General features: G+C 72.3%; 54 protein-coding genes (2 of these 54 only partly in view). 32 read left to right on the top strand and 22 right to left on the bottom strand.

Annotated elements, in window-relative coordinates:
* A protein-coding gene (locus CXR44_RS05855; RefSeq protein WP_049564653.1) for a WhiB family transcriptional regulator crosses the window boundary here: on the top strand, positions 1 to 115 show its end. 146 nt of this gene lie to the left of the window's left edge; 115 of the gene's 261 nt are visible here — the last part of the coding sequence; its start codon lies beyond the left edge, outside the window; the stop codon is at positions 113 to 115.
* Positions 116 to 218: 103 nt separating this feature from the next.
* Here CXR44_RS05855 and CXR44_RS05860 read toward each other — a convergent pair whose 3' ends face one another.
* Positions 219 to 659, bottom strand: coding sequence for a metallopeptidase family protein (locus CXR44_RS05860; protein ID WP_101783842.1), 441 nt, complete (start codon positions 657 to 659; stop codon positions 219 to 221).
* 135 nt (positions 660 to 794) lie between these two features.
* On the opposite strand from CXR44_RS05860, the gene CXR44_RS05865 reads away from it, so the two are divergent.
* Genes CXR44_RS05865 through CXR44_RS05885 form a run of 5 tightly spaced genes read left to right on the top strand, consistent with a single transcriptional unit; the run spans position 795 to position 4,820 of the window.
* The gene (locus CXR44_RS05865) at positions 795 to 1,163 is read left to right on the top strand and encodes a DUF3499 domain-containing protein (RefSeq protein ID WP_101783843.1); all 369 of its coding nucleotides are present in this window, start codon (positions 795 to 797) and stop codon (positions 1,161 to 1,163) included.
* Positions 1,164 to 1,204: 41 nt separating this feature from the next.
* Entirely contained in the window at positions 1,205 to 2,566 is a 1,362-nt protein-coding gene (locus tag CXR44_RS05870; RefSeq protein ID WP_101783844.1) for a phosphomannomutase/phosphoglucomutase, read from the top strand.
* A complete protein-coding gene (locus CXR44_RS05875) occupies positions 2,563 to 2,730 on the top strand; it encodes a Trm112 family protein (RefSeq protein ID WP_101783845.1) in 168 nt (55 codons plus the stop codon). Before CXR44_RS05870 ends, CXR44_RS05875 begins: the two co-directional genes overlap by 4 nt.
* A complete protein-coding gene (locus tag CXR44_RS05880; protein ID WP_101783846.1) occupies positions 2,727 to 3,833 on the top strand; it encodes a bifunctional phosphoglucose/phosphomannose isomerase in 1,107 nt (368 codons plus the stop codon). The genes CXR44_RS05875 and CXR44_RS05880 overlap by 4 nt, the downstream gene beginning before the upstream one ends.
* A 54-nt stretch (positions 3,834 to 3,887) precedes the next feature.
* Positions 3,888 to 4,820: a cation diffusion facilitator family transporter gene (locus tag CXR44_RS05885; RefSeq protein ID WP_101783847.1), complete on the top strand. Its 933-nt coding sequence runs from the start codon at positions 3,888 to 3,890 to the stop codon at positions 4,818 to 4,820.
* Positions 4,821 to 4,880: 60 nt separating this feature from the next.
* Here CXR44_RS05885 and CXR44_RS05890 read toward each other — a convergent pair whose 3' ends face one another.
* Together CXR44_RS05890 and CXR44_RS05895 are read right to left on the bottom strand one after the other, a co-directional pair.
* Positions 4,881 to 5,372, bottom strand: a complete 492-nt coding sequence (locus tag CXR44_RS05890; protein ID WP_101783848.1) for a GerMN domain-containing protein — start codon at positions 5,370 to 5,372, stop codon at positions 4,881 to 4,883.
* Positions 5,369 to 5,728, bottom strand: a complete 360-nt coding sequence (locus CXR44_RS05895; protein ID WP_101783849.1) for a MerR family transcriptional regulator — start codon at positions 5,726 to 5,728, stop codon at positions 5,369 to 5,371. The genes CXR44_RS05890 and CXR44_RS05895 overlap by 4 nt, the downstream gene beginning before the upstream one ends.
* Before the next feature lie 109 nt (positions 5,729 to 5,837).
* On the opposite strand from CXR44_RS05895, the gene ahcY reads away from it, so the two are divergent.
* Together ahcY and CXR44_RS05905 are read left to right on the top strand one after the other, a co-directional pair.
* A complete protein-coding gene (gene ahcY / locus CXR44_RS05900) occupies positions 5,838 to 7,265 on the top strand; it encodes an adenosylhomocysteinase (protein ID WP_101783850.1) in 1,428 nt (475 codons plus the stop codon).
* A gap of 204 nt (positions 7,266 to 7,469) precedes the next feature.
* Positions 7,470 to 8,705: an adenosylhomocysteinase gene (locus tag CXR44_RS05905; protein ID WP_101783851.1), complete on the top strand. Its 1,236-nt coding sequence runs from the start codon at positions 7,470 to 7,472 to the stop codon at positions 8,703 to 8,705.
* Positions 8,706 to 8,798: 93 nt separating this feature from the next.
* Here CXR44_RS05905 and CXR44_RS05910 read toward each other — a convergent pair whose 3' ends face one another.
* Positions 8,799 to 9,434: a DUF305 domain-containing protein gene (locus CXR44_RS05910; RefSeq protein WP_101783852.1), complete on the bottom strand. Its 636-nt coding sequence runs from the start codon at positions 9,432 to 9,434 to the stop codon at positions 8,799 to 8,801.
* Between the two features lie 162 nt (positions 9,435 to 9,596).
* Between CXR44_RS05910 and CXR44_RS05915 the strand changes: the two genes are divergently transcribed.
* The 3 genes from CXR44_RS05915 (at position 9,597) to CXR44_RS05925 (ending at position 14,094) form a co-directional block, all read left to right on the top strand.
* Positions 9,597 to 11,000, top strand: a complete 1,404-nt coding sequence (locus tag CXR44_RS05915) for an LVIVD repeat-containing protein (RefSeq protein ID WP_245898872.1) — start codon at positions 9,597 to 9,599, stop codon at positions 10,998 to 11,000.
* A gap of 197 nt (positions 11,001 to 11,197) precedes the next feature.
* A complete protein-coding gene (locus CXR44_RS05920) occupies positions 11,198 to 12,589 on the top strand; it encodes an LVIVD repeat-containing protein (protein WP_144069875.1) in 1,392 nt (463 codons plus the stop codon).
* Positions 12,590 to 12,750: 161 nt separating this feature from the next.
* Complete coding sequence (locus tag CXR44_RS05925) at positions 12,751 to 14,094, top strand: LVIVD repeat-containing protein (RefSeq protein WP_397021175.1); 1,344 nt, start codon at positions 12,751 to 12,753, stop codon at positions 14,092 to 14,094.
* Positions 14,095 to 14,122: 28 nt separating this feature from the next.
* Here the strand turns inward: CXR44_RS05925 and CXR44_RS05930 are convergent, their stop codons facing one another.
* Entirely contained in the window at positions 14,123 to 15,076 is a 954-nt protein-coding gene (locus CXR44_RS05930; protein ID WP_101783854.1) for an RDD family protein, read from the bottom strand.
* Between the two features lie 51 nt (positions 15,077 to 15,127).
* On the opposite strand from CXR44_RS05930, the gene CXR44_RS05935 reads away from it, so the two are divergent.
* The gene (locus CXR44_RS05935) at positions 15,128 to 16,120 is read left to right on the top strand and encodes a stage II sporulation protein M (RefSeq protein ID WP_101783855.1); all 993 of its coding nucleotides are present in this window, start codon (positions 15,128 to 15,130) and stop codon (positions 16,118 to 16,120) included.
* 16 nt (positions 16,121 to 16,136) lie between these two features.
* On the opposite strand, the gene CXR44_RS05940 is transcribed toward CXR44_RS05935, so the two are convergent.
* From CXR44_RS05940 to CXR44_RS05960, 5 genes are read right to left on the bottom strand one after another with little or no spacing between them, the layout of a single operon-like run.
* A complete protein-coding gene (locus tag CXR44_RS05940) occupies positions 16,137 to 17,510 on the bottom strand; it encodes a DUF58 domain-containing protein (protein ID WP_101783856.1) in 1,374 nt (457 codons plus the stop codon).
* A complete protein-coding gene (locus CXR44_RS05945) occupies positions 17,510 to 18,490 on the bottom strand; it encodes an AAA family ATPase (RefSeq protein WP_101783857.1) in 981 nt (326 codons plus the stop codon). The genes CXR44_RS05940 and CXR44_RS05945 overlap by 1 nt, the downstream gene beginning before the upstream one ends.
* Positions 18,480 to 19,658: a DUF4350 domain-containing protein gene (locus CXR44_RS05950; protein WP_245898874.1), complete on the bottom strand. Its 1,179-nt coding sequence runs from the start codon at positions 19,656 to 19,658 to the stop codon at positions 18,480 to 18,482. The genes CXR44_RS05945 and CXR44_RS05950 overlap by 11 nt, the downstream gene beginning before the upstream one ends.
* Positions 19,655 to 20,398, bottom strand: a complete 744-nt coding sequence (locus CXR44_RS05955) for a DUF4129 domain-containing protein (protein WP_101783858.1) — start codon at positions 20,396 to 20,398, stop codon at positions 19,655 to 19,657. Before CXR44_RS05955 ends, CXR44_RS05950 begins: the two co-directional genes overlap by 4 nt.
* Positions 20,395 to 21,609: a glycerophosphoryl diester phosphodiesterase membrane domain-containing protein gene (locus CXR44_RS05960; protein WP_101783859.1), complete on the bottom strand. Its 1,215-nt coding sequence runs from the start codon at positions 21,607 to 21,609 to the stop codon at positions 20,395 to 20,397. Before CXR44_RS05960 ends, CXR44_RS05955 begins: the two co-directional genes overlap by 4 nt.
* 255 nt (positions 21,610 to 21,864) lie before the next feature.
* On the opposite strand from CXR44_RS05960, the gene mtrA reads away from it, so the two are divergent.
* The 6 genes from mtrA to CXR44_RS05990 all read left to right on the top strand — a co-directional run bounded on the left by mtrA (position 21,865) and on the right by CXR44_RS05990 (position 29,001).
* Complete coding sequence (mtrA, locus tag CXR44_RS05965; protein WP_043620615.1) at positions 21,865 to 22,542, top strand: MtrAB system response regulator MtrA; 678 nt, start codon at positions 21,865 to 21,867, stop codon at positions 22,540 to 22,542.
* 18 nt (positions 22,543 to 22,560) lie between these two features.
* The gene (gene mtrB / locus CXR44_RS05970) at positions 22,561 to 24,306 is read left to right on the top strand and encodes an MtrAB system histidine kinase MtrB (protein WP_101783860.1); all 1,746 of its coding nucleotides are present in this window, start codon (positions 22,561 to 22,563) and stop codon (positions 24,304 to 24,306) included.
* On the top strand, positions 24,293 to 26,068 hold the full coding sequence (locus CXR44_RS05975; RefSeq protein ID WP_101783861.1) for an LpqB family beta-propeller domain-containing protein: 1,776 nt from the start codon (positions 24,293 to 24,295) through the stop codon (positions 26,066 to 26,068). The genes mtrB and CXR44_RS05975 overlap by 14 nt, the downstream gene beginning before the upstream one ends.
* Positions 26,069 to 26,155: 87 nt before the next feature.
* Positions 26,156 to 26,851 carry a ComF family protein gene (locus CXR44_RS05980; RefSeq protein WP_245898875.1) on the top strand — a complete coding sequence of 232 codons (696 nt, stop codon included), beginning with the start codon at positions 26,156 to 26,158 and terminating at the stop codon, positions 26,849 to 26,851.
* Between the two features lie 627 nt (positions 26,852 to 27,478).
* Positions 27,479 to 28,138, top strand: coding sequence for a ribosome hibernation-promoting factor, HPF/YfiA family (gene hpf, locus CXR44_RS05985; RefSeq protein WP_101783862.1), 660 nt, complete (start codon positions 27,479 to 27,481; stop codon positions 28,136 to 28,138).
* Positions 28,139 to 28,302: 164 nt separating this feature from the next.
* Entirely contained in the window at positions 28,303 to 29,001 is a 699-nt protein-coding gene (locus CXR44_RS05990) for a response regulator (RefSeq protein ID WP_101783863.1), read from the top strand.
* Here the strand turns inward: CXR44_RS05990 and CXR44_RS05995 are convergent.
* The 3 genes from CXR44_RS05995 to CXR44_RS06000 form a co-directional block, all read right to left on the bottom strand.
* Positions 28,994 to 30,310, bottom strand: a complete 1,317-nt coding sequence (locus tag CXR44_RS05995) for a winged helix-turn-helix domain-containing protein (protein ID WP_101783864.1) — start codon at positions 30,308 to 30,310, stop codon at positions 28,994 to 28,996. The genes CXR44_RS05990 and CXR44_RS05995 overlap by 8 nt on opposite strands.
* On the bottom strand, positions 30,307 to 30,429 hold the full coding sequence (locus CXR44_RS41615; protein ID WP_281260248.1) for a hypothetical protein: 123 nt from the start codon (positions 30,427 to 30,429) through the stop codon (positions 30,307 to 30,309). Before CXR44_RS41615 ends, CXR44_RS05995 begins: the two co-directional genes overlap by 4 nt.
* A 327-nt stretch (positions 30,430 to 30,756) precedes the next feature.
* Positions 30,757 to 31,017 carry an HGxxPAAW family protein gene (locus CXR44_RS06000; protein ID WP_101783865.1) on the bottom strand — a complete coding sequence of 87 codons (261 nt, stop codon included), beginning with the start codon at positions 31,015 to 31,017 and terminating at the stop codon, positions 30,757 to 30,759.
* 226 nt (positions 31,018 to 31,243) lie between these two features.
* Here CXR44_RS06000 and secA point away from each other — a divergent pair, with 226 nt between their 5' ends.
* Positions 31,244 to 34,033 (top strand): preprotein translocase subunit SecA, encoded by a 2,790-nt coding sequence (secA, locus tag CXR44_RS06005; protein WP_101783866.1) that lies wholly within the window; start codon positions 31,244 to 31,246, stop codon positions 34,031 to 34,033.
* A 147-nt stretch (positions 34,034 to 34,180) separates the two neighbouring features.
* On the opposite strand, the gene CXR44_RS06010 is transcribed toward secA, so the two are convergent.
* The 4 genes from CXR44_RS06010 to CXR44_RS06025 form a co-directional block, all read right to left on the bottom strand.
* Entirely contained in the window at positions 34,181 to 35,020 is an 840-nt protein-coding gene (locus CXR44_RS06010) for an alpha/beta fold hydrolase (RefSeq protein WP_101783867.1), read from the bottom strand.
* Positions 35,021 to 35,172: 152 nt separating this feature from the next.
* A complete protein-coding gene (locus CXR44_RS06015) occupies positions 35,173 to 35,595 on the bottom strand; it encodes an Rv3235 family protein (RefSeq protein ID WP_101783868.1) in 423 nt (140 codons plus the stop codon).
* Between the two features lie 298 nt (positions 35,596 to 35,893).
* Positions 35,894 to 37,228 (bottom strand): PTS transporter subunit EIIC, encoded by a 1,335-nt coding sequence (locus CXR44_RS06020; RefSeq protein WP_101783869.1) that lies wholly within the window; start codon positions 37,226 to 37,228, stop codon positions 35,894 to 35,896.
* 478 nt (positions 37,229 to 37,706) lie between these two features.
* Positions 37,707 to 38,447 (bottom strand): GntR family transcriptional regulator, encoded by a 741-nt coding sequence (locus CXR44_RS06025; protein WP_101783870.1) that lies wholly within the window; start codon positions 38,445 to 38,447, stop codon positions 37,707 to 37,709.
* 123 nt (positions 38,448 to 38,570) lie between these two features.
* On the opposite strand from CXR44_RS06025, the gene CXR44_RS06030 reads away from it, so the two are divergent.
* From CXR44_RS06030 to CXR44_RS06070, 9 genes are all read left to right on the top strand, one after another.
* Positions 38,571 to 39,605: an SIS domain-containing protein gene (locus CXR44_RS06030; RefSeq protein ID WP_101783871.1), complete on the top strand. Its 1,035-nt coding sequence runs from the start codon at positions 38,571 to 38,573 to the stop codon at positions 39,603 to 39,605.
* Between the two features lie 47 nt (positions 39,606 to 39,652).
* Positions 39,653 to 39,889 carry a PTS sugar transporter subunit IIB gene (locus CXR44_RS06035; protein WP_101783872.1) on the top strand — a complete coding sequence of 79 codons (237 nt, stop codon included), beginning with the start codon at positions 39,653 to 39,655 and terminating at the stop codon, positions 39,887 to 39,889.
* Between the two features lie 11 nt (positions 39,890 to 39,900).
* Positions 39,901 to 40,347, top strand: a complete 447-nt coding sequence (locus CXR44_RS06040) for a PTS sugar transporter subunit IIA (RefSeq protein ID WP_101783873.1) — start codon at positions 39,901 to 39,903, stop codon at positions 40,345 to 40,347.
* 39 nt (positions 40,348 to 40,386) lie between these two features.
* The gene (locus CXR44_RS06045) at positions 40,387 to 40,650 is read left to right on the top strand and encodes an HPr family phosphocarrier protein (protein ID WP_101783874.1); all 264 of its coding nucleotides are present in this window, start codon (positions 40,387 to 40,389) and stop codon (positions 40,648 to 40,650) included.
* 111 nt (positions 40,651 to 40,761) lie between these two features.
* On the top strand, positions 40,762 to 42,129 hold the full coding sequence (locus tag CXR44_RS06050; RefSeq protein ID WP_101783875.1) for a glycoside hydrolase family 3 protein: 1,368 nt from the start codon (positions 40,762 to 40,764) through the stop codon (positions 42,127 to 42,129).
* 117 nt (positions 42,130 to 42,246) lie between these two features.
* On the top strand, positions 42,247 to 42,891 hold the full coding sequence (locus tag CXR44_RS06055; RefSeq protein WP_245898877.1) for an HAD family hydrolase: 645 nt from the start codon (positions 42,247 to 42,249) through the stop codon (positions 42,889 to 42,891).
* Positions 42,892 to 42,925: 34 nt separating this feature from the next.
* Entirely contained in the window at positions 42,926 to 43,423 is a 498-nt protein-coding gene (locus CXR44_RS06060; protein WP_101783876.1) for a DUF6912 family protein, read from the top strand.
* A gap of 45 nt (positions 43,424 to 43,468) precedes the next feature.
* Positions 43,469 to 44,095: an HAD family hydrolase gene (locus CXR44_RS06065; RefSeq protein ID WP_101783877.1), complete on the top strand. Its 627-nt coding sequence runs from the start codon at positions 43,469 to 43,471 to the stop codon at positions 44,093 to 44,095.
* 109 nt (positions 44,096 to 44,204) lie between these two features.
* Positions 44,205 to 44,915, top strand: coding sequence for an HAD family hydrolase (locus CXR44_RS06070; protein WP_245898878.1), 711 nt, complete (start codon positions 44,205 to 44,207; stop codon positions 44,913 to 44,915).
* Positions 44,916 to 45,032: 117 nt separating this feature from the next.
* On the opposite strand, the gene CXR44_RS06075 is transcribed toward CXR44_RS06070, so the two are convergent.
* Positions 45,033 to 46,541 (bottom strand): penicillin-binding transpeptidase domain-containing protein, encoded by a 1,509-nt coding sequence (locus CXR44_RS06075; protein WP_245898879.1) that lies wholly within the window; start codon positions 46,539 to 46,541, stop codon positions 45,033 to 45,035.
* A gap of 164 nt (positions 46,542 to 46,705) precedes the next feature.
* Between CXR44_RS06075 and CXR44_RS06080 the strand changes: the two genes are divergently transcribed.
* From CXR44_RS06080 to CXR44_RS06090, 3 genes are read left to right on the top strand one after another with little or no spacing between them, the layout of a single operon-like run.
* Positions 46,706 to 47,635 (top strand): LysR family transcriptional regulator, encoded by a 930-nt coding sequence (locus CXR44_RS06080; RefSeq protein ID WP_101784208.1) that lies wholly within the window; start codon positions 46,706 to 46,708, stop codon positions 47,633 to 47,635.
* A complete protein-coding gene (locus tag CXR44_RS06085) occupies positions 47,632 to 48,489 on the top strand; it encodes a serine hydrolase (RefSeq protein ID WP_101783880.1) in 858 nt (285 codons plus the stop codon). Before CXR44_RS06080 ends, CXR44_RS06085 begins: the two co-directional genes overlap by 4 nt.
* A gap of 59 nt (positions 48,490 to 48,548) precedes the next feature.
* Positions 48,549 to 50,513, top strand: coding sequence for an acetoacetate--CoA ligase (locus tag CXR44_RS06090; protein ID WP_101783881.1), 1,965 nt, complete (start codon positions 48,549 to 48,551; stop codon positions 50,511 to 50,513).
* A gap of 20 nt (positions 50,514 to 50,533) precedes the next feature.
* Here CXR44_RS06090 and CXR44_RS06095 read toward each other — a convergent pair whose 3' ends face one another.
* Both CXR44_RS06095 and CXR44_RS40655 read right to left on the bottom strand, forming a co-directional pair.
* Positions 50,534 to 51,094, bottom strand: coding sequence for an NADPH-dependent FMN reductase (locus CXR44_RS06095; protein ID WP_101783882.1), 561 nt, complete (start codon positions 51,092 to 51,094; stop codon positions 50,534 to 50,536).
* Positions 51,091 to 52,794: a zinc-binding dehydrogenase gene (locus tag CXR44_RS40655; protein ID WP_245898880.1), complete on the bottom strand. Its 1,704-nt coding sequence runs from the start codon at positions 52,792 to 52,794 to the stop codon at positions 51,091 to 51,093. The genes CXR44_RS06095 and CXR44_RS40655 overlap by 4 nt, the downstream gene beginning before the upstream one ends.
* A gap of 115 nt (positions 52,795 to 52,909) precedes the next feature.
* On the opposite strand from CXR44_RS40655, the gene CXR44_RS06110 reads away from it, so the two are divergent.
* Positions 52,910 to 53,965, top strand: coding sequence for an AraC family transcriptional regulator (locus CXR44_RS06110; protein WP_101783883.1), 1,056 nt, complete (start codon positions 52,910 to 52,912; stop codon positions 53,963 to 53,965).
* Positions 53,966 to 53,976: 11 nt separating this feature from the next.
* Here CXR44_RS06110 and CXR44_RS06115 read toward each other — a convergent pair whose 3' ends face one another.
* Both CXR44_RS06115 and CXR44_RS06120 read right to left on the bottom strand, forming a co-directional pair.
* The gene (locus CXR44_RS06115; RefSeq protein ID WP_101783884.1) at positions 53,977 to 55,404 is read right to left on the bottom strand and encodes an FAD-binding oxidoreductase; all 1,428 of its coding nucleotides are present in this window, start codon (positions 55,402 to 55,404) and stop codon (positions 53,977 to 53,979) included.
* 104 nt (positions 55,405 to 55,508) lie between these two features.
* Positions 55,509 to 56,338, bottom strand: the 3' portion of a protein-coding gene (locus CXR44_RS06120) for an NADH-quinone oxidoreductase subunit NuoF family protein (RefSeq protein ID WP_245898882.1). It continues 673 nt past the right edge of the window; 830 of the gene's 1,503 nt are visible here — the last part of the coding sequence; its start codon lies off the right edge, out of view — the gene reads right to left on this strand; it ends in the stop codon at positions 55,509 to 55,511.

Genomic DNA, 56,338 nt, shown 5'->3' on the forward strand with positions numbered 1-56,338 from the left:
GTGCGAGGTCCGTGCCGAGTGTCTTGAATACGCGCTTGAGCACGATGAGCGGTTCGGCATCTGGGGTGGGTTGTCAGAACGGGAGCGCAGACGGATCAAGCGCCAGGCCGTCTAACAATAGGAAACACCGGCGAAGGGGTCGTGCGGTCACGCGCCGCGCGGCCCCTTCGTGCTGTTGCGCCGGCGGCGGCCCTTCGTGCCGTGCGCAGTGCCGTGCGCTAGCGGCGGTCGTCGTAGCCCGGGTCGACGGTCTCGGGAGACAGGCCGAGGAGCGTGGCCACCTGCTCGACCACCGTGTCGTGGACAAGTGCCCCGAGGGCGTCGCGATCACGGGCGCGGGCCTCGAGCGGGCGACGGTAGACCACGACGGACGCCGGGTCGGACCCCTGGGCCGGTTGGGCGCGGCCGAGCGGGATCGGGTCGGGGCCGAGGCCGGGGCCGTCGTCCAGCTCGCCGAGCGGCGGCACGTCCTCCACCGCGAACTCCACCGCCGAGAGCTGCCTGCCCCACTGCGGGCGCAGCCGGTCGACCGCGTCGAGCACCAGGTCGTCGAACCGCTCGCCGCGCGAGCGGGCGATCGGAACGTGGGACGGCGCGAGCGGGCCGCGCAACCCGCGACCGTGACGGTCACGCCGTCGTGGGCCCCGCTTCTCAGTCACAGGGCAAGTCTATGGGGAGACGGCATCGGTGCATGTGGGCTCAAAACCAGCGACAGGTGTCCGAATTGTGGCGACACGCTCGTTAAGAGCGCTCAGATAGTGGCGCCTCGCACTCTTACCAGATACGGTCCCTCCGTGAGCCCCGTCCGCCGCTGTTCCCGCACCGCCTGCAGCCAGCCTGCCGTCTTCACGCTCACGTACGTATACGCCGACTCCACCGCTGTTCTCGGCCCCCTGGCGACGTACGCGGAGCCACACTGCTACGACCTGTGCGCCGAACACGCCGAACGGCTGACCGCCCCGCGCGGCTGGGAGGTCGTGCGCCTGCCCACCGACGGCGGCTCACCCAGCTCCGACGACCTGGAGGCGCTGGCCAACGCCGTCCGGGAGGCCGCCAGGCCCGCGCCCGCCGGCGGCGGCGAGCCGGTCGGCCAGGGCGTCGAGGTCGGCCGCCGGGGACACCTGCGCGTCCTGCGGTCCGCCCAGCAACATCGCGACCGGTAGGCTCGTTCCTGACGTAGACGACCTAGGGGCGGAGCTGGAGAGTGGGCGACCTCGCCAAGATCTTCAAGGCTTACGACGTGCGCGGCGTGGTGCCCGACGAGCTGGACGAGGCGACCGCAGAGGCGGTGGGGGCCGCCTTCGTGGAGGTCACCGGGGCGGGTGCCGCCGTGGTCGCGCACGACATGCGCGACTCGTCCGTGCCGCTGGCCGCGGCTTTCGTGCGCGGCGCGCGCTCGCGCGGCGCCGACGTCGTGCACGCCGGTCTGGGCTCCACCGACCTGCTCTACTACGCCAGCGGCAGCCTCGGCCTGCCCGGCGTGATGTTCACCGCCAGCCACAACCCCGCCCGCTACAACGGCATGAAGATGTGCCGCGCCGGCGCGGTGCCGATCGGCGGCGACACGGGCCTGACCGAGATCCGCGACCGGGCCGCCGAGCTGGTGGGGGAGCGTGCCGGCGCGGCGGGCGGCCCCGCCGGGTCGCTGGTCGAGAAGGACCTGCTCGCCGGCTATGCCGGGCATCTGCGCACCCTCGTCGACCTGTCCGGTGTCCGGCCGCTCAAGGTGGCCGTCGACGCGGGCAACGGCATGGGCGGGCTCACCGTGCCGGCCGTGTTCGACGGGCTGCCGATCGAGCTGGTCCCGCTCTACTTCGAGCTCGACGGCACCTTCCCCAACCACGAGGCCAACCCGCTGGAGCCGGCCAACCTGCGCGACCTGCAGCGGGCGGTCCTCGACACCGGCGCCGACCTGGGCCTCGCCTTCGACGGCGACGCCGACCGCTGCTGGGTCGTGGACGAGCGCGGGGAGTCCGTCCCGCCGTCGGCGATCACCGCCCTCGTGGCGGCCCGCGAGCTGGCCAAGTATCCGGGCGCCACGATCATCCACAACCTGATCACGTCGCGCGGCGTCCCCGAGATCATCCGCGAGCACGGCGGCGAGCCGGTGCGCACGCGGGTCGGCCACTCGTTCATCAAGGCCGAGATGGCCCGCACGGGCGCCGTCTTCGGTGGCGAGCACTCGGCCCACTACTACTTCCGCGACTTCTGGTTCGCCGACTCGGGCATGCTGGCCGCGCTGCACGTGCTGGCCGCGCTCGGCGGGCAGGAGCTGCCCCTGTCGCAGGTGGTGGGGGCCTACTCCCGCTACCACGCCTCGGGCGAGATCAACAGTACGGTGGACGACCAGGACAAGGCGCTGCTGCGGGTGCGCGAGGCGTTCGGCGACCGGGGGACGGTCGACGAGCTCGACGGGCTGACGGTGAGCGCCGCCGACTGGTGGTTCAACCTGCGCGCGTCCAACACCGAGCCGCTGCTCAGGCTCAACGCCGAGGCGGCCGACGAGACCACGATGAGGGCGGTCACCGACGAGGTGCTCGCCATCGTAAGAAGGGTGTCAGTGTGAAGATCGACGACTGGCTGCTGGAGATCCTGGCCTGCCCGGCGTGCAAGTCGCCGCTGCGCGTCGAGGCCGAGGCCGAGGAGCTGGCCTGCACGGGCTGCGGCCTGATCTACCCGGTCCGCGACGACATCCCGGTGCTGCTCGTCGACGAGGCCAGGAAGCCGTGATCTGGGAGCCGGAGAGGCTCGACAACCCCGACCACCTGTCCGAGGGCGATCCGGGCGGCATGCTGCTCGCGGTCGCCGCGTCCGCCGCCCAGGTCCGCACCGGATACCGCACCGCCGTCGAGGCGGGTGTCGAGCGGCTGCGCGAGCAGGGCCGGCCCCGCGCCGTCGTGGTCGTCGGAATGGGCGGCTCGGCCATCGCCGGCGACATCCTGGCCGCCGTCTGCGGCAACGGCGCGCCGGTGCCGATCGTGACCGTGCGCTCCTACCAGCTGCCCGGCTGGGTGGGCGCGGCCGACCTGGTCATCGCGGTGTCCTGCTCGGGCCGTACGGAGGAGACGCTGTCGGCGGTCACGGAGGCGGTGCGGCGCGGCTGCTCGCTGCTCGCCGTCGGCGCTCCCGGCTCGCCGCTGGAGTCGATGGCCAGGCAGGCGTCCGCCACGTACGTGCCGGTGCCCGCGAGCGGGCAGCCCAGGGCCAACGTGTGGCTGCTGGCCGTTCCGCTGGTCGTGGCCGGCGCCGCGCTCGGCCTCGCGCGGGCCGACGAGGAGCTGTTCGAGAACGTGGCACGGCTGCTGGAGGACATGGCCCACCGGTGCCGGCCGACCAGCGAGTCGTTCGTCAACCCGGGCAAGGCGCTGGCCATGGACCTCGCCGAGAGCATCCCGATGATCTGGGGCTCGTCGCCGCTCGCCGCCGTCGCCGGATACCGGCTGGCCTGCCAGCTCAACGAGAACGCCAAGTATCCGGCGGTCTTCGGCGAGCTGCCCGAGGCCGACCACAACCAGGTGGTGGCCTTCGACGGCCCGCTCGCGCGGCGCGACATCTTCGACGAGACGCAGGCGCACACGCTCAGGCTCGTGATGCTGCGCGACGTGGAGGAGCATCCGCAGGTGACGCGGCGGCGCGAGGCGTCCGTACGGCTGGCGCACGACCGCGACGTGCCGGTCACCGAGGTGGCGGCCGAGGGCGGGCACCCGCTGGAACGGCTCGCCTCGCTGATCGGACTCGGCGACTACGCGACTACCTACCTCGCGCTCGGGTACGGCGTCGATCCGACCCCGGTGTCGGCCATCACGGAGTTGAAGGCCAGGATCTCCCACTAGGATCCCTTTTTCGGGGCTTTGTAGGCGTTTTACAGCTATGAGTGGAGAAGACCCGTGAGCGCGAGCGGCGGTACCAAAGCGATCATCGCGGCCTTGCTGGCCAACCTGTCCATTGCGGTAGCCAAGTTCGTGGCCGCCTTCTTCACCGGCTCCTCCTCGATGCTGGCCGAGGGCATCCACTCGGTGGCCGACTCGGGCAACCAGCTGCTGCTGCTGATCGGCGGCAAGCGGGCGCAGCGGAGCAGCACGCGCGAGCACCCGTTCGGCTACGGTCGCGAGCGCTACTTCTACGCCTTCGTGGTGGCCGTGGTGCTGTTCACCATCGGCGCGGTGTTCTCCCTCTACGAGGGCTTCCACAAGCTGTCGTCGAAGGAGGGCCTGGAGTCGCCCACCTGGGCGTTCGCGGTGCTGATCTTCGCGATCATCGCCGAGGCGTTCTCGTTCCGCACGGCGATCAAGGAGTCCAACGCGGTCCGCGGCTCGCAGTCGTGGGTGGCGTTCGTGCGCCGGGCGAAGTCGCCGGAGCTGCCGGTCATCCTGCTGGAGGACCTCGGCGCCCTGCTGGGCCTGATCTTCGCGCTGTTCGGCGTCACGATGGCGGTCGTCACCGGCAACCCGGTGTGGGACGCCATCGGCACGCTCATGATCGGCGTGCTGCTCGCGGTGATCGCGGTCATCCTGGCCATCGAGACCAAGTCGCTGCTGCTCGGCGAGGGGGCCACCCCCGAGATGGAGCGGCAGATCCACGCCGCGCTGGAGAGCGCCGAGGAGGTCGAGCGCGTGATCCACATGCGCACGCTGCACCTGGGCCCGGAGGAGCTGCTGGTGGCCGCCAAGATCGCGGTGACGCACAGCGACACGGCCGCCGAAGTGGCCAGGGGGATCGACGAGGCCGAGCAGCGCATCCGCGAGGCCGTGCCGATCGCCCGGGTCATCTACCTGGAGCCCGACCTCGACCGCACGCCGACCGGCGCGGCCGGCGGCTGAGCCGGCCGGCCCGCGACGAGAGCTCCTCGGCGCGGGACGCCCCGTCGTCCCGCGCCCGCCTCACTCCCGGCCGGTGAGGCAGGACGTGCCCCTCTCGGTCTGGTCGAACAGGCACCGGCCGCTCTTGTCCAGCGCGACCACCTTCTTCACCGTCGCGAACTGCCTCAGCGTGGTCCTGATCATGTTGAGCATGCGGGCGTCGGCGCCCACGCCGTTGCTCATCACCGTGCGGCAGAAGCGCAGCGTGGCCGTGCCCTTCCTGATAGTGATCGTGAAGTCGGCGCCGCAGGCGGACCTGCCGCGCAGCGCGCCGGCCAGCTCGGAGTGCAGGCCCCGGGCCCGCTCCTTCGCGGTCGGGCCGGCGATGAGCTGCTCGACGGCGAACCTGGCGACGCCCTGGTGGGGCGCCTTCCGGGTCACCGGGACCAGCTTGCCGGGGATGCCGAACCCCTTGGCGAAGTAGACCTTCACCGTGCTCCCGGCCTGGGTGGGGGAGCCCGCCGCGGGCGCCGGGGATAGCGCCAGGACGGTGGCCATCAGCAGCTCTCTCATGTCCTCTTCGACGTCTGGCCGGGGGCCGAGGTTCGAAGCAGGCGCAACGCCTTCTCCTTCTCGAAGTCGAGCGCCCGGCGCGGCACCGGGATGCGCCCGATCCGTACGCCGAGGTCGCGCACGGCGGCGGCCACAACCGGCTCGCTGAGCACGCGCAACGCGAACGCCAGCGCCGCGGGAGAGACGTCGAAACGCTTCTCCAGCTCCACCCCCTGGGCCACCGCGGCCAGCTCCTCGGGACCGAAGCGGCGGTGTGCGCCCTGCTCCCGGACGGGGGGCAGCAGCCCCAGAGCCTCCCGGTATCGCAGCATGCGAGGGGACATGCCCAGCCGCTGGGCGGCTTCGGTGATGCGCATCCTTACATTCTTACGTCAGGAAGTGGCCGCTGAGCGTGCTCGGTGTCGGATCGACGCCTAAACTCGTCGGCGACAACGTGTGCCGAGAGCCGTGATGCGAGGGAATCAGATGGACTTCAAGGTCGCCGACCTTTCACTTGCCGAGTTCGGCCGCAAGGAGATCAGGCTCGCCGAGCACGAGATGCCCGGCCTGATGGCGATCCGCAAGGAGTACGCGGACGCGCAGCCCCTGCGCGGCGCGAAGATCATGGGCTCCCTGCACATGACCATCCAGACCGCCGTCCTCATCGAGACGCTCGTCGCCCTCGGCGCCGAGGTGCGCTGGGTGAGCTGCAACATCTTCTCCACCCAGGACCACGCCGCCGCCGCCGTCGTCGTCGGCCCCGACGGCACCGTGGACGACCCCAAGGGCGTCCCCGTCTTCGCCTGGAAGGGCGAGACGCTGGAGGAGTACTGGTGGTGCACCGAGCAGGCGCTCACCTGGCCCGGCGGTGAGGGTCCCAACATGATCCTCGACGACGGCGGCGACGCCACGCTGCTCGTCCACAAGGGCGCCGAGTACGAGAAGGCCGGGGCCGTCCCCGCCGCCTCCGCCGACGACCCGGAGGAGTGGCACGTCATCATCGACCTGCTCAAGCGCACGGTCACCGACGAGAAGAAGTGGACCCGGATCGCCGAGCAGATCAAGGGCGTCACCGAGGAGACCACCACCGGCGTGCACCGCCTGTACGAGATGCACAAGAACGGCCAGCTGCTGTTCCCGGCGATCAACGTCAACGACTCGGTCACCAAGTCGAAGTTCGACAACAAGTACGGCTGCCGCCACTCCGTCATCGACGGCCTCAACCGCGCCACCGACGTGCTGATCGGCGGCAAGGTGGCCGTGGTCTGCGGCTACGGCGACGTCGGCAAGGGCTGCGCCGACGCGCTGCGCGGCCAGGGCGCCCGCGTCATCGTCACCGAGATCGACCCGATCTGCGCCCTCCAGGCGGCCATGGACGGCTTCCAGGTCACCACCCTGGACGAGGTCGTCGGCATCGCCGACATCTTCGTCACCGCCACCGGCAACTTCAACATCATCACCGCCGCGCACATGGCGAAGATGAAGCACCAGGCGATCGTGTCCAACATCGGCCACTTCGACAACGAGATCGACATGGCCGGCCTGATGCGCACCGAGGGCATCACCCGCAACACCATCAAGCCGCAGGTCGACGAGTGGATCTTCCCCGACGGCCACTCGATCATCGTGCTCGCCGAGGGCCGCCTGATGAACCTCGGCTGCGCCACCGGCCACCCGAGCTTCGTGATGTCCAACTCCTTCACCAACCAGGTGATCGCGCAGATCGAGCTGTTCACCAAGACGGACGAGTACCCGATCGGCGTCTACACGCTGCCCAAGCACTTGGACGAGAAGGTCGCCCGGCTGCACCTCGACGCCCTGGGCGTCAAGCTGACCGAGCTGACCAAGGAGCAGGCCGCCTACATCGGCGTCCACGTCGAGGGCCCGTACAAGTCCGACCACTACCGCTACTGATCCGCCCGCGTGCTCCGCACGCGGCCGACGATCCGGTACGACCGGCACGGCGACTTCCGCCCGCCGCGAGCGCCGGGGACCCGTCCCCGGCGCTCGCGAGGCGAGGCGGGGCCACCGCCGTGCCGAGCGCCCTGCGGGCCGCCCCCTTCGCGTAGCCGCGAGCCGGGGGGCGGCCCGGCGGGCTTTGTGAGGGGAGAACGACCGATGGACCTCGGGGAGAGCGGCGAGCGGCAGATCAGCTGGGCCGCCCGGTCGATGCCGGTGCTGACCGCGATCGGCGAGCGGTTCGCCCGCGAGCGGCCGCTCGACGGGCTGCGGATCGCCGCGTGCCTGCACGTGACCGCGGAGACGGCCGTGCTCATGGGCGCGCTCAAGGCGGGCGGCGCCGAGATTGCGCTGGCCGCGTCCAACCCGCTGTCCACGCAGGACGACGTGGCCGAGGCGCTGCGGACGTACGGGGTGGCCGTGCACGCACGGGCCGGCGTCGACCGGGCGACCTACTACCGGCACATCGACCAGGCGCTCGACATCGGGCCCGACCTGGTGCTCGACGACGGGTGCGACCTGGTCAACACCCTGCACACGGAGCGGACCGACCTGCTGCCCGGAGTCTCGGGCGGCTGCGAGGAGACGACGACCGGGATCATCCGGCTGCGCCAGATGGCCGCGGAGGAGGCGCTGCGGTTCCCCGTCGTGGCCGTGAACGACACGCGGACCAAGCGGATGTTCGACAACCGCTACGGCACCGGGCAGTCGACGCTCGACGGCATCATGCGGGCCACCAACGCCATGCTGGCCGGGCGGACCGTGGTGGTGGCCGGGTTCGGCTTCTGCGGGCGGGGGGTCGCCGAGCGGGCCAAGGGGCTCGGCGCGCGGGTGGTGGTGACCGAGATCGACGCCGTCAAGGCGCTCGACGCCACCCTGCAGGGCTACGAGGTGCGGCCGATGGCCGAGGCGGCGGCGGTCGGGGACCTGTTCATCACGGTGACCGGCAACCGCGACGTGGTCCGGGCCGAGCACCTGGCCGCGATGAAGGACGGCGCCATCCTGGCCAACGCCGGCCACTTCGACGTGGAGATCGACGTGCGCGCGCTGGACGACCTTGCCGTGGAGGTGCACCGCGGGGTCCGGCCCAGCACCGACGAGTACGTGCTGGCCGACGGCCGCCGCCTGCTGCTGCTGGCCGAGGGCCGCCTGGTCAACCTCACCGCCGCCGAGGGCCATCCGGCGGCCGTCATGGACATGTCGTTCTCCGCCCAGGCGCTCGCGGTCGCCTGGCTCGCGCGGGAGCGCCGGCGGCTCGCGCCGGGCGTGTACGACGTGCCCGAGGAGATCGACCACGAGGTGGCCCGGCTCAAGCTGGCCGCGACGGGCATCTCGATCGACACGCTCACCGCCGACCAGGAGGCCTACCTGCACTCGTGGCGCGTCGGCTCCTGAACCGACCCCCGGACCGGCCCCTCCCGGACCGGCCCCTCCCGGACCGGCCCCTCCCGGACCGGCCCCTCCCGGACCGGCCGCTCCGGGACCGGCTCAGCCCGCCGTCTGCATCTCCCGCATGCGGCGGATCTCGGCGCTCTGGGTGACGCTCACGTCGCTCGCCAGCTCCTCGACCCGGATGTGCGAGCCCTTGGTGAGCACCTCGTCCGACATCTTCAGGGCGCCCTCGTGGTGGGCGATCATGAGCTGCAGGAACAGCGTGTCGAACGCCTTGCCGCGGGCCGCCCTCAGCGCCTCCATCTGCTCGGCGGTGGCCATCCCGGGCATGCCCGCGTGCGCGGCGTGATGGTCGGGGGCCCGCTGGCCGAGCTCCTGCAACCACGAGGTCATGAACTGGATCTCCGGCCCCTGCGCGTCCTTGATGCGCGCGGCCAGGGCCTTGAGCGTGGCGGACTCCGCCCTGCTGGGCGCCAGAAGGGCCATGTCGAGCGCCTGCCGGTGGTGGACGACCATGTCGCGGACGTAGGTGACGTCGGCGGCGTTCGCCGTGGGCGCGGGAACGGCTGTCGCGGCCTCGCTCGGAGCGAGGGTCCTGGCCTCCTCGCCCGGCCTGCCGGGTGCGATCACCGGGGCGGTCGATTCGGCTCGCGGTGCCTGCGGAGTCGTGGTGGTGCAACCCGAAAGGGACAAGAGCACCGTACCCGCGACGACGATGAGCGCGGCGCGCAACCAGCCTCCCAAAAAAGTCGGTCGAGAGTGCGCACTCTAGGCCAAAGGCCCCTAACGACGAAAGAGGGCAATGTCGTCCAAGATTTGACAGTATGCCTTCTGGTCAGGAAGCCGGGATCGGTTGAGGATCTCCTTGTTTGTGCAGTTCATAGGAGGTCGTTCGTGGTAACCCCCCGCAGAGCCCTCGTCGCGGCGGCCGCTGCCGTCGCGCTCATGGGCATCTCACTGCCGGCCCAGGCGGCCGAGATACCGGCTCCCGGCGAGATCGTCATGAGCTCCAACATGGAGCACGTCACCAACGTGCCCAAGCCCGACGCGCTGTCGGACATCAACACCGACATCGCGTTCCAGGGCGACTACGCCTATGTCGGCAACTACTCCGGTTTCTCCATCTACGACATCAAGAATCCCAAGCAGACCTCGCTGGTCAGCTCGGTGGTCTGCCCCGGCGGCCAGATGGACGTCTCGGTCTACGGCAACCTGCTCTTCGGATCCGTGGACTCCTCGCGCAACAACGACTCGTGCAGCAGCGTCGGGCAGAGCGCGGCGAACAAGGACTCGTGGGAGGGGATGCGTATCTTCGACATCTCCGACAAGTCCGCACCGAAGTACATCAAGTCCGTCGAGACGAACTGCGGTTCGCACACCCACACGCTCGTGCCCGACAAGAGCGGCGAGAACCTCTACGTCTACGTCTCCTCCTACTCGCCCAGCATCAACTTCCCCGACTGCCAGCCGCCGCACGACCTGATCTCGATCATCAAGGTGCCGCTGGCCGACCCCGCGTCGGCGTCGGTCATCGCCACGCCCAACCTCTTCCCGGGCGGCGGCTTCCCCGGAGTGCCGGGCAGCTACCCGAACGGCAAGTCCGCCACCTCGGGCTGCCACGACATCACCGCCTACCCCGAGAAGGGCATCGCCGCCGGAGCGTGCATGGGTGAGGGCATCCTCATGGACATCTCCGACCCCGAGCAGCCGAGGGTCACGGCGACCGTGCGCGACGAGGTGAACTTCGCCTTCTGGCACTCGGCCACGTTCAACAACAGCGGCACGAAGGTCATCTTCACCGACGAGCTGGGCGGCGGCTCGCGGGCCACCTGCAACGCGGCCATCGGTCCCAACCGGGGCGCCAACGCCTACTACGACATCGCCGGCGGCGGGCTCGAGTTCAAGAGCTACTTCAAGATCGCTCGGCACCAGGCCGACTCCGAGAACTGCGTGGCGCACAACGGCTCGCTGATCCCGGTCAAGAACCGCGACGTGATGGTGCAGGCCTGGTACCAGGGCGGCATCTCGGTGGTGGACTTCACCGACTCGGCCAACCCGCAGGAGATCGCCTACTTCGAGCGCGGCCCCGACAGCACGGCCCCGCCGCTCAGCGGAGGCTTCTGGTCCGCCTACTACTACAACGGCCACATCTACGGCTCGGACTTCAACCTGGGCCTCGACGTCCTGAAGATCGACGACCCGCGGACGAACCAGGCCAACAGCGTCAAGATGGACCTGCTCAACGCGCAGACCCAGGGCTCCTACCCCGAGCCTGGCGAGGGCCGTCCGGGCGGCTGATCCCGGGCCGTGCGGCGGGAACCCCGGTCCCCGCCGCACCGGCGGAGGCGCGCACCCTCCGAACTGCTGCCTTTTCAAGGGGTCAAAACATTAGATTTCTTGACGATGTGGCACCTGGACGGATTTGTCGAGATTGACAGAGACTTGGGCATTCACGTCGCAGACCCAGCGCCGGCGTGACCCAAGGAGGCTCATCAGTGTCCAGTCCCCTTCGCGCCCTCGTCGTGGCAGGAGCCGCCGTCGCGTTAGCGCTGACGGCCGTGCCCGCGTCGGCCGCCGAGATCCCTCCGCCAGACACCGTGGTGACCAGCCCGAACGTCTCCCACGTGCTGAACATCCCGAAGCCCGAGCCGCTCGCCGGCACCATCAACACCGACATCGCCTTCCAGAGCGGCTACGCCTACGTGGGCAACTACGGCGGCTTCTCGATCTACGACGTCCGCAACCCGAAGAAGGCCCAGCCCGTCAGCTCGGTCGTCTGCCCCGGCGGCCAGATGGACGTCAGCGTCTACGGCAACCTGCTGTTCGCCGCGGTCGACAGCTCGCGCAGCGACGACTCCTGCAACAGCACGGGACTGCCCGCGAGCAACAAGGAGGCCTGGGAAGGCGTCCGCATCTTCGACATCAGCGACAAGACGGCGCCCAAGTACGTCAAGGCGGTCGAGACCAACTGCGGCTCGCACACCCTGACGCTCGTCCCGGGCAAGGGCGTCGACCGGCTCAGGAACCTCTACGTCTACGTCTCGTCGTACTCGCCCAGCGCGAACTTCCCCGACTGCCAGCCGCCGCACGACAAGATCTCCATCATCAAGGTGCCGCTCCGGAACCCGGCCGCCGCGACCGTCGCGGCCACCCCCGTCGTCTTCCCCGACGGCGGCAACGAGACCCAGCCCGGCCTGCTGGCGCCGACCAGCGGCTGCCACGACATCACCGCCTACGCCGAGAAGAACATCGCGGCGGGCGCGTGCATGGGCGACGGCGTGCTGTTCGACATCTCCGACCGGCTGAACCCGAAGGTCACCGCCCGGATCACCGACCCGAACTTCGCCTTCTGGCACTCGGCCACCTTCAGCAACGACGCCAGGAAGGTCGTCTTCACCGACGAGCTCGGCGGCGGCGGCGCGGCCACCTGCAACGAGGCCACGGGGCCGAACCGGGGCGCCGACGCGATCTATGACATCGTGAACGGCCAGCTCCAGTTCAAGAGCTACTTCAAGATCGCTCGGCACCAGGCCGACAGCGAGAACTGCGTGGCGCACAACGGCTCGCTGATCCCCGTCAAGGGCAAGGACATCATGGTCCAGGCGTGGTACATGGGCGGCGTCTCGATCTGGGACTTCACCGACTCCGCCAACCCGCGGGAGATCGGCTACTTCGAGCGCGGCCCGCGCGCCGACAACAGCGGCGGCGGCGTCTGGTCCGCCTACTACTACAACGGCCACATCTACGCGGCCGACTTCCACGAGGGCCTCGACGTCATCAAGGTCAACGATCCGCTCACCAACGGCGCCGCGCGCGTCCGTACCGACCGGCTGAACGTCCAGACCCAGGAGTCCTACCGCGAGTGGGGCCGGGGTCACCGCGACTGACCTCCCTGATCCCCAGGCACGGCGGAGCCCGCGGCTCCGCCGTGCCGCTTGTCCGGGGTCGATGCTGCGGGAGCCTGCTCATGAAATATGGCCGGAAAGGTGGGGAATTCCTGTCATAGTGGGGGCCGCTGTTTTCCTTTCCCCCTAGCAGGAGGTCCCCTGTGGCGTCCCGAATCGGCCGCGTCCTGACGTTGACGGGAGCGGTGCTCGCCCTCACGGCGTCACCCGTACAGGCGGCTGACGACGGCAAGGCCAGCCCCAATGTCGAGCACGTGGCCAACGTCCCCAAGAGGGCGCCCTTCGACGAGGCCGACGCCTACGGCACGGATCTGGCGTTCCAGGGCGACTACGCCTACCAGGGCAACTACTACGGCTTCACCGTCTACGACATCAAGAACCCGGCCAAGCCGAAGGCGGTCAGCCGCGTCGTCTGCCCCGGCGCGCAGAACGACGTCTCGGTCCACGGTGACCTGCTCTTCCTGTCGGTGGACGACACCATGCGCGACGACTCCTGCAAGGGCGAGCCCGGCAGCGTGGCCTCCTCCTCGTCGTGGGAGGGCATCCGCATCTTCGACATCTCCGACAAGACCCGGCCGAAGTACGTCAAGGCCGTCAAGACCGCCTGCGGCTCGCACACGCACACACTGGTGCCGGACACCACGGGCAGGTCGGTCTACCTGTACGTGTCGTCCTACGGCCCCGAGGCGGCCTTCCCCGGCTGCCGGCCCCCGCACGACCGGATCTCCATCGTCAAGGTGCCCCTGGACAAGCCGGCCGCCGCCAAGGTGGTCGCCACGCCGGTGCTCTTCCCCGACGGCGGCAACGAGGCCCAGGAGGGGCTGCTCGCGCCGACCAGCGGCTGCCACGACATCACCGTCCACCCGCGCAAGAACCTCGCCGCCGGCGCCTGCATGGGCGACGGCGTGCTCATGGACATCTCCGACCGCGAGCGCCCCAAGGTCACCGCCACCGTCACCGACGAGAACTTCGCGTTCTGGCACTCCGCGACGTTCAACAACACCGGCGACAAGGTGGTCTTCACCGACGAGCTGGGCGGCGGCCTCGGCGCCACCTGCACCAAGGCGGTCGGCGCCGAGCGCGGCGCGGACGCGATCTTCGACATCGAGGACGGCCGGCTCGTCAAGAAGGCGTACTACAAGATCCCGCGCGTGCAGGGCACGTCCGAGAACTGCGTGGCCCACAACGGCTCCCTGATCCCGGTCAAGGGCAGGGACATCATGGTCCAGGCGTGGTACCAGGGCGGCGTGTCCGTCTGGGACTTCACCGACTCGGCGGCCCCGAAGGAGATCGGCTACTTCGACCGCGGGCCGATCCGGCCGCGCAACTTCGCGGGCTCCTGGTCGGCGTACTACTACAACGGTCACATCTACAGCAGCGACATCCAGCGGGGCCTGGACGTGCTGCGCATCTCCGACAAGCGCACCGACCCGGCCGCCAAGGTGCGGATGACGGCGCTGAACGCCCAGACCCAGACCGGGTTCTGACCTCCTCGGGCGGGCCGCCCGCCCGCACTCAGGCGGGCGGCGCGAAGCCGCCGGAGGACGGTCGCGGCGGCTCCTGCGCCGGCGCGGGAGCCCCGGGCCGGTGGAACGGCGCCGCGGCGGGCCCCTGCGGGGGGAACGGCGCCGGGGCAGGCCCCTGCGGAGGGTAGGGCGCCGGGGCAGGCCCCTGAGGTGGGAAGGGCGCCGCGCCGGGTCCGGCCTGGGGGGCGTGGCCGGCCATGCGCCGGACCAACCGTTCGTGGTCGCGCCTGCGGCGCTCGGCCAGGACGGCGCTCAGATAGGCGTGCGCCGGCACCCCCGGCGGCGCCGGCGGCGACACGAACGCCGCCACCTGGGTGGCGATCCGGACCCCCATCTCGTGCTGGACGTGCGGCGCCAGGTCGTGCCAGCGCACGAGGTACTGGCGGGCGGCCCCCGCCACCTCCTCCGGCAGCCGCGACAGCTCCAGCCGCGACGCCCAGGCCGCGAGCGGCGGCGGCATCACGATGGCCTGCCCCGTGTCGCGCGGCCCCCGCTCGGAGATCACGATCGTGCCGGCGAACACGTCGCCGAGCCGCTTGCCGCGCTGGGAGATGAGCGACGAGATCAGCGCGGGCGCCCCGGAGAACATCCAGAACTCCAGCACGCCCGCCAGGCCGCGGAAGAGCGCCTGCCTGAACCGCTCGGGGCCGCCGTCGTCGCTCACCACCCGCAGCCCCATGGCCAGCTTGCCCAGGCTGCGACCCCCGCTGACGGTCTCGAAGATCACCGGATAGCCGACCAGCACCAGCACGCTGAGCACGATCGACACCGCCGCGAACATCGCCGCGTCGGAGATCACCGAGAACGCCTGCAGCACCACGTAGGACGCCACCAGGACCGTGAACTGCACCGCCATGTCGATGAAGAGAGCCAGGGCACGCGACGGCATCTGCGCCACCCGCACCTCGACGACGACGGCGTCTCCGGTCACAACCTCTGACATACGTGGAGCCTAACGGCAAAGGCCGGTTGCTCGACCGGCCAGAATGGTCGGGTGGACATCGATGCGTTCGTCGCGGCACACCGGCCCACCTGGGACCGGCTGGAGCACCTGGTCAAGCACCGCTCGTCGCTGACCGGAGCCGAGGTCGACGAGCTGGTGGACCTCTACCAGAGGGTGTCCACGCACCTGTCGATCGTCCGGTCCGCCTCCGCCGACGCGATGCTGGCCGGCCGGCTGTCCGCGCTGGTGGCGCGGGCCAGGTCCGCCGTCACCGGCGGCCGCGCCCCGGCCTGGCGGGAGCTCGGCAGGTTCTTCACCGTGTCGTTCCCCGTGGTGGCCTACCGGGCCCGGTGGTGGTGGCTGGTCACCGGCCTGGCGTTCGTCGCGGTGTCGTGGGTGTTCGGGGCGTGGGTGGCCGGCGACCCGGCGGTGCAGGCGTCGGTCGCCTCGCCGGAGGAGATCACCCAGCTCGTGGAGCACGACTTCGCCGACTACTACTCCGAGAACCCCGCCGCCTCCTTCGCCAGCCGGGTCTGGATCAACAACGCCTGGGTGTCGGCACAGGTCATCATGTACGCGATCCTGCTGGGCCTGCCGATCCCGTTCGTGCTGTGGTTCAACGCCGCCAACGTGGCCATCTCCGGCGGCCTGATGGCCTCCCGCGACAAGCTCGACATCTTCTTCGGGCTGATCATGCCGCACGGCCTGCTGGAGCTCACCGCCGTCTTCCTCGCCGCGGCCGTCGGCATGCGGCTCGGCTGGACGGTGATCGATCCCGGGCCGCGCAGACGCGTCGAGGTGCTGGCCGAGCAGGGCAGGGCCGTGGTCAGCGTGGCGCTCGGGCTGGTCGTGGTGCTCTTCGTGTCGGGGCTGATCGAGGCGTTCGTCACCCCGTCGGGGCTGCCCACGTGGGCGCGGATCGGCATCGGGGTGCTCGCCGAGGCGGCCTTCCTGGCGTACGTCGTGGTGTTCGGGCGGCGGGCCGTACGGCGGGACGAGACCGGGGACCTCGAACGCGCCCCCGACGTGGTGCCGAGCGCGTGACCGGCCCGCGGGGCGGTCACAGCCGCCCGGCGGCCTTCAACGCCAGGTAGGCGTCGGCCAGGGCCGGCGCGATGTCGTCCGGAGGCGCGTCCACCACCTCGACCCCGTGGCGGCGCAGCCGCGCCGTCATCCGCCTGCGCGCCAGCCGCGCCTGCTCGGCCGCCGCCGCGTCGTACACCTCCTCGGCCGTGTCCCGCCCGGCGGCCATGGCGGCCACCAGCGGGTCGGAGACGGCGGCCACCAGCACGAGGTGACGGGAGGAGAGCTGCGGCAGGACCGGCATGAGCCCCTCGTCCATGGCCGCCGGATTGAGGTCGGTGAGCAGCACCACCAGGCAGCGCCGCTTGGCCCGCGACAGGATCGCGGCCACCATGCCCTGCGCGTCGGCCTCGACCAGCTCGGCCTCGATCGGCGCCATCACGTTGACCAGCGACGTCAGCAGCTCGGTGCGCGACGCCCCGGCCACCCAGGCCCGCACGGCCCGGTCGTAGGCGAGGAAATCGACGCGGTCGCCCGCCCGGCCCGCGAGCGCGGCGAGCAGCAGGGCCGCGTCCATCGACCAGTCGAGCCGCGGCCAGCCCGGCACCGGCCGGGTGTCGGGGGCCGCCAGCAGCCCGCCGCCGCCCGCCGCGGCCCCGGCCAGCGGGATCGGCGCCTCGCCCACCCGCCCGGCCGAGGTGCGGCCGGTGTCGAGCACGATCAGCACCCGCCGGTCGCGTTCGGGCCGCCAGGTGCGGACCACGACGTCGTGCCGGCGCGCCGTGGCCCGCCAGTCGATGGAGCGCACGTCGTCGCCCACCACGTACTCGCGCAGCGAGTCGAACTCGGTGCCCTGGCCGCGCACCAGCGCCGGGTGCCGGCCGTCCAGCTCGCGCAGCCGCGCCAGCCGCGACGGCAGGTGCTTGCGCGACAGGAACGGCGGCAGCACCCGCACCGACCAGGGCGAGCGGTGCGTGCCCTGGCGGGCGGCCAGCCCGAGCGGCCCCAGCGAGCGCACGGTGACCGCCACGGACTCCCGGTCGCCGCGCCGCGTCGGGGCGAGCGTCAGGGTGAGCCGGCGCCGCTCACCGGCCGGCACGTCCAGCTCGATGGTGCGCGGCGTCACCCCGGCCGACGGCGGCCAGGCGTCCCGCAGCACGCCGCGCACCCGCCGGGAGCCGGGGTTCTCCACGACTAGCTCGACCGTGACAGGCCGGCCCAGCCGGACCAGCCTGTCGCCCGAACGGTGGAAGCGCAGCGGCCGGACCGCCCCCGCGAACAGCAGGTCCACCACGACCGCGGCGGCCAGCAGCAGGCAGACCCCGGCCAGCGCGGCACCGGGCCGCGGCGCCAGCGCCACCACCACGATGCCGAGCGCCGCGAGCAGCCCGGCGCGTCCGGTCAGCGCCATCAGCGCGGAACCGGGACCGAGGCGAGGATGCCGTCGAGCACGCCGTCGGCGCTCGCCCCCTCCAGCTCGGCCTCGGGCCGGAGCTGCACGCGGTGCCGCAGCGCGGGCCGGGCCAGCGCCTTCACGTCGTCGGGAGTGACGTACGGGCGGCCCGACAGCCACGCCCATGCCCGCGAGGCGGCCAGCAGCGCGGTCGCGCCGCGCGGGGACACGCCGAGCTGCAGCGCCGGCGAGCTGCGGGTGGCCCGCGCCACGTCCACGATGTAGCCGAGCACCTCGGGGGCCACGTGCACCCCGGCCACCGCCTCCCGCCCGGCCGCCAGGTCGTCGGCGGTGGCGACCGGCTTGACCTCCGACAGGTCGCGCGGGTCGAAGCCGAGCGCGTGCCGTTCGAGGACCGAGATCTCCTGCTCGCGCGGCGGCAGGGGCACGGTCAGCTTGAGCAGGAAGCGGTCGAGCTGCGCCTCCGGAAGCTGGTAGGTGCCCTCGTACTCCACCGGGTTCTGCGTCGCGCACACCACGAACGGGTCCGGCAGCGCCCGCGCGTCGCCCTCGACGCTGACCTGCCGCTCCTCCATCGCCTCCAGCAGCGCCGCCTGCGTCTTCGGCGGCGTGCGGTTGATCTCGTCGGCGAGCAGCAGGTTGGTGAACACCGGCCCCTCGCGGAACTCGAACCGGGCCGTGCGCGCGTCGAAGATCAGCGAGCCCGTCACGTCGCCCGGCATCAGGTCGGGCGTGAACTGCACCCGCTTGAAGTCGAGCGTCAGCGCCGCCGACAGCGTGCGCACCATGAGCGTCTTGGCGACGCCCGGGACGCCTTCGAGCAGCACGTGCCCCCGGCACAGCAGCGCGATGACCATCCCCGTCACCACCGCGTCCTGGCCCACCACGGCCTTGGAGACCTCGGCGCGCAGCGCGCCCAGGGCCTCCCTGGCCGCGTCACCGCGGGTGGCCGTGAACGGGGTCCCCTCAGAGTTCACCGATCGTCCTTTCGACGGAGTCCAAGTATCGGGCCAGGGCGACGAGCCCGGCGTCGTCGGCGGGCGCGGGACCGTAGAGCGCCGCGTCCACCTGCCGCGCGTCCAGCCCGGTCCGTACGGCGAGGGCCCCCACGACCTCGTGCCGGGCCGCGCTCGAACCGAGCCCGAGCCGGGGCGTGAGCCGGTCGACGGCGCCCGCCCGCAGCGCGTCGGCGGCCCTGGCACGGGCCCGCCTGGCCCGGTAGAGCCGGCCGCGGCCCTCGACGGTCTCGGCGGCCCGCACCACGACCGGCAGCCGTTCGGTGACCACGGGACCGAGCCGCCGGCCGCGCCACAGGGCCACGACGAACACGGCGATGGACGCCATGCCGACGGCCCACGTGACGCTCTCGGGCATCAGGTCGTACACGCTCACGCCCTCGGGTCCCGCCGGCTCGCCCACCGGCGGCGTCTCGGGCTCGACCAGCCAGGTGACGGCCCGGTTGGCGCCGACCAGGTTGAGCGCGAGCGCGGCGTTGCCGTCCTCGGCCAGGCGCTGGTTGGTCAGGAATGAGCCGCTGCCGACGACCGTGGTGGTGCCGCCGGCGTTGGGGAAGCTGACCAGTGTCCAGCCCTCGCCCGCCGGGTAGCAGCCGGTCGCGCCCGCCGGGGCGCTGAACGCGGCGGCTCCCAGGTAGGCGCTGCCCGCGGCCGTCGCCGCCGGCAGCGGGCATGCGGGCTCGCGGGAGCGCTCGCGGGGGGAGCCGGTCAGGCTCCGCACGCCGGGCGCCAGGTCGTCGAGGCCGTACAGGTCGCCGACGACGAGCCGGTCGCCCGGGATGGCCGCCAGGCGCCCCTCGTCGAAGGCGGTCACGTCGGTGATCAGCAGCAGCCGGCCGCCCTGCGCGGACCTGGCCCGCGCGGCCTCGACGGAGTCGACCCGCTCGACGGTGACGCCGCGGGCGCGCAGCAACTGGGCCAGTGCCTTGGCCCCGGCGAGCGAGGTGTCGTCGGGGTCGAGCGGGCGTGAGGCGCGGTCTCCGGAGGAGAGCAGCACGCCGGCGACCGCCGTCGCCACGATGAGCACGCCCAGCAGGACGGCGACGCGGATGGAGCGCCAGGTCGAGCGGACGGTGGGAGAGGCGGAGACGGACTCGCGGTTGTCCGCCGGGCGCATGTCGACGCTCATGCCGCGCCTCCACGGGCGCCCGGCGCCGCGCCGCCGCCCGTACCGCCGCCCATGCCGCCGCCCATGCCGCCGGTCATGGCGCCGGTCATGGCGCCGAGCGTGCCGCCGCCCGCGCCGCCGCTCATGGCGCCGGGCGTGGGCGTCACCGGCCTGGCGACGCGGAGGCGCTCGTCGAGCGCCGTCATGGCGTCGTAGGCGGGACGGGTGCCGGGGACGCCGCCGTACGTCACCTCGTCGAACGAGCGGGCGGCGGCGGCCAGCTCCGCGGCGAACGCGGGCAGGGCCAGGCCCGCCTCGGCGCTCAGCTCGTCGGCCGTGCGGCCGGGCAGCCCGTCGACGAGGGCACGTTCCTCCAGGTCGCGGGCGATGGCGCGGAGCCGTTCCTGGATGGCCTCGGTGTAGCGGCCCTGCTCGGCCAGGCTCGCGGCGGCCTGGCGGTGCTCGGCCGCGCTGAGCACGCGCTCGCCGAACAGCGCGGCGGACGCCGCGGCGTTGCGGCGCGAGGTGCGCCGGAGCTGCCAGCCGACCAGCACGATGACGGCGAGGATGAGCAGCGTGATGACCACGGCGGCGATGACGCCGCCGGCCTCCCCGCCGCCGGCGGCCGCGTCCGTCAGGTCGCCGACGAACTGCTGGACGTACCGCCAGATCCGGTCGAGCAGGGGCTCGTGCTCGTAGGCGGGCTTGAGGAGCTCGTCCGCGGCCCGGCGGGCGGCCTCGTCCCTGCCGATGGGGGTCACGATCCGGCGGAGTTGGACGGGTGCCAGAGGTCGTCGGCGGAGGAGTGGACCCAGCCCTGGCGCTGCTGCTCGATCGCGGCGGTCTGGAGCACCAGGTCGAAGGCCTCGCTGCGCATCCGCCGGTCGGCGTAGAGGAGCCCCGCGACGCCCGCCTCGAACGGGTAGGTGATCATCGCGCCGAGCGTGCCCCCGACGGCGGTCAGCACGCCCGCCAGGACGAGCGTGCCGACGCCGCCCTTACCCAGCATGCCGAGGACCGTGCCGACGATGGTGAACGGCAGCTGCAGGATCGAGGCGATGAGGCCGACCAGCAGCGAGGTGAGCAGCAGGATGCCGAGCACCCGCCAGAAGCCGCCGCTCACCAGCGTCCAGGAGCGGCGCATCGCGGCGAGCGGCCCCCGGCCCTCGAGCACCACGGCCGGCGCCGCGAACGCGAAACGGGTCCGGAAGAACAGCACGTAGCCGACGTAGAGGACCATCACCAGGAAGAAGCCCGCCACGGCGCCGCCGGGCGACACGGAGGAGCCGGAGGCGACCAGCGCCCACACGAGGAGGCCGACGACCAGCAGGGGGGCGAGCAGGATGGCGGCCTGCAGCCCCACCACGGCGAACAGCGCGGGAACCCGCCCCCGGGTGAGCCGCCAGGCCTCGCCCGCGGTCATGCCGCCGCCGAAGACGGCCCGGCCGAGGATGCGCGTCAGCACCCCGGTCAGCATGGTCACCACCACGAAGCCGACGGCCAGCGACACGAGCGGCCCGCCGAACTGCGCGAGGAAGCCGCCGGGAAGGTCGTCGGGGTCGCTCGTCGGGTCGGCCATCGCCGTGGCCGTGGCGTCGAGCAGGAACACGTTGCCGATCGCGACCGGGACGGCGGCCAGCAGCGCCGCGACCGCGGACAGGCCGAGCACCGCCTTGGGGTTGGACCGGATGAGCTTGATGGTGCCGTCGAGGATGTCGCCGAGGCCCAGCGGGCGCAGCGGGATGATGCCGGGGCGCAGCGCGGGCGGCGGGAGATGGCCCCAGCCGGGCTGCCGCCACTGCTGTGGCGGGCCCTGGGGCGCCGGGACCGGTCCGGGGCCGTGACCGGGGCCGGTGTGCGGAGGCGACCCGGGGGCGGTCCACGGCGAGGCCTGCGGTGCGCCGTAGGGCGGGGGTTGCTCGACCGCCCATCCCGGCGGTGTCTCGGGCGTGGGGCCGTGACCGTCTGACATGTGTCCATCCTGGCACGGGGGAACAGGGCGTGGTGTCCTGCAGGTGATCCCTTGCATACTGGGGCGAACCGGGTCAAGGATCTCATCGGGGGATGGCCGAAAGTCGGTCGGTTACCGCAGACTGAGGGTGCGATCCTGTTGCCAGTCTAAAATTCGCCTTTTGAAGGTCTCGTGTCTCACACATGGACACACCAAGGGTAACCTTCAGCGGTCGTGCGGGTATGTCCCACAATGCGAAGAACGGGATGAGGGGCCATGAAAGGTCGTGTGCTAGTCGTCGACGACGATGCCGCCCTTGCCGAGATGCTCGGCATCGTGTTGCGCGGGGAAGGCTTCGAGCCGTCCTTTGTCTCCGACGGCGACAAGGCCCTTGACGCCTTCCGGGACACCCGCCCGGATCTGGTGCTGCTCGACCTGATGCTCCCGGGAGCCGACGGCATCGACGTCGCCCGCCGGATCAGGGCCGAGTCGGGGGTCCCGATCGTCATGCTCACCGCCAAGAGCGACACGATCGACGTCGTGCTCGGCCTGGAGTCGGGCGCCGACGACTACATCGTCAAGCCGTTCAAGCCCAAGGAACTCGTCGCCAGGGTGCGCGCGCGGCTGCGCCGCACCGACGAGCCGACCCCCGAGATCCTGCAGATCGGCGACATCACGATCGACGTGGCCGGTCACTCCGTCAAGCGCGGCGAGGAGACCATCAACCTCACGCCGCTCGAGTTCGACCTGCTGGTGGCGCTGGCACGCAAGCCGCGCCAGGTGTTCACCCGCGAGGTGCTGCTCGAGCAGGTCTGGGGCTACCGTCACGCCGCCGACACCCGCCTGGTCAACGTCCACGTGCAGCGGCTCCGCGCCAAGATCGAGAAGGACCCCGAGCACCCCGAGATCGTGGTGACCGTCCGCGGCGTGGGTTACAAAGCCGGCCCCGCCTAGCCCTCCACCCGAACGGTCATGCCTGCGACACGGACCACCCGGCCACGCAGACGGACACTGCGCCAGATCCTCGGCGGTGCCCGTCGTCGGGCGCGCCGTGCCGCGGGCGCCCTGCGGCGCGTCTGGCGCAGGTCGCTGCAGTTGCAGGTGGTCACCAGCACGCTGGTCATCTCCGTGACCGTGGTCGTCGTGCTCGGCGTGTTCCTGTCCGACCAGATCAACAAGTCCGTCATCGCCGGTCGCCAGGCCTCGGCGGCCAGCGAGGCCTTCGCCGACCGCGTCCAGATCGAGGACGCGCTCAACCGCAAGCCCGACGAGCAGCCGCCGCCGGCCAACGCGGGCAAGAACACCCCGGTCAACCCGCTCGACAGCGTGATGGACAGCATCACCGGCTCCGTCGAGGACGGCTCCAAGAAGCGCTACGAGGTGCTCGTGCTCAACCCGGCCGCGCCCGCCGCGTCGCGCGCCTCGGGCAACCTCACGCCCGTCAACGTCCCGGAGGGGCTGCGGCAGGGCATGGAACGCCAGGTCGGCAAGATCCCGGGCGACAAGCCGCAACGGCACCAGGCGCTCATCCGCTTCGACGGCGAGGCCCAGCCCAGGCTCACCCTGGTGATCGGCGGCCTGGTCACCCCCGAAAGCGGCGGCGTCTACGAGGTCTACCACTTCTTCCCGCTCACCGAGGAAGAGCAGATGCTCTCCAACGTCCGGCTCGCCATCGTCGTGGTGGGCTTCGGGCTGGTGCTGCTGCTCGCCGCCATCGCCTACCTGGTGACCCGGCAGGTCGTCACCCCCGTACGGCTCGCCCGCCAGGCCGCCGAACGCCTGGCCGCAGGCAAGCTCGACGAGCGGCTCAAGGTGCGCGGCGAGGACGACCTGGCCCGCCTGGCGACCTCCTTCAACGAGATGGCGGGCAACCTCGCGCTCAAGATCCACCAGTTGGAGGAGCTCTCGCAGGTGCAGCGCCAGTTCGTCTCCGACGTCTCCCACGAGCTGCGCACCCCGCTGACCACCGTCCGGATGGCCGCCGACCTGCTCTACGACTCCCGCGAGGACTTCGAGCCGATGGCCGCCCGCTCGGCGGAGCTCATGCAGGCCCAGCTCGAACGCTTCGAGGCGATGCTCGCCGACCTGCTGGAGATCAGCCGCTACGACGCCGGCGCCGCCACCCTCGACCTCGACCCCGTGGACATCCGCGACGTGGTGCTGCGCGCCATCGCCGACTCCGAGGCGCTCGCCGAGCGCCACTCCACCCGGTTCGAGCTGCGGCTGCCCAACGAGCCGTGCATGGCCGAGATCGACAACCGCCGGGTCGAGCGCATCCTGCGCAACCTGCTCTTCAACGCCATCGAGCACGGCGAGGGCAGGGACGTCGTGGTGACCGTGGGCGCCGACCGCGACGCCGTCGCGGTGGCGGTGCGCGACCACGGCATCGGCCTGAAGGCCGGCGAGGAGACGATGGTGTTCGACCGGTTCTGGCGTGCCGACCCGTCGCGGGCCAGGACCATCGGCGGCACCGGCCTCGGCCTGGCCATCTCGCGCGAGGACGCGACGCTGCACGGCGGCTGGCTGCAGGCGTGGGGGCAGCCGGGGGAGGGCTCCCAGTTCAGGCTGACGCTGCCGAGGACCGCCGGCGCCGACCTCAAGGGCTCCCCACTGTCGCTGGTGCCGCCCGAGATCGAGATGCGCCGCACATGGCGCGGCCACATGACCCCGGTGCTGCTTCCGGCGTCGAGCGACGGAGCCGTCCATGACGAGGTCTAGGCGCCTCGTCGCCGCGCTGGCGGCGCTGACCCTGGCCTCCACCGGCACGGGCTGCGCCGTGATCCCGGTGGGCGGGCCGTTCCCCATGGAGGAGGCCGGCGGCGGCGACGAGCTGACGCGGCCGTTCCAGCGCATGATCGCGGTGCGGCCGCGGGACGACTGGGACCCCCGGCAGGTGGTGGCGGGGCTGCAGGCCGCGATGGCCGCCTACGCCGACGACCCGTCCGTGCTGCCCCACTACCTGACGCCCGAGACGGCCAAGACGTGGAAGCCCGACGGCCCGGTTATCGTGATCGGCAACTCGCTGAAGTACGAGTACGACAGCAAGGCCGGCGGCAGCGAGGTGGTCATCAAGCTGGTCGGCCCGCCGGTCGCCCGCATCGAGGCCGACGACACGTACGTGCCCGCTGCCGCCGACGCCCCCGACATGCAGGTGTTCTTCACGCTGGTGAAAAACCAGCAGGGCGCCTACCGCGTCAAGTCGGTCACGGGCACCACCGGGCTGCTGCTGACCGAGGACGACCTGACCCGCGCCTACCGCCCCACCAACCTCTACTTCCTGGCCGGCCCACCCGGCACCGACCGGCTGCTGCCCGACCGGCGCCTGGTGGTCGACCGCGTGTGGCTGCGGGTCAAACCCACCGAGAACTTCGCCCAGACCATCGTCAGGCGCCTGCTCGAAGGCCCGAGCAGGGCGCTGCACGGCGCGGTGGGCAGCGTCTTCCCGCAGGGCACGAGCGTGCGCTCCGTCAGGTCGGCCGAGGAACGCGTGGTCGTGGACCTCAGCGGGCCCCTCGACCCCGAGGGCGTCTTCGCCGACGGCCTTCAGGCGCAGCTCAAGTTCAGCCTCAACGACAACCAGATGGCCAACGGCCGGCCCATCGAGGTGCAGCTCGACGGCGAGCCGTTCTACTCCTCCGAGTCCCTCGTCGTGCCCGCCAACCTGCGCGAGAGCGAGGACTGGTTCGACAACAACAACGCCCGCCCCGCGTACTTCACCAGCAAGGGCGCCATCTACACGCTCAGCGACGGCGCGGGCAACGCCGTCCAGGGGCCCGCCGGGCAGCCGGGCGAGTTCCGCGACATGGCCATGTCGGGCGCCGCCGACCTCGTGGCGGCCCGCGGCAAGGAGGGCACCGGCGGCATCTGGGTCACCCGCGTGGCCCCCGACGGCCAGTGGGAGCAGTGGGTGCAGGGCGCCGACCTGACCGCTCCGTCATGGCGGCGCGACGGGACCCTATGGACGTACGACCGCGCGAACGACACGGTGCTGCGCTGCCACCCGTCCGCCGGGCGCGGACCCGAGCGCGTCGCCGCCCCCGGCCTCGACGGCCTCGACGTCACCAGCCTGCGGGTCGCCAGGGACGGCGTGCGCGTCGCGGTGACCATCGGCGAGACCGAGGTCCGGGTCGGCGCCATCACCGGCGGCGCCGGCTCGCCCATGCTGGGCAACTTCCACACGCTCACCACCGTCGCGAACGAGAAGATCCGCGACATCGCCTGGCAGGACGGTGAGCGCCTGCTCGTGCTCGTGGAGAGCAAGGACGAGAAGGTGCAGAGCGTCCGAGAGATCAACGTCGGCGACGGCGCGACCAAACAGCTGCCCTCGCCCGGCAGGCGGCTGCGCGGCATCACGGCCCTGGGCGAGCGCATCCTGGCCGCCACCGACCAGGGCAACGAGGTCCTCGAGTTCGGCGACAAGCAGACCTGGGTGTCCAAGGTCGCCGCCGAGGACACCCGCCCGTTCTTCCAGCTCGGCTGACCTGCCGGCGCGGACCGGCGCCGGACCGTCCGCGCCGGCGCCCGGCCCGGCCGGGCGCCGGACCGGAGCCCGCGCGAGAAAGTGTCGGTGACGGGCGGCATCCTGGCGGACGTGTCCCGTGCCCTGCTCGACCTGCTCCTCCCGCAGCGCTGTGCGGGCTGTGACGCGCCCGGGGAGCCGTTCTGCGGCCCCTGCCTGGCCGGCCTCGTCGCGCCGGCCCGCCGCCTGCCTGAGCCCCGTCCAGCGGGCCTGCCCGACTGCTGGTCCGCCGCCGACTACGCCGGGCCCGTCCGCCGGGCGCTCATCGCCTACAAGGAGCGCGCCCGGGTGGCCCTGGCGGCGCCTCTGGCCGAGGCGCTGGCGTGCACCGTGGCCGCCGGCGTCGCCGGCCGCCCCCACCCGGCGGCGGCCGGGTTCGTCCTCGTGCCGGTGCCGAGCGCGCGCCGCACCCGCAGGGCGCGCGGCCACGACCCCGTCGGGCGGCTGGCCGCCCGGGCGGCCGGCCTGCTGACCGCCTGCGGCCACGCGGCCCGCTCCGACGCGGTGCTGGCGCCCATCCGGCCGGTGGCCGACCAGGCGGGCCTCGACGCGCGGCGGCGGGCGGCCAACCTCGCCGGCTCGCTCGGCGTCGCCGGCCGCGCCACGCCGGCCCTGCCCGTGGTGCTCGTGGACGATCTCGTCACCACGGGCGCCACCCTGTCCGAAGCCGCCCGGGCGCTGCGCGCGCGGGGCGCCGAGGTGCTGTTCGCCGCCACCGTCGCCGCGACACGCCGGAGATCTTAAAAAGGATTACGGTCACGTTGGGTAAAGAGGATGGGGGCCGTAACCCCTCACCAGAGGGTCACATATCACTACCCACTGTGCCGGACCTCCCCAGATCAGAGGGCACTCATCACCGGGGCATAGCACGTGGCCGACCGTGGAGTGGGACATCCTTCACCCCCGTCACACCCTAGGGAAATCACGGAAAGTGATCCTTTGGGCAATCCGCAAGCTGACATTCGGGTCCGATCCGGATAGCGTTCTGACATGGCACCCGTTCGGGTCCGTGGTTGCGCAGGGCCGGGAGTCCCGGCTCTGCTAGCCGATGCCAGCCGCAGGCGAAACGGCCCACGTAAGGCGACTCTTCGTCGACCGATCACGGTGCGGCTTAGGGGTAAGTCCTGCCTTCCCGGGGGTCCAGATGTCCCCCGTCAGAAGAGAAGGCCAGTAGTGGCATCAGAGCTGCGAAAGCCTCAGCAGGCGGATGTGGGGTCGAAGACCAGGTCGGCCGAACGGGTGCCTTCCGAGATCCCGGTGATGGAGCGTCGGAAGAGGGGAACGGTGACAGAGAGGAAGACAGAGAACCCCGTCCGGCGGGCGCGTCGTCGGGCGCTCTTTCTCAGTCGTTAGACGAAGGGGGGCTGTTGCATGGACATCATCGTCAAGGGCCGGCACACGGGCGTGAGTGAGCGGTTCCGAGACCACGTGACGACCAAGCTGGCCAGGATCGAGCGTCTGGATAGCAAGCTCATCCGAGTCGATGTGGAGGTGTCGAAGGAGCGCAACCCGCGCCTCGCCGGGCAGCGGGAGCGCGTCGAGCTGACGATTCACTCCCGAGGGCCGGCCATCAGGGCCGAAGCCTCGGCGGACGACCGATTCGCCGCCCTCGACATCGCGATGGACAAACTCGAAGGGCGCCTGCGCCGTCTCGCCGACCGCCGCAAGGTCCACCACGGCAACCACTGCCCGCCCTCCGTGGCAGAGCTCACCGCGACGCTACCCGACGTCGACCTCGCGCCCCAGCAGGCCACGCTGGTCCCCGAGCCGGCCGTGTCCGAAGAGGACCAGCTCCCCGACGACAAGCAGTACGACGACATCGTCCCGATCGAGATGGACGGCGAGGGACCACTCGTCGTGCGGGAGAAGTTCCACAGAGCCGAACCCATGACCATCGACCAGGCCCTCCTCGAGATGGAGCTGGTCGGACACGACTTCTACCTGTTCCGTGACAAGGAGAGCGGCCAGCCGTCGGTGGTCTACAACCGGCGCGGCTACAACTACGGCGTGTTGCGGCTCGTCGAGCCCTGATAGCGTCTTAAAAGATCTTCTCGACCGACCGAGGATCGCGGCACCCGTGCCATCATGGGCGGTCCGACGGCTCTGGCCCCCCGACGAGGAGGAGACGTGAGCGAGCTCAGTCAGGTGCACGTGCGCGAGCGGAGCGAGATCGCGAGGCTCGCCAAGGAGGCCTCGTGACCGAGCCCGGTGAGGCGGGCACGCCGAGAGGCGAGCCGATTCGCGTGCTGATCGTGGACGACCACGAGCTGATCAGGCGGAGCCTGGCGCTGGCGCTGGCCGCCGAGCCGGACATCGACGTGGTCGGCGAGGCGAGCGACGGGCAGGAGGCGGTCGAGCTGGCCGACCGCCTCATGCCCGACGTGGCGCTCATGGACGTGCGCATGCCCCGGCAGGACGGCATCGAGGCCGCCAAGGGCATCAAGGCCTCGGTGCCGAGCACCCGCATCATCATGCTGACGGTGAGCGACGAGGAGGAGGACCTCTTCGAGGCCATCAAGGCCGGTGCCACGGGCTACCTGCTCAAGGACGTGCAGATCAACGATGTGCCGGCGGCGGTGCGCGGGGTGTACGAGGGGCAGTCGCTCATCAATCCCGCCATGGCCGCGAAGCTCATCAGCGAGTTCGCGAACATGAGCCGCAAGGAGGCCGAGCGGCCCCCCCAGCTGCCGGTGCCGCGGCTGACCGAGCGCGAGATGGAGGTGCTGCGCTTAGTCGCCAAGGGCATGAACAACCGGGAGATCGCCAAGCAGCTGTTCATCAGCGAGAACACGGTCAAGAACCACGTCCGCAACATCCTGGACAAGCTGCAGCTGCACTCGCGCATGGAAGCCGTGGTCTACGCCGTGCGCGAGCGCATGCTGGAGATCACCTGACGCCGGCCTCCAGGTGGGCTGCGAGGCCCGGGTCGGCCCGCTCGACTCGTACGGCGTCGCAGCCCACCCACTCGGCCGCCGACCACAGGGCGTCGCGCAGCGCGTCGGCCCACCTGGAGGCGGTCAGGCCGGGCTCCAGGCTGAGCTGACGGGCCACCAGCGTGGTGCCGTCGCGGGCCGGGTCCACCCGGCCGATGAGCCGGCCGCCGGCCAGCACCGGCATCGTGAAGTAGCCGTGCACGCGCTTGTGCCGGGGCACGTAGAGCTCCAGCTGGTAGGCGAAGCCGAAGACCCGCTCGGTGCGGCCCCGGTGCCAGATCAGCGAGTCGAACGGCGATACCAGCGTGCTGCGGTGCCGGCCGCGCGGCTCCGACTCCAGCGCCACGGGGTCGGCCCAGGCGCCGGCCGCCGCCCGCGCGGCCGCCGCCCGGGCCGCCGCCGGCTCCGGCAGCGGGACCATGGGCGTGCCTCCGGCCGCCCCGGCGGTCGTGACCGTGGCGGCCCTGGAGGCGGAGCCGTTGGCCCGGGCGCCGGCCGGCCAGCCGGAGACCGTCACCGGGACCAGACCGGAGGCCCCGCTGAGCAGAGCCTCGTCCAGGATCGCGGCGAACCGGCCCTTGAGCCGCAGGAAGTCGATCAGGTCGGCTCGGGTGGCGACGCCGAGCGCCCGGCCGGCGATGCGCGCGAGCCGGACCACGCACTCCTCGTCGGAGAGGTCCTCGGCCAGGAGGTCGGCGGGCACCACGCGCTCGGCGAGATCGTAGACCCGGCGCCAGCCGACCCGGCGGGTGCACACCAGCTCGCCGATGTCGAGCAGCCACTCCAGGCCGATCTTGGAGTCGGACCAGTCCCACCACTCGCCGGCGCCCGGCTCGCCGTTGCGCGTGGCCCGCGCGCCGCCCACGTCGGCGGTCGTCACGGGGCCGGACGCGCGCACCTGCTCCAGCAGCTGGTCGACGTGGGCGGGCACCTCGTGCCAGCGGTAGCGCTGCTGGCGGTAGGCGCGCCTCCTGAAGGCGTAGAGCGGCCAGTGCTCGATCGGCAGGATGCAGGCGGCGTGGCACCAGTATTCGAAGCTGTGGGCAGGGTCGTGCCAGTAGGCGCGCTCCACGGTGTCGCGGCCGACCGCGCCGAGCCGCGCGTAGGCGACGAGCTCGTGGGAGCGCGCGAGCACCGAGATCGTGTCGAGCTGCACGGCGCCGAGCCTGCGCAGCATGCCGTGCACGCCGCCACGCCGCCCGTCGGCGCCGAGCAGCCCCTGGGCCCGCAGGATGATCCGCCGCGCCTCGTCGGCCGTCAGGTCGGTCATGTCGGCGTGCCCGTGGAGTGGGTGTCGGAGGTGTGGGTGTCCGCTGGGCGGGTGTCCGTGGGGCGGGTGCCCCTGGTGCGGGCGTCCCCGGCGTGGGTGTCCCTGGTACGGCGAAGCATGCGGGGCATGCTAGCGCCGGCCACCGACGAAAACGCCCCTGCCACATGACGGGTTCGCCGGGAAAGTGGCGTTTTGAGTATTGCGCCGGGACTCGCCGCCTCGGTCGCCGTTTCATCCGGACGCGCCCTCGTCGGGGACAGGGGAGGCCCGCACGCCGTCACCCGGGAGCCGTCACCCGGGCGTACGGGAGGACGAGGAGGCCGTGCGAGCGGCGAGGGGGAGGGAGGGCGGTGAGGCGGGCGTGCGGCGGAAGGGGGTGGCGGGGTGGTGGCGGGCATGCCGAAAGCGGGCACCGCGGAGGAGCCGGTGCCCGCTGTGGTGCTGGATCAGCGGTGGTCTTCGACCGACATGCCCACGCGGGGCGCGTCGATCACGACGTCGGAGAAGATGTCGAAGACGAGGGCGAGGACCCCGCCCACGACGAACAGGCCCACGCCGACCCAGACGAGCGTCCAGCTCGCCATGGTCAGGCCGACTCCGCCCACGATGGTGCCGATCAGCATGACGGTGACGGCGAGCCACGAAGACGCGCGTCCGCCGTGACTGCCGAGATTCTCAGTCTGCTCCGACTTCGCGCCCTCTACCATGACAATTTCCTTCCTTTGCCGGATATCCCGCTATTTGGTGCGAACCGGCTGTCAACCGGCATACCCTCTGCCTGGACCCCCATTCTCCCAGACGTGGCCGGCGCCCCGGATGTCGCGGTGGCTGTGTCCGCCGACGGAACCGCCTACCATGGCAGCGGGGAAGTTTGTCTCGGCCTCTCCTCCTGGCGGCGCCGCCGGGGTAGACCTGCGAGGAGCTTTACATAAAGTGGCAGCCATTCTCGACAAGATCCTGCGTGCCGGCGAGGGCAAGACCCTCCGCAAGCTGAAGAGGATCGCAGACCAGGTCAACTCCATCGAGGACGACTTCACGAGCCTGTCCGACGCGGAGTTGCGCGCGATGACGGACGAGTTCAAGCAGCGCTACAAGGACGGGGAGTCGCTCGACGACCTGCTGCCCGAGGCGTTCGCCACCGTACGCGAGGCGGCCCGCCGCGTCCTCGGCCAGCGCCCCTACGACGTGCAGATCATGGGCGGCGCCAACCTCCACATGGGCAACATCTCCGAGATGAAGACCGGTGAGGGCAAGACCCTCACCTGCACCCTGCCCGCCTATCTCAACGCGCTGGCGGGCAAGGGCGTCCACGTGGTGACGGTCAACGACTACCTCGCCAAGCGCGACGCCGAGAACATGGGCCGCGTGCACCGCTTCCTCGGTCTCGAGGTCGGCGTGGTCCTGTCCGGCCAGCAGGGCGAGGACCGGCGCAAGCAGTACGAGGCCGACATCACCTACGGCACCAACAACGAGTTCGGCTTCGACTACCTGCGCGACAACATGGCCTGGTCGCTCGACGAGTGCGTCCAGCGCGGCCACTTCTTCGCCATCGTCGACGAGGTCGACTCGATCCTCATCGACGAGGCCCGCACGCCGCTGATCATCTCCGGCCCCGGCGAGCAGTCCGGCAAGTGGTACGCCGAGTTCGCCAAGATCGTGCCCCGGCTGCGCAGGGGCGTCGAGGCGAAGAACCCCGGCGAGGAGAGCACCGGCGACTACGTCGTCGACGAGAAGAAGCGCACCGTCGGCGTCCTGGAGGCCGGCGTCGCCAAGGTCGAGGACTGGCTCGGCATCGACAACCTCTACAAGCCCGAGCACACCCACCTGGTCGGCTTCCTCAACAACGCGCTCAAGGCCAAGGAACTGTTCAAGAAGGACAAGGACTACATCGTCGCCGACGGCGAGGTCCTGATCGTCGACGAGTTCACCGGGCGCGTCCTGCACGGCCGTCGCTACAACGAGGGCATGCACCAGGCCATCGAGGCCAAGGAGGGCGTGGCGATCAAGGACGAGAACCAGACTCTCGCCACGATCACCCTGCAGAACTACTTCCGCCTCTACGAGAAGCTGTCCGGCATGACCGGCACGGCGGTCACCGAGGCCAACGAGTTCCACAAGACGTACAAGCTGGGCGTGGTGCCCATCCCGACCAACCGGCCGATGGTCCGCAAGGACCAGGCCGACGTCGTCTACAAGACCGAGGACGCCAAGTTCGACGCGGTGGTCGAGGACATCAAGCAGCGCTACGAGGCCGGTCAGCCGGTGCTCATCGGCACCACGTCGGTCGAGAAGTCCGAGCGGCTGTCCAGGGCGCTCAAGCGGCGCGGCGTGCCGCACGAGGTCCTCAACGCCAAGAACCACGCACGTGAGGCCGCGATCATCGCCGAGGCGGGCCGCAAGGGCGCCGTCACCGTCGCCACCAACATGGCCGGTCGCGGCACCGACATCATGCTCGGCGGCAACCCCGAGTTCCGCGCAGACCTGGAGCTGCGCCAGCGCGGTCTCGACCCGGTCGAGACTCCCGAGGAGTTCGAGAAGGCCTGGCCGGAGGCGCTGGAGAAGGCCAAGGCCGCGGTCAAGGCCGAGCACGACGAGGTCGTCGAGATCGGCGGCCTCTACGTCCTCGGCACCGAGCGTCACGAGTCGCGCCGCATCGACAACCAGCTCCGCGGCCGGGCCGGCCGCCAGGGTGACCCCGGCGAGTCGCGCTTCTACCTCTCGCTCGGCGACGACCTGATGCGCCTGTTCAACTCGGCCCGCGTCGAGATGATCATGACGCGGCTCAACATCCCCGACGACCAGCCGATCGAGTCGGGCATCGTCTCCAAGGCCATCGCCTCCGCCCAGCACCAGGTCGAGCAGCAGAACTTCGAGATCCGCAAGGAAGTTCTCAAGTACGACGAGGTGATGAACCGCCAGCGCAAGGTCATCTACGCCGAGCGCCACCGGGTGCTGGAGGGCGCCGACCTGCACGAGCAGGTGCGCGGCTTCGTCGGTGACGTGATCCGGGGCTACGTCGCCGGCGCCACGTCCGAGGGCTTCGCCGAGGAGTGGGACCTCGAGAAGCTGTGGAAGGCGTTCAGCGAGCTCTACCCGATCCAGGTCACCATCGACGCCCTGGTCGAGGAGGCCGGCGGACGCGAGGACCTCACCGCCGAGCTGATCAGCGAGAAGATCACGCAGGACGCGCTCGCCGCGTACGACCGGCGCGAGCAGGAGCTCGGCTCGGAGGCGATGCGCGAGTTCGAGCGCCGGGTCATCCTGTCGGTGCTCGACCGCAAGTGGCGCGAGCACCTCTACGAGATGGACTACCTGCGCGAGGGCATCGGCATGCGGGCCTACGCGCAGAAGGACCCGCAGATCGAGTACCAGCGCGAAGGCTACGAGATGTTCGCCGCGATGCTCGAGGGCATCAAGGAGGACTCCGTCGGGTTCCTGTTCAACATCGAGGTCGAGGTTCAGCAGAACCCGATCGTCGAGGAGGAGGACGCGACCGTCGCGGAGACCCGTTCGATCATCGCGCGCGGGCTGCGCGGCCCCCAGCGTCCGGCGGAGCTCGAGTACACCGCGCCGGGTGAGCAGGGCGAGGTCGAGCACACCCGCGTCCGCACCACCCCGGAGGAGCGGGCGGCCTACGGCAACGTCGAGCGCAACGCGCCCTGCCCGTGCGGTTCGGGCAAGAAGTACAAGCGCTGCCACGGCGACCCGAAGAACGCCGCCTAGGCCCGGCCGGGCCGACACGGCTCTGCCCCGGCCAGACCCGACGCAGGCCCGCGCCACACGGCGCGGGCCTGCAGTCCGTCCGGGCGCCGGGCGCCCGAGCGGCGGGCTCTTCACCGGATGGGTGCCGCAAGCGCCCCATCGCGGTGTTCAGGTCCGGAGGAACGCGGCGATCGGCTCGGCCTGGCCGAAGACGGCGTGACCGACCTCGGGGAGCAGGCGCACGGTCGCGCGCGGAACGCACTCACGGACGCGCCGCGCGGTCCGGCGCGAGTCGAACATGGCGTCACGGTCGCCGACGATGACGAGCACGGGCATGGTGAGGCCACGCAGCGCGTCGTCGGAGAACACCGGGAGCTTCTCCCTGCGCGGGTTGAAGTGCGTGAACGTCAGGACGACGGCGTCGAGGGCCTGCCGGTCCCGCTCCCCGTCCAGACCGGCGACAGCCATCGCCGACTCGCGCAGTCCGCCGCGCCGGAACGGGTGAACCAGCAGCTCCTTGAAGATCCAGCCGACCTTCTGCCGGCCCACGCCGCCGGGGCACATCAGGGCCAGGCGAGTCACTCGTCCTGGGCGGCGGACGGCGTAGTCGAGGGCCATCCAGCCGCCGAGGGACGTGGCGACGAACGCGGCGTCGGTGATCGCTAGCCCGTCCAGTACGTCGTCCAGCCAGAGTGACACGGCGCCGGAGCCCAGGGCGGGGCGCGAGGGTGCGCTCAGTCCGGGCTCGCCCACGAGGTCGACGGCATACGTGCGGAAGTGCTGGGACCAGGTGGCGACATCTCCTCGCCACATCGACGTGTTCGCGCCCGAGCCGTGCAGCAGCACCAGGGGCGGCGCGTCCGGCGGGCCGGAGACGAGGACGAAGGTCTCACCCTCGCGGGTCGGCACGCGTACGTGTTCGGCGGTGACCGGCCAGGCGTCCAGTGCCCGCCGGTAGTGGTCGAGCAGCTCACGTCCACCGGCCTCGGACTTGTAGATCATGGTCATGGCGCTTCACCGCCTGCCGCGCATCGAGGGCTGTGGCCACTTCATCTATCACTCCTTATTTGACCCAATCGAGAGACTTGATAGGGAAGTTTAGTACACATGATGTATGTCTTAAGCAGGAGGACGGCACGGCCTCACCCTCCTGCTCGACGTCAGGCGGTCTCGAAGTCCGTGACCAGCCACTGGACGCCGCGCCGTTCGAGACGCAGGGCGAGGACGTGGCTGCGTTCGCCGCAACGGATCAGCAGGCACATCTCGACCACGCCCTCCCGGGGCTCCGTCACGTGGGGGACCCCGGCGAGCGGGGGCCGGGTGGCCCGGATCATCTGGCCGGCGCGGACCAGCTCGCGGTAGGCCAGGTCGGTGAGGCGTCCGGCGACGGTCTCCGCGGGGCGGCGGCCCGTGAGGACCTCGGCCAGCGCCTGGCCCAGCAGGCGCAGCCCGCGCTCGTCGGGGATCGCGCCCGGCGGGCCCCACACCAGGGGATCAGGTTCGGGGGCGAGGGCCCCGCGCACCCGCGGGGTGGAGGCGGCGGGCCGGTGGGACGCCGCCGCCCGCGCCGGCGTGAGAGGCACGGGGGCGGGTCCGGCCCCGGAGGGGCGCGGCGCCCTTCCTCGCGCCGGGGCGGAGGGGGATGGGGTCGTTCGGGTGGTGTGCAGGAGGCCCATGAACGCTCCATGGTCATAGGGGGACGATCACTACAAGGAGTTTTCGGCCCCGCCTCCGGATACGTCGGCCGCCAGCTTTCTCGGAAACGCCGCCTGTTCGCGGCGTTCTGCGTGGAACGTCGGGCCGAGTTGGAGCGGCCCAGCGGCGACCGGCCGCGCGTTCGGGAAGGGAACGGGCAGGAGGGTGGTGTCCGGAACCCCCGCCTCACGCCTGCTGGGGGGAGGGTGGCCCCGTCTCGCCGGAGTCCACGTCCGGCTCGGGCTCACGGCCCGGGGTCATGATGTCGAGCCTTCGGATGAGGAAGCTGAACACCGCGTAGTACACGACCCCGTACACCGCGCCGAGCAGCAGGATGCCGGGCAGGTTGGCGGTGTTGGCCTTGCCCGCGTTGAGCAGCATGTCCAGCAGGCCCGCGGAGAAGCCGAAGCCGAGCTGCCCGCCGATCAGCGTGGTCAGCGCCATCGCCAGCCCGGTCAGTACGGCGTGCACGACGAACAGCAGCGGCGCCACGAAGATGAACGCGAACTCGATCGGCTCCGTGATGCCCGTCACGAAGGAGGCCAGGGCGGCCGACAGCATGATGCCGCCCACGGCGGGACGCCGGGGCCTGGGCGCCGCCCGCCACATGGCGAGCGCGGCGGCGGGCAGCGCGAACATCATGATGGGGAAGAACCCCGCCATGAACTGCCCCGCGTGCTCGGCCCCGCCGAAGTAGCAGTTCCAGTCACCGCCGAGAACCCGCCCGCCCACCTCGCACTGCGGCACCACGTGCCACACGATCGAGTTGGCGAAGTGGTGCAGCCCCAGCGGGATCAGCAACCGGTTGATCAACCCGTAGAGGCCGGTGCCCAGCGGTCCCAGCGTGGTCAGCCCCTCACCCGCCGCGCTGATCCAGTCGGCCAGCAACGGCCATATCCACCCGACCAGCACGCCGAGCACCAGTGCCACGAAGGCCGTGACGATCGGCACGAACCGCCGCCCGCCGAAGAACGCCAGCCACGACGGCAGCTTGATCCGGTGGAACCGCTGCCACAGCAGGGCGGTGACCAGCCCCATGAGGATCCCGCCGAGCACCATGGTGGGGTTCTGCAGGCCGTGGTCGATGACCTCGGTGACGCTTCGTCCCTCGACCTTGCGCAGCAGCACGGTGTCCCGGATGGACGAGCCGAAGAACATCACCTTCGTCACCCGGTCGAAGACCATGTAGCCCACCACCGCCGCCAGCGCGGTGGTGCCGTCGGCCTTGCGCGCGAACCCGATCGCCACCCCGACCGCGAACAGCAGCGGGATGTTGTCCAGCAGCGCCGTCCCGGCGGCGGCCAGCACCTCGGCCACCTGGTTCAGCCGGCCGAACCCGGCCACGTCGGCCAGCCCGCCGGGCTCGGCGCCGTTGGAACCGAGCATGTCCGGCTGGCCGAAGCGGACGAGCAGCGCGGCGGCGGGCAGGGCGGCGATCGGCAGCATGAGGGAGCGGCCGAGCCGCTGGAGCACGCTCATCACTCGTGCGTACGGCGAAGGACTGGCGGTGGTCTCGTTCACCGGGCGTTCCTCCGGGTGATGGGAGTCGGGCCTCCGGAGTGGGGAGTCGGCCTCCGGGAGTCAGGAGTCGAATCACGAAATTTCGGGACTTGTACTGCGGGTTTCAGGGTGTCATGCCACGTCCCGGCCCGCGGGACTCGGGCTCGCGGGGTACGGGCTCGCGGGGTGTGGGGTGCGGAGGCGTGGGCTGCCGGGGTGTGGTGTGCGGACTCGGGACTGCGGGACTCGTGACTGGGGGACTGGGAACTGGGGGACTGGGAACTGCGGGACTGCGGGACTGCGGGACTCGTGACTGGGGGACTCGGACTGCGGGGCTCGGGGATGTGGGGGGTGGCGCATCGTGGTCGCGGTCTTGGGAGGCATGGCCCCGGGAGGCGTCCCCGGGCCTCGGAGGACCTCGGAGGAGGACGTGGCGGCGGGTTCCGGGGCCGGAGGCTTCGGCCGGTCCGTCACGGCGGACGGTGTGCGGGGCCGCCGCTCAGCTCCGCCGTACGGGCATCTCGAGGACGGTGCGGAGCTGGTAGCGGTCGGCGCGGTAGGTGGAGACGCCCAGCTCGGCGCAGACGCCGCCGGAGAAGGACCGGCGCTGCAGCAGCAGCACGGCCCCGCCGCGAGGCAGCTTGAGCAGGTCGGCGTCGCTCGGGTCGGCGATGCCGCCGTCGATGGTCAGCTCGCCCGCGTCCATGACGAGGCCGTAACGGCTCTCCAGCAACGCGTACAGCGACCGGCCCGACAGGTCGTGCTCGGCCAGGTCTGGGGCCAGACGGACCGGGATGTGCGCCCGTTCGATCGACAGCGGCTCGCCGTCGGCCGTGCGCAGGCGTTCGATGAAGTGGACCTCCTCGCCGGGCGCGATGCCGAGCTCCTTGGCGAGGTGGGCGCTGGCACGCACGATCCGGCGGTCGAGGTCGCGGGAGCCCGGCTCCATGCCGCGGGCCCGCATGTCGTCGGTGAACGACGTGAGCTGGAGCGCCAGCTCGATCTTGGGCCGGGCGACGAACGTGCCCTTGCCGGGCACCCGGTGCAGGCGGCCTTCGGACACGAGATGGTCGACGGCCTGCCGCACGGTCATCCGGGACAGGCCGAAGCGCTGGCAGAGCTCGCGCTCGGACGGGATCGCGGCGCCGATGCTCAGCTCGTCGCTGTCGATGAGGTCCAGCAGGATCTCGCGTAGCTGGAAGTACTTGGGCACCGGGCTGTCGGGATCGATGTGCGCCACGGATCCTCCCCTCGATCTGACCTGGGCAATAGGTTATGGTTCGTACTGGTCTAGTCCGGACTAGACCACATGTCGCAAAACAGGGTCAAGTCCGTACGGTAACGATTGAAGGATGAGCGCGCGATGACGACGAAGATGCGCAGCGAGATCGCCGAGCAGCCGGCGGCGCTGCGGGCCACGCTCGACTCCCTCCTCCCCAGGGTCGACGAGGTGAAGGCGCTCGGCGGGCGGACCCGCCAGCTGCTGTTCATCGCGCGCGGCACCTCCGACAACGCCGCAGTCTACGGCCGCTACCTCGTCGAGTCGCGCGCCGGGCGGCTGGCGGCGCTGGCGGCGCCGTCGGTGGCGACGACGTACCGGCGCAGGCTCGACCTCGACGGCGTGCTGGCCGTGGCGATCTCCCAGTCGGGCCGCACCGAGGAGATCGTGGAGACCCTGGCGTGGGCGCGCGACTGCGGGGCGGCGACCGTCGGCATCACCAACGGCGGCCCGGACAGCCCGCTCGCGCAGGCCGCCGACGTGGCGCTGTGCACGGTCGCCGGCGAGGAGAAGGCGGTTCCGGCCACCAAGACCTACACGACGCAGCTCGCCGCGCTGGCGGTGCTCGCGCTGGGGCTCGGCGCCGAGGTGGAGGCGGACGACCTGCAGCGGGTGCCCGACGCGGTGGAGGAGCTGATCGCCAACCCGGGCGACCTGGACGCGGTCGTCGAGGGCCTGGCCGACAAGCACGGGGCCGTCGTGTCCGCCCGCGGCCTCGCGTTCTCGACCGCGCTGGAGACGGCGCTCAAGCTCAAGGAGGCCTGCTACCTGCACGCCATGGGGCTGTCGTACGCCGACCTGCTGCACGGGCCGATCGCGGTCGTGGACGCCGAGACGCCGGCGCTGCTGGTGGCGGCGGAGCACAGCCCGACGCTGCCCGGCACGGTGGCGCTCGCCGAGCGGGTGGTGGCGGCCGGCGCGGCGGCCTACACGATCGGCGGCGGCGCGGCGCTCGCCAAGGCCGGCACGGCCGCGCTGAACGGCCCCGACCTGCCGGAGTGGGTCGCCCCGATGGGCCTCATCGTTCCCGGGCAGTTGCTCACCGAGGCACTGGCCAGGAGGCTTGGCGTGGACCCCGACGCGCCGCGGGGCCTGAACAAGGTCACGCAGACCGACTGAACGCGCGGACCGGGCGCCGGCCGTCCGGAGAGCGAGGAGGAGACGCCATGGCGGCGGAGGCGGACGCGATCATCGCCGGGCTGGGCGGTGCCGGCAACATCATCGACATCGAGCCCTGCATCACCCGGCTGCGCACGGAGGTGCGTGACGCCTCCAAGGTGGACCGGGCGGCCCTGCGGGCGGCGGGCGTCCACGGGGTGATGGTGGCGGGCAACGTGGTGCAGGTCGTCGTGGGGCCGGAGGCCGACACGATCGCCGGCGACATCGAGGATGTCATCGGCTAGAGAGCGAGACCATGACGACTGTCCTCGCCCCGGTCGGGGGGGCGGCTGTGGGGCTGGCGGCCGTCCCCGATCCGGTCTTCTCCGCGGGCATGGTGGGCCCCGGTACGGCGATCGACCCGTGCCGGGGGCCGGGTGAGGCTGTCGCTCCCATTGCTGGAAAAATCATGAAACTGCATCCGCACGCGTACGTCATCGTGGGAGACGACGGCAAGGGCGTGCTGGTGCGCCTCGGCATCGACACGGTCCAGCTCAGGGGCGAGGGGTTCCGGCTCCTCGCCGCTGAGGGCGACCGGGTGCGCGCGGGCCAGCCCGTCGTCGCCTGGGATCCCAGCCTGGTCGAGGCCGGTGGCCGGTCACCGGTCTGCCCTGTCGTCGCCCTCGACGCGCCCGCCGCCTCGGTACGGTGTGTGGCGGCGGGAAGAGTCCGGGCAGGGGACCGGTTGTTCCGTTGGTTGTGAGCAGGGTCCGGCTGGTCCGGACCGGTAGAGGAGGACTACATGCCCGAACGCAGGGTCACCGTGGTCGCGGAGGTTGGCCTGCACGCCCGCCCGGCCGCGACGTTCGTCAAGGCCGCGGCCAAGGCGCCGATGGACATCACCGTGGCGCGGGCCTCGGGAGACGGCACCCCCATCAACGGCAAGAGCATCCTGCAGATCCTGGCGCTGGACGTGAAGCAGGACGAGACCATCGTGATCAAGGCCGAGGGCGAGGGCGCCGACGCGGTGCTCGACGAGCTGGCCGGCATCGCCGGATCGCCGTGACGGCGGCCCGCCGGTGGTAGGGGCCGCCTGACCGGCCGCCGCCTGACCGGCCGGGTCCGGAAGACGTCAAGCCGGGTCCGGGCACCGTGGCGGCTGGATACGGTGGGATGCATGCGTGGACGGATCGGCATGGCAGGCGCTCTGGTCGTGACTCTGGCGGCGTGCGGTGGCGGCGGCGAGGCGGCGGGCGCGTCCCGCGCGGCGGAGCGGTCGTCGGACGGCGCGCGGAGCGCGGCCACCGGGACCGCCGGCGCGACCCCCGCACGGCCGGCGGGGGAGACGGCCGGGCCCGGCCCGGGTGACGGGGCGGCGCAGGGACGGGTGTCGGCGCGGCCCGGCGACGTGCGGCGCGTGCTGGCCGGCATGAGCCTGGAGGAGAAGGTCGGCCAGCTGTTCATGCCGGTCGTGTACGGCACGGCGGCCTCGACCGTCTCGGGCGAGAACCAGGCCAGGTACGGGGCACAGACCCCCGCCAAGGTGGTCGCCAAGTACCACCTGGGCGGCGTCATCCTGTTCCCCGCCAACGTCAAGAGCATCGGCCAGGTGGTCGGCCTGACCAACGGCCTGCAGAAGGCGTCCCCCGAGGTGCCCCTGCTCATCGGCACCGACCAGGAGAACGGCCTCGTCTCCCGGATGGGCGCGCTGATGACGCCGTTCCCCGGAGCCGCGCAGGTCGGCGCGACGAAGAGCACGGCGCTGTCGCGGGCGGTCGCCAGGGCCACCGGCGAGGAGCTGCGCGCGCTCGGCGTCAACCTCGACTTCGCGCCCGTCGCCGACGTGAACGTCAACCCGAACAACCCCGTCATCGGCAGGCGCGCCTTCGGCGACGACCCCGCGCACGTGTCGCGGATGGTCTCGGCCGCCGTCAAGGGCTTCGCCGACGCGGACGTGGCGGCCACCGCCAAGCACTTCCCCGGCCACGGCGACACCGACGTCGACAGCCACACCGGGCTGCCGGTGATCAAGCACACCCGGTCCCAGTGGGAGCGGCTCGACGCCCCGCCGTTCAGGGCCGCGATCGCCTCGGGCGTCGACGCGGTGATGAGCGCCCACATCGTCTTCCCCCGGCTCGACCCGTCGGGCGACCCGGCGACGCTGTCCAAGCCGATCCTGACCGGCCTGCTGCGGGGCAAGCTCGGCTTCAAGGGCGTCATCTCGACCGACGCGCTCAACATGGAGGGCGTGCGCAAGAAGTACAACGACGGGGAGGTGGCGGTGCGGGCCGTCCTGGCCGGCGCCGACCTGCTGCTCATGCCGAACGACTTCCCGAAGGCGTACAACGCGGTGCTGGCGGCGGCGAGGTCCGGCCGGATCTCCGGGCAGCGGCTCGACGAGTCGGTCACCCGGCTGCTGACGCTCAAGCAGAACCGCGGCATCCTGCGCGGGGCGCCCGCGGCGTCGGCGGCGAAGGCGGCCGGCGTGCTGCGCTCGGCCGAGCACCGCAGGCTGGCCGCCAGGGTGGCCCGCGGCGGACGCTAGGGCGCGCCGATCCGCCGGCGCCCCTGGCGGGTGAGCGGCGCCCGGGGCGGCGGCGGCCCGGCACGGCGCTCGTGCGACGCTTTACCCTGGAGCCGGATCGCGATCCGAGGAGGCGGTGTGGTCACAGGCGTTCTGATCGACTGGGGCGGGGTGCTGACGACCAGCATGTCCGATTCCATCGCGCGGTGGATCGAGGCCGACCGGATCGACCACGACCACTACCGCGAGGTCATGTCCGAGCTGGTCAGCCAGGCCTACGGCGGAGACCGGGAGACGGTCGTGCACGCCCTCGAACGAGGGGAGCTCGACGGGGCCGCCTTCGAACGCGACCTCGCCGCCCGGCTGCTGACCCTCGACGGGGTGCCGCCGGAGGCCGAGGGCCTGCTGGAGCGGATGTTCGCCGGCTTCGACCGGGTGGACGTCATGTACGACATGCTCCGCACGGCCCGGGCCAACGGGGTCAGGACGTGCCTGCTGTCCAACTCGTGGGCCAACACCTACCCGCGCGACGACTGGGACGAGGTCTTCGACGCGGTGGTGATCTCCGGCGAGGTGGGCATGCGCAAGCCGGAGCCGCGCATCTTCCAGCACGCTCTCGGGCTGGTGGGGCTGCCCGGGGAGGCGTGCGTGTTCGTGGACGACATCGAGGCCAACATCGTGGCCGCGCGCGGGCTCGGCATCGCGGGCATCCACCACCGTGACCCCGACACGACCCTCGCCCAGCTCGAGACACTCCTCCGACTTCCGCTGCGCCGGGCATGATGGTGCCCCGCACGACGCCGTTGAAAGGTTCCTGATGCGCGTCTACCTGCCGTGCACGCTGCCCGCCCTGGCCCGGGTGGTCGAGGCCGGCGAGCTGGGGCCGGCTCCGCTGACCGGATACGCGGTCACACCGGCGCTGATCGAGTGGTACGCCTCGGGCGACACCGAGGAGCTCGAGTACGTCGCCCTGACCGAGGCCGCCCGCGCCTCCCTGCGGCTGCTGGCCGAGAGCGGCGGCGGTGCGGCGCCGCGCCGCGTGGTGATCGCCGCGGAGGTGCCCGACTCCGCCCTGTCGGCCGGCACCGACCTCGCCGACCGGGGCAGGGTGCGCGTCACGCGGCCCATCCCGCTGGCCAAGGTGGCCGCGGTGCACGTGGACGACGCCGACGCCGTCCCTGACGTCGCCGCCGCGATCGACGCGCTGCCCGCGGCCGACAAGGGCGACGACGACGCCCGCTTCACCGTGGACGGCGCCGAGGCGCACGAGCTCATGTGGTACGCCACGCAGGAGATCCCCGACCTGCTGGCCTGAGAGGTCGCCGGAAATGTCGGGCGTGATGGCTAGGGTGGAAGAGACATGACCAAGCACATCATCTGGGACTGGAACGGCACGCTGTTCCACGACATCGACGCGGTGGTGGGCGCAACCAACGAGCTGTTCAGCGCCTACGAGCTGCCGCCGATCACCGCCGACGGCTTCCGCGCCGTCTACACGCGCCCGATCTGGCTGGCCTACGAGCGGATGCTGGGCCGGCCGCTGGCCGAGGGCGAGTGGGAGCTGCTCGACACCGGCTTCCACGACCACTACTTCCGGCTGGTCGCGGCCTGCCGCCTGGCCGCCGACGCCGAGCACACGCTGACCTCCTGGACGGGCAGCCAGTCGCTGTGCTCGATGGCCCCGCACTCCCATCTGGTCCCGATCGTCGAGTCGTTCGGCATCCACGGGCACTTCACCCGGATCGACGGTCTCCTGGGGGGCACCGGCGGCGAGAAGGCCGGGCACATGGCCGAGCACATCGAGCGGCTCGGCGTGGAGCCGCGCGACGTGCTGGTGATCGGCGACAGCGTGGACGACGGGCTCGCGGCCCAGCACGTGGGCGCCCGCGCGGTGCTCTACACGGGCGGCATGACGAGCCGGGCCGACCTGGAGGCCACCGGCCTGCCGGTCGTCGACACCCTCGCCGACGCGCTGGGGCACGCCTGACGCGCCCCGCGACGCCCGTACCATGCCGGGATCGCCCGGCGGGAGCGGTGGGCGGGGCGTTGGCCGTAGTCTTGCGAGGTTCCCCCAGGAGGCCGCCATCAACCGCTTAGTGCTCTGGAACATCGACCTGACCCTGGTCGACGTCGCCATCGTCACCCGAGACGCCTACGCCGAGGCGTTCCGCGTCGTGACCGGCCGCCCGCTGGTCAAGCTCGCGCCGGCGCTCGGCCGGCCCGACTCCGAGATCGTCTTCGAGACGCTCGCCGTCAACGGCGTCGTCGCCGAGGACGACCACCTGCCGCGCTTCCTGTCGGCGCTGGCCGTGGCCTTCGCCGACCGCCGCAAGAGGCTGGCCAAGGACGGCCGGGCGATGCCCGGGGCCAAGGACGCGCTCAAGGCCGTGGCCAGGCTCGACGGCGTCGTGCAGTCGGTGCTCACCGGCACGATCCGGGGCAACGCCGTGCTCAAGCTCAAGGCGTTCAAGCTCGACCCCTACGTCGATTTCGACCTCGGCGGCTACGGCGAGGAGGTCTACCCGAAGGCGACGCTGCTCCAGGTGGCCCAGGGGCGGGCCAAGGAGCGGCTGGGCACGCCGTTCACGGCGGCCAACACGGTCGTCATCGGCGACTCGACGCGCGACGTGCAGGCCGCCCGGATCGGCGGCGCGGCGATGATCGCGGTGGCCTCGGGCCGCTCCACGGCGGCCGAGCTGCAGGAGGCGGGGGCCGACATCGTGCTGCCCGACCTGTCCGACGCCGCCGAGGTGGTCGCGGCCGTGGCGGCGCTGACGTCTCCGGACCGCGTTCCGCAGGGCTTCTGACGGTCAGGACAGGACGGTCAGGACAGGACGGGACGGGACGGTCAGGACAGGACGGGACGGTTAGGACAGGGCGGGACGGGACGGTCAGGACAGGACGGGACGGTTAGGACAGGGCGGTCAGGACAGGGCCGTCAGGAAGCGGGCGGCGATCGGGGCGGCGACGGCCGATCCGGCCCCGCCGCCCTCCACGACGACGGCGAACGCCAGGTCCCCGCGGTAGCCGATGAACCACGAGTGCGCCGGCGGCTCCTTGCCCGAGCCGTACTCCGCGGTGCCGGTCTTGCCGGCGGTGCCGTCGGGGAAGCGGACGGCGTGGGCGGTGCCGTCCGTGACGACGGCGGGCATGAGGTCGCGCAGGGCGCGCACCACTCTCGGCTCCAGCGGGCGCGGGTGCGGCGCGCGGCCGGGCAGCAGGCCCGCGGCGACGATCCGGGGCGGCCGCCAGGCGCCGTCGGCGATGGCGGCGGCGACCGAGGCCATGTTGAGCGGGCTGGCCAGCACCCTGCCCTGGCCGATGGAGGCGGAGGCGAGGTCGGTGTCGTCCTTCGGCGCCGGGAAGTCGGCCTTCACGGCGGGCACACCGGGCGTCACCGGCGCGCCGAAGCCGAAGCTCGCCGCCACCTCGGCCAGCCGGCTCCCGCCGAGCCCGCTCACGCTCATCGCGCCGAACGTGGTGTTGCAGGAGTGGGCGAAGGCGTCGCGGAACGACAGCGTGCCGAAGTCCTTGAAACCGGCGTTGTGGAACGGGAAGCCGCCGATGTTCTGCTCGGCCGGGCAGCTCACCGTCCTCTCCGGGGACAGCCCGCCGGCGACCAGGGCGGCGGCGGTGACCACCTTGAACGTGGAGCCAGGCGGATACTTGCCGAGCAGCGCCCGGTTGAACCCGCCCGGCTTGTTGACCACGGCGAGGATCTCACCGGTCGACGGCCGCAGCGCCACGAGGGAGGCGGGCTTGCTCGCGGTCTCCAGGGCGTCGGCGCCGGCCTGGTGGACCTTGAGGTCCACGGTGGTGCGCAGCGGCTTGTGCTGCTCCGCCTCGACGACGGTCCGGACGCGCTGGTCGTCGTCGTAGAGGTCGACGCGGTGCTGCTCGCCGGTGCCGATCCGGTCGGGGTAGGTCTGCCGGAGCCCTTCGACGAGTTGCTGGACGGAGCCGGGCGTGCCGGGCGTGTCGATGCGGCGGCCGTCGGCCGCCAGCACCGGCGCCGTGGGGCCCTTCGAGGTGACCAGGCGCAGCCTTCTGCCCTTGGCCATCAGCGGGTGGATGGTGGCCGGGTCCCAGGCGACCTTCCAGGCGCGTTCGTGCTCGACCAGTTCGAGCTGCCCGTCGTACGTGAAGGTCGCGGGCCCGGTCAGCTGCGCGCGGAAGTTCGCCAGGCCGCCGTCCACGTCGGTCGCGCGAAGGCGGAAGGCGGCGCCCTTGAGCTTGAGGTCCGCGCGGAAGCGCCGGTGCAGCCGCTCGAAGTCGGCGGGCGGGTCGGCGACCAGCTCGCGCATCCGCGGGTAGTCCTCCGCCGACCAGGCCCGCAGGTACGCCTCGGCGGTCCGTTCGGGCGTGCCGTCCGTGCGCAGGACCCAGATCGTCACGCCGGCCGCGAGGACCGGCACGAGGACGGCGGCGGTCACCCACGGCCACCGGCGTCGTCGCCGCGGCGGGTTCGCCTCCCTGAGGCCTGCGTAGGTTGTCCCCCTTTGTGGTGCCATGGGGAGAGGACACCAGAGCCGCAAGAGGGATGTCCAATAGTGATATATGCGGCATATACATATGGATCTGGCTATAGTTGCTGGTCATGGACCTCGTCCGGCATCTTCGCTACTTCGTCGCGGTGGCGGAGGAACTCCACTTCGGCAACGCCGCTATCCGGCTCGGCATGGCCCAGCCGCCGCTGAGCCAGCGGATCAAGCGGCTGGAGGAGGAGCTCGGCGTGCGGCTGTTCGACCGGTCCGCCCGGCAGGTCCGGCTGACCGAGGCGGGCCGGCTGCTGCTCGGCGAGGCCCGCGAGATCGTGGCCCGCGTGGAGCGGCTGCACGAGCTGGCCCGCGGCGGGGCGGGCACCGTGCTGCGGGTGGGCGTGCCGCCCGACCTCGGCGCGGCCGTGATCGCCGCCCTCATCGCCGGGTTCCGCGAGGACCACCCCGAGGTGCGGCTCGCCCCGGCCGAGACCTGGACGGCCGACCAGGTGACCGCCCTGGCCGAGGGCGCCATCGACGTCGGCATCGTGCGCCACCCCGTCACCGCGCCCGGCCTCCACCTCGGCCAGGTGCTCGCCCGGCGGCACGGCGTGCTGCTGGCCGAGGACGACCCGCTGGCCGACGCCGCGGAGGTGCACCTGGCGGACCTGGCCGGCCGCGAGCTGCTGATGCCGCCCCGCGAGGGCGAGCCCGGACTGCACGCCGAGGTGCTGGCCGAGTGCCGCCGGCACGGGTACGTCCCGCCTCAGGTGCACGAAGGCGCCGGGCTGGGCCTGGTGCTCGCCGGGGCGGCGGTCGCCTTCGGCCCCCGGCAGGAGCAGCCGGGGCTGGCCTGGCGCCCGCTGCTAGGCTCGCCGATCACGGGCCGGGTCTCCACGGCCTGGCGGACCGGAACGGCCGAGGTGGCGGCCTTCGCGGAGCTGGCCGTACGGATCTTGAAGGAGCGCGCCTGGATGGTGGACGAAGGCGCCGGCGGCCCGGCCGGGACGGCGCGGCGGGTCAGCCGCCGGCCAGGGGTGCTGGCATGAGCGCCCCCGACTTCGCCGCGGTGTTCCGCGCCGCGGGTGTCACCGGCTACCTGCACGCCCTCGACATCGACTCCGGCAAGGAGCTCGGGCACGGCTCCGACGAGCCGATGCCGACCGCGTCGGTGTTCAAGGTGCCGCTGATGGTGGCCTTCTGCCGGCAGGCCGACGCCGGCCTGCTCGACCCGGGGGAGCGGGTGACCGTGCGCGCCGCCGAGCGGGTGTTCGGGCCGACCGGCGTCTCGGCGATGCTGGACGACGTCACCATGTCGCTGCGCGACCTGGCCTACCTCATGATCGCGGTGAGCGACAACACCGCGGCCGACGTGCTGCTGCACAGGGTCGGCCTCGACGCGGTCAACGCCATGCTGACCACGTTCGGGCTGCGGGTCACCCACGTCCAGCAGAGCATCGCGGACTTCTACCGGAGCATGGCCGAGGACACCGGGCACGCCTGGCCCTACCTCGACCCGGAGGAGCTCGCCGCGCTGCGCGTGCTGGACCCGTGGCACACCAACCGCAGCACCCCGCGCGAGATGGCCGCGCTGCTCTCGCTGATCTGGCGGGACGAGGCCGCCTCCCCGGCCTCGTGCGCCTGGATGCGCGCCGTGCTCAACAAGCAGGTGTGGCCGCACCGGCTGGCCTCCGGCTTCCCGTACGACGACGTGGACGTCAGCGGCAAGACCGGCACGCTGCCGACGCTGCGCGCCGAGGTCGGCGTCGTCGAGTACCCCGACGGCGGCAGGTACGCGGTGGCCGTCTTCACCCGCTCGTTCAGTCCCGCGGTGAACCAGCCGCGCGCCGACGCGGTGATCGGCACGGCCGCGCGTATGGCGGTGGACCACCTGAGAAGGTAAGGAGTTGTGTGGGGTAGTCCTGTAGGACACGCGATCCACCGGGCGACAGGATGGGGCACATGGTTGCTGAAGGCGCACTTCTGTGGGAGCCGGCCGAGGAGACGGTCGCGAGCGCGAGACTGACCCGCTACCTGCAAGGGCTCGGCCGGTCCGGCGCGGGCTACGAGGAGGTGTGGCGGTGGTCGGTCGACCACCCGGAGGAGTTCTGGGCGTCGATCTGGGACCACTTCGGGGTGATCGGCGAGCGTGGCGACGGGCCCGTCCTGTCCGGGGCGATGCCGGGCGCCGAGTGGTTCGCCGGATCTCTGCTGAACTACGCCGAGAACGCCCTGCGCCATGACGCCGACGGCCCCGCCCTGGTGTTCGTCTCCGAGGACGGCGCCCGCCAGGAGCTGTCCCGCGCCGAGCTGCGCGAGGAGGTGGCCCGGGTGCGGGCCGGGCTGGTCCGGCTGGGCGTGCGGCGCGGCGACCGGGTGGCCGCCTACCTGCCGAACATCCCGCAGGCGCTGATCGCCTTCCTGGCCACCGCCTCGCTCGGCGCGATCTGGTCGGCCGGCTCGCCCGACTTCGGGGTGGCCAGCATCGTGGACAGGTTCACGCAGATCGAGCCCAAGGTGCTCATCGCCGTCGACGGTTACCGCTACAACGGCAAGGCCTACGACCGCTCGGCCGCCGTGAACGAGATCGCCGCCGCCCTGCCCTCGCTGCGCGCCACCGTGTGGATCCCCTACCTGACCGCGGCCGCCGAGGGGCTTCCCCCGCAGCAGGCCGACCCGGCGCCGGGCAGCACCGGGCAGACGCCGCACGGCGAGGTGATCGGCTGGGAGGGCCTGTGCGCCGAGAGCGGGCCGCTGGAGTTCGAGCGGGTGCCGTTCGGCCACCCGCTGTGGATCCTCTACTCCAGCGGCACGACGGGGCTGCCCAAGCCGATCGTGCACGGGCACGGCGGCATCGTGCTGGAGCACCTGAAGTCGCTCTCCTTCCACCAGGACCTCGGCGAAGGCGATGTGTTCTTCTGGTACACCACCACCGGCTGGATGATGTGGAACTACCTCGCCGGCGCCCTGCTGGTGGGGGCGGTGCCCGTGCTCTACGACGGCTCGGCCACCCACCCCTCGCCCGCCGTGCTCTGGCGCGTCGCCGCCTCGGAGCGGGTGACGTACTTCGGGGTGGGCGCGCCGTACATCATGGCCTCGCTCAAGGCGGGCCTGCGCCCCGAAGGGCTCGACGGGTTGCGCGGCGTCGGCAGCACCGGCTCGCCGCTGCCGCCCGAGGGGTTCGCCTGGGTGGCCGAGGCGCTGCCCGGCGTGCCTGTCGGCTCGTTCTCCGGCGGCACCGACGTGTGCACGGGTTTCGTCGGCGCGACGCCGCTCCACCCCATCCGTGCGGGGATCATCCCGTGCCGGTCGCTCGGCGCGAAGGTGGAGGCGTACGACCCGGAGGGCAGGCCGGTCACGGGCGAGGTGGGCGAGCTGGTGCTCACCCGGCCGATGCCGTCGATGCCGGTCATGTTCTGGAACGACCCGGACGGCGAGCGCTACCGCGAGAGCTACTTCGACGTCTACCCCGGCGTGTGGCGCCACGGCGACTGGATCAAGATCGAGGCGGACGGGAGCTGCGTCATCTACGGCCGCTCCGACTCGACGCTGAACCGGGGCGGCGTCCGCATGGGCACCAGCGAGTTCTACCGGGTCGTCGAGCGCTTCGACGAGATCGCCGACAGCCTGGTGATCGACACCGGCCGGCTCGGGCAGGAGGGGCGGCTGCTGCTGTACGTGTCGCTCGCCGAGGGCGCCGAGCTGACCGGCGAGCTGACCGACGCCCTGTGCAAGGCGCTGCGCGCGGAGCTGTCACCCCGGCACGTCCCCGACGAGATCCGCGTCGTGCCGGGCATCCCCCGCACGCTGTCGGGCAAGAAGCTGGAGGTGCCGGTCCGCAAGATCCTGCTCGGCACCCCCGTCGAGCAGGCGGCCAACCCCGACGCCATGGCCAACCCCGAGGTGCTGGCCCACTTCAGGCCCTGACGTCAGGCGGCTTCGCCCGCTCAGGCGGCCCTGAGCGGGCGCAGCGCGGCGGACCACGAGGTGACCTGGTCCAGCATCGCGGCGAGCTTGTCCTCGTGGTGGGTGGCGGGCCGGAAGACGGCCATGTCCTCGAAGTCGGCGAACAGCGACAGCGACACCTGGCCCGACACGTCGGCGACCTTGAGCCGGCCGAGAACCTGCCGCAGGTGCTCGGCCGCCCGCACGCCGCCGTCCACGCCGTAGCTGACCAGGCCCGCGGCCTTGTCGGCCCACTCCGCGTGGAGGAAGTCGAGCCCGGACTTCAGTACGCCCGGAATGGAGCTGTTGTACTCCGGGGTCACGAACACGAAGCCGTCGAACGCGGCCACCTTGGCGGCCCAGGCCCGCGTGTGCGGGTGCTCGTACACGCCCATGGCCGCGGGCATCGCCTCGTCCAGGTGGGGCAGGTCGAAGTCCCGCAGGTCGATCACCTCGTACTCAGCGTCGCCGCGCTTGACCGCCAGGTCGTGCACCCAGCGGGCCACGTCCTCCCCGTTGCGTCCCGGACGGGTGCTGCCGACGACGATGCCGATCCTGATCATGAAGTGCTCCTCGGAATGACGGTGATCTTGCCGCGGGTCCGGCCGGACTCCGCTCTGCGGTGGAGGTCGTGCAGGCTGGTCAGCGGGTGCGACTCGGCGATCTCGACGCTGAGCGCCCCCGAGTCGACGAGCGACGCCAGCTCGCCCAGCTGGGTGGGGTCGTTGCGGGCGACGAAGTGGGTGGCGAGCGGCGAGTCGACCGGCGTCGCCACGGTGACGATCCGGCCGCCGGGCCGGACCAGCCCGGCAAGCCGTCGCGCCGCCTCCGGGGCGACGGCCGCGAGGTTGAGCACCACGTCCATGCCGCCGGGCAGCTCGTTCGTGGTGTAGTCGACCACCTCGTCGGCGCCGTGACGGCGGACCGCCGCCGCGCTGCGCGGGCTCGCCGTGGCGACCACGGTGGCGCCGGCGCGCTTGGCCAGTTGCACCGCGAACATGCCGACTCCGCCGCCCGCGCCGTTGACCAGGACGCGCGTGCCGGGCGCGATGCGGGCGTGCTCGAAGACCGCCTGCCAGGCGGTGAGCCCGGCGACGGGAATGGCGGCGGCGTCGGCGAGCGGGATCGTCTCCGGCGCCCGGGCCAGCATGCTCGCGGGCGCCACCGCGTAGTCGGCGGCCGCCCCGTCCACCAGGCCGATCACCCGGTCGCCCGGCCGTAGCGCCGTCACGCCGGCCCCCACCTCGGCGACCGTGCCGGCCACGTCCCAGCCGAGCGTGTGCGGCAGGGTCACGGGGAGGACGCCGTCGAGCAGTCCGAGCCGCAGGCCCACCTCCGAGGGGTTGAACGAGGTGGCCGCCACCTCGACGAGCACCTCGCCCGGTCCGGGGGACGGGCGGGGTATCTCGTCGTAGCTGATCACGGACGCGTCGCCGTACGCGTGGATCCGGGCGGCCCGCATCGTCGCGGGCCGGAAGGCGGGCGCGTGGTCCGCCGCCCAGGCGTGGAAGGTGCGGGCCGGTCGGCCGGTGACCGCTTCGACGGTGGTCGTCGTGGGACCGGGCGTCCGCGCCAGTGCGGCCTGAGCCTCCAGGATGCCGTCCGCGACCTCGGGCGGCAGGCCGGAGGCGACCATGCGCTCCCGTGCCTCGCCGGCAGGCGCCTCCTCCCAGCGCACCGGCCGGCCGAGCGCCTCGCCGATGATCCGCGCCTGCCGTTCCCGGGTGAGCGACTCGGGCCCGGTGAGCAGGTAGGTCGCGCCGTGGTGCGCCCCGCCGGTGAGCGCGCGCACCGCCACCGCCGCGATGTCCCGCTCGTCCACCGGCGACATGGCCGCCTGCCCGTACGGCTCGCGGACCACGCCCGCCCGTACCTGGTCGGCCCACTGCAGGGCATTGGCGGCGAAGGCGTGCGGGCGCAGCACGGTCCACTCCAGGCCCGACTTCTCGACCATCGACTCGACCTCGCGCTCGTGGTCGCGGACGGCGGCCGAGGACAGGTACACGATCCGGCGAGCCTGTCCGGCGATCACCTCCAGCAGCTCGCGCGCGCCCTCCGCGGTGGTGAACGGCCAGACCAGGAACACGCCCTCGACGCCGCGAAGCGCCGGAAGCAACGACGTGGGCTCCCGTACGTCACCCACGAATCCGGACGGGTGAGGTTGCCGGGTCAGGGGTCTGGCCTCCGCCCCGGCCTCCTCCAGTTGCGCGACCACGTGACGCCCGACACGGCCGGTCGCCCCGGTCACCAGAACCGCGCTCATCGGCTCTCCTTTCGCCTCGACCACACTAGGAGCGGCCATGGAGACAACCAATGCGGCAGAGTCTGGTTTTTCTACGCCAGCGTCTCTCGACGCCGACTGAACGTAGACTGACCGCGTGGACGTGTTGAGCGACGTGATGGCCATCGTGCGCACCGGCCGGCCTCGGTCCGCCCGGGTCGAGTGGCGCGCGCCGTGGGGGCAGCGCTTCCCCGCGGTGCCCGGATCGGCGGGCTTCCAGGTGATCCTGCAGGGCGGCGCGTGGCTGCTCCCGCCCGTGGGCGACCCGGTGCAGCTCTACGTCGGTGACGTGGTGTTCTTCCCCCACGGGCACGGCTACGCCCTGGCCGACGGGCCGGCGACGCCCGTGGCGGAGGCCGCGTGCGACCCGGCGGAGGAGGGCTCGCTGTTCGCCTCGGCGTCCATCGACGGGCCGGGCGTGACGACGGTGACGCTCTGCGGCGGCTACCGGCTCGACGCCGGCCGGGCCCACCCCGTGCTGCGCGACCTGCCCGAGATGATCCACCTGCCCGCCCGGCTCGGCCACCACCCCGAGCTGCGCGCGGCCGTCGACCTGCTGGCCGCCGAGATCACCGCTCCCCGGCTGGGCGCCGACACGGTCGTCGGCTCCCTTCTCGACACGCTGCTCGTGTACATCCTGCGGGCCTGGTTCGCGGCGGAACGCGAGCACTGCCAGGGGGGCGGATGGGCCGCGGCGCTGGGCGACCCCTCGGTCAGCGCCGCCCTCGACGCCATGCACCGCGACCCCGCCCGTCCCTGGACCGTCCAGGAGCTCGGCGCCCGCGCGGGCCTGTCCCGGGCCGCCTTCTCGCGCCGCTTCACCGCCCTGGTCGGGCAGCCGCCGCTGGCCTACCTCACCTGGTGGCGCCTGGCCACCGCCGCCCGCCTCCTGCGCCGGTCCGGCCACTCGCTGGGCGAGATCGCAGCCCGGGTCGGCTACGGCTCGGAGTTCGCGTTCGCCAACGCCTTCAAACGCGAGTACGGCATGCCGCCCGGCCGCTACCGCCGCGAGGCGTGCCCGCCGCCGCCCGACGCCGCCGCCTGGTCACCGCGCCCGGCCCACCTCGCGGAGGGGAGCCCCGACCCCGCCGGCCCTCGCGCCGGCGAGCGGGCAGGGGACGACGCCGGACGGGTGCTGCCCACCGGCGCCTGAGGGCGTCGGAGTCACAGGCCCTGGGGCAGCCGGAAGACGCGGGCCGGGTCGTAGACGGCCTTGACCCGCGTGAGCCGGGCCGCGTTGGCGCCGTAGTAGGCCGTGCGCCAGTCCGTCAGGTCCGGGTCGGCGTAGTTGACGTAGGCGTGGTCGCCGAGGTGCGGGGCCAGATCGGCGTGGACCCGGCGCAGCCACGTGCGGTCCCGGCCGTCGGCGTTGTACTGCACGCTGAACAGCGCCGCCCGGTGCGGGAAGGCCGTCGCGTCCGGCCGGACCCGTGCCACCGCGCCGCCGAGCGCGTCCAGCATCACCATGTGCCCGCCGGGCCGCGCCACCCCGGCCACCAGCGCCCGCACGCCGTCGGGCGGCAGCGGCCGGTAGGCCAGGTGCGACTTGGCCACGTAGACCGCCCGGCCCAGCCGCCCGTGCGGGGCCGGATGGCACTGGGCCACCGACAGCGACGAGCAGCCGCCCATCACCTTCATGGCCTCCAGGTGCGAGGTGCGGGTGACCGAGCGGGACGACGGGCGGCCCGCCCGCGCCACGAGCGGGCCGAGCAGCCGGTCCAGCTCCGCCCGGCCGCCCCGGTGGACGCCGGACAGCCGCACCTCCGGCCCGCCCGCGCCGCGCGCGAGGGTGAGCGAGGACCACAGCTCGTCGGGCGCGCCCGGCGCCCACGCCTGCCAGGCCCGTACGGCCGCGGCCGCCCTGGACCACGGCCAGCTCAGGAAGAACACGTGGAGGTCCCGGGCCGGATGGGTGCGGAAGGTGAACGACACGGCGACGCCGAAGTTGCCGCCGCCACCGCCCCGGCAGGCCCAGAACAGGTCGGGGTGGCGCCGCTCGTCACAGGTGAGCAGGTGGCCGTCCGCCGTGACGATGTCGATCGACTCCATCGCGTCGCAGGTCAGGCCGTACAGGCGGGACATCACGCCGATCCCGCCGCCGAGCGCGAGGCCGCTCAGCCCGACCGTCGGGCAGGTGCCCGCCGGGATGCTCACCCCGTGCCGGGCCAGCTTCGCGTACACGTCGATCAGCTTCGCGCCCGCGCCGATCGTGGCGCGGCCGTCGCGGTGGCGGACGGCGTCCATCCGGGAGACGTCCACGACCAGCCCCGTGCCGGTGGACCAGCCCCCGTAGGAGTGGCCGCCGGAGCGGGCGGTGACCGGCAGCCGGTGCTCGCGGACGAACGCCAGGCAGCGGGACACGTCGGCCGCGCCGGCGCAGTAGGCGACGCCGCTGGGCCGCACCGCGTCGTAGACCGGGTTGAACAGGCGCCGGGCCGCGCCGTACCGGGAGTCGCCGGGCAGGACGAGCGTCCCGGCGAGCCGGCGGCGCAGCCCCGCCCAGTCGGGCGCCGCACCGTGCTCCCGCCCGGCTCGGGCGTGCCCGAGCAGCGGCGTCACCGCGGCGGCGCGGAGGAAGTCGCGACGGTCCATGGGGCCTCCGATGATCGGTACGGGCACATGGGAGAGACGCTGTCCCAGTATGTCTGGTTCGGGTGCTCGGCCCGCCCGGACGCACTTCGGACGGGCCGAGCGGCTCATCCCGACCTGACCGTCACCGGCGTGGTCTCCGCCAGGCGCAGCGCCAGCGCCGGGCACATGTCCACCGCCCGGCGCGCCTCCTTCACCATCCAGCCGGGCACGGTCCGGAACGACGGGAACCCGAACCCGTCCAGCTCCACGAACTCCGGCAGCAGGTGCGCGCACAGCCCGTGCCCCTGGCAGCGGCTCCAGTCGACGTCGAGGCGGTAGTCGGGCTCCACCTCCGGTTCGGGCAGCGGCAGCACGCCGCGCACCGGCCGGCCGCACGAGCCGTAGTCGCGGTGGACCGCGATCTCGCTCTCGAACGTGTCCAGCGCCGACAGCACGAACCTGGCCGTGCCGTCCGGGTGGAAACAGGCTCCCCGCCGCTCGACGGTGCGCACGGCCCGGCGGACCGCGTCGGTGGAGCCGCTGCCCTCGGTCAGCTCGATGAGCTGCCTGGCCACCTCGGGCAGGCCCAGCCGGCACGGCCCGCACTGGCCCGTCGACTGCGAGGCCAGGTAGGCGGTGATCCGGGCGGCCTCGCCGAGCGGGCAGGTCGTCTCGCCGAGCGGCACGACGATCCCGGCGCCGAGGTCGGCCCCCGCGGCCTTCATGCCCGCCCGCGAGATCACCGCGTTGACGGCCGCCTCCGGGCTCAGCCAGGCGCCGTGGTAGCCGCCCACCAGCACGCCGTCGCCCGGATCGGCGTCGCACACGTCGAGCACGTCGGCCAGCAGGGTGCCGGTCGGCACCTCCACGACGGCGTTGCGGCAGGCGCTGCCGCCCATGGTCAGCAGCACCGTGCCGGGCTCCCGGCTGGTGCCCACCTCGGCGTACGCCTCCG

Origin of the sequence: Nonomuraea indica, assembly GCF_002850745.1 — a bacterium.
In the GTDB taxonomy this organism is placed as follows: Bacteria; Actinomycetota; Actinomycetes; order Streptosporangiales; family Streptosporangiaceae; genus Nonomuraea; species Nonomuraea indica.

What these genes read in the sequence shown, in the direction of transcription:
- CXR44_RS05940 (WP_101783856.1), bottom strand. Translation starts at nt 17,510, where the DNA reads ATGGCGCTGACCGGACGCGCCGGGCTGCTCGCGGCGCTCGGCATCGTG.
- CXR44_RS06095 (WP_101783882.1), bottom strand. Translation starts at nt 51,094, where the DNA reads ATGATCAGGATCGGCATCGTCGTCGGCAGCACCCGTCCGGGACGCAAC.
- CXR44_RS05890 (WP_101783848.1), bottom strand. Translation starts at nt 5,372, where the DNA reads ATGAGAGAGCTGCTGATGGCCACCGTCCTGGCGCTATCCCCGGCGCCC.
- mtrA (WP_043620615.1), top strand. Translation starts at nt 21,865, where the DNA reads ATGAAAGGTCGTGTGCTAGTCGTCGACGACGATGCCGCCCTTGCCGAG.
- hpf (WP_101783862.1), top strand. Translation starts at nt 27,479, where the DNA reads ATGGACATCATCGTCAAGGGCCGGCACACGGGCGTGAGTGAGCGGTTC.
- CXR44_RS06045 (WP_101783874.1), top strand. Translation starts at nt 40,387, where the DNA reads ATGCCCGAACGCAGGGTCACCGTGGTCGCGGAGGTTGGCCTGCACGCC.
- CXR44_RS05960 (WP_101783859.1), bottom strand. Translation starts at nt 21,609, where the DNA reads ATGTCAGACGGTCACGGCCCCACGCCCGAGACACCGCCGGGATGGGCG.
- CXR44_RS06035 (WP_101783872.1), top strand. Translation starts at nt 39,653, where the DNA reads ATGGCGGCGGAGGCGGACGCGATCATCGCCGGGCTGGGCGGTGCCGGC.
- CXR44_RS05930 (WP_101783854.1), bottom strand. Translation starts at nt 15,076, where the DNA reads ATGTCAGAGGTTGTGACCGGAGACGCCGTCGTCGTCGAGGTGCGGGTG.
- CXR44_RS05995 (WP_101783864.1), bottom strand. Translation starts at nt 30,310, where the DNA reads ATGACCGACCTGACGGCCGACGAGGCGCGGCGGATCATCCTGCGGGCC.
- CXR44_RS06000 (WP_101783865.1), bottom strand. Translation starts at nt 31,017, where the DNA reads ATGGTAGAGGGCGCGAAGTCGGAGCAGACTGAGAATCTCGGCAGTCAC.
- ahcY (WP_101783850.1), top strand. Translation starts at nt 5,838, where the DNA reads ATGGACTTCAAGGTCGCCGACCTTTCACTTGCCGAGTTCGGCCGCAAG.
- CXR44_RS06080 (WP_101784208.1), top strand. Translation starts at nt 46,706, where the DNA reads ATGGACCTCGTCCGGCATCTTCGCTACTTCGTCGCGGTGGCGGAGGAA.
- CXR44_RS06090 (WP_101783881.1), top strand. Translation starts at nt 48,549, where the DNA reads ATGGTTGCTGAAGGCGCACTTCTGTGGGAGCCGGCCGAGGAGACGGTC.
- CXR44_RS06060 (WP_101783876.1), top strand. Translation starts at nt 42,926, where the DNA reads ATGCGCGTCTACCTGCCGTGCACGCTGCCCGCCCTGGCCCGGGTGGTC.
- CXR44_RS06085 (WP_101783880.1), top strand. Translation starts at nt 47,632, where the DNA reads ATGAGCGCCCCCGACTTCGCCGCGGTGTTCCGCGCCGCGGGTGTCACC.
- CXR44_RS06050 (WP_101783875.1), top strand. Translation starts at nt 40,762, where the DNA reads ATGCGTGGACGGATCGGCATGGCAGGCGCTCTGGTCGTGACTCTGGCG.
- CXR44_RS06030 (WP_101783871.1), top strand. Translation starts at nt 38,571, where the DNA reads ATGACGACGAAGATGCGCAGCGAGATCGCCGAGCAGCCGGCGGCGCTG.
- CXR44_RS05975 (WP_101783861.1), top strand. Translation starts at nt 24,293, where the DNA reads ATGACGAGGTCTAGGCGCCTCGTCGCCGCGCTGGCGGCGCTGACCCTG.
- CXR44_RS06040 (WP_101783873.1), top strand. Translation starts at nt 39,901, where the DNA reads ATGACGACTGTCCTCGCCCCGGTCGGGGGGGCGGCTGTGGGGCTGGCG.
- CXR44_RS06115 (WP_101783884.1), bottom strand. Translation starts at nt 55,404, where the DNA reads ATGGACCGTCGCGACTTCCTCCGCGCCGCCGCGGTGACGCCGCTGCTC.
- CXR44_RS41615 (WP_281260248.1), bottom strand. Translation starts at nt 30,429, where the DNA reads ATGCTTCGCCGTACCAGGGACACCCACGCCGGGGACGCCCGCACCAGG.
- CXR44_RS05905 (WP_101783851.1), top strand. Translation starts at nt 7,470, where the DNA reads ATGGACCTCGGGGAGAGCGGCGAGCGGCAGATCAGCTGGGCCGCCCGG.
- CXR44_RS05950 (WP_245898874.1), bottom strand. Translation starts at nt 19,658, where the DNA reads ATGAGCGTCGACATGCGCCCGGCGGACAACCGCGAGTCCGTCTCCGCC.
- CXR44_RS06065 (WP_101783877.1), top strand. Translation starts at nt 43,469, where the DNA reads ATGACCAAGCACATCATCTGGGACTGGAACGGCACGCTGTTCCACGAC.
- CXR44_RS06010 (WP_101783867.1), bottom strand. Translation starts at nt 35,020, where the DNA reads ATGACCATGATCTACAAGTCCGAGGCCGGTGGACGTGAGCTGCTCGAC.
- CXR44_RS40655 (WP_245898880.1), bottom strand. Translation starts at nt 52,794, where the DNA reads ATGAGCGCGGTTCTGGTGACCGGGGCGACCGGCCGTGTCGGGCGTCAC.
- CXR44_RS05895 (WP_101783849.1), bottom strand. Translation starts at nt 5,728, where the DNA reads ATGCGCATCACCGAAGCCGCCCAGCGGCTGGGCATGTCCCCTCGCATG.
- mtrB (WP_101783860.1), top strand. Translation starts at nt 22,561, where the DNA reads ATGCCTGCGACACGGACCACCCGGCCACGCAGACGGACACTGCGCCAG.